Genomic DNA, 57,129 nt, shown 5'->3' with positions numbered 1-57,129 from the left:
CATCTCATACAGGGCATAGGGCGCCAGCTCCGAGTCCGGGAAGCGGCTGCGCAGGTCCGCGAACGTGCGCGACGCCTCCTGGCGCTTGCCCTCCACCATGGACAGCGCCTGCGCCTCCAGGAACAGCGCGTCGTCCACGTAGGCGCTCGCGGCGAAGCGCTCCGTCAGCTTGCGCGCCTCCAGCTCGCACTGCGGATAGTCCGCCAGCTCGAAGTAGAGCTTGGCCACCTGGTACTGCAACTCCGCGCCCTGGGGCGGGTTGCGCTGGAGCGCGGCGGTGAGTTGATCAATGGCGCCGCGCAGGTCGCGGTAGTGCGCGCGCAAGAGCTCGGCCAGGATGATGCGGGCCTCGAGCGCCTCGGGAGACTCCGGGCACTGCTGCACCAGCTCCTTGTAGACGCCCACCGCCTCCTTCACCTTGCGCTGCTCCAGCCAGTACACGTCGGCGGCGCCCTTGAGCGCGCGGGCGCGCATCACCAGGGCCTCCGGCGAGTCGTCGCGGCGGAGCATGTCGAAGGCCTTGCGGTACTCCACCAGGGCCTCGTCGGGGCGCTTCTCGAAGACGGCGTCGTGGGCGCGCTGCATGTGGTCCACCGGCTTCTCCCGGCAACCCGTGGTGGCCAGGAGACAGACACTCAGCAGCGGAACCCATCGCCTCACTCGCAGGCCTCCGGAACGATTCGCACGCAGCGCGTCTCCTCGCAGCGCACACACTCGCGCTGTGGAGAGACATCCGACACACACAGCGAGACACGCGAGGTGCGGGGACAGTCCTCGGAGGTGACGCAGCGGTAGACGCCCCCGTCGGAACGGTCGATGTCTATCGGCGTGGAGCCGCAGACCTCCAGGTCATTGCATCCCAAGAGTCCACTCACACACACGACCGCGAGCGCTCCGAAACCAGCCCGTCTCACGTCGGCGGTTCTAGCCGGATTCAATGGCGGCGTCACGGAACCATGTGGCTGCCTGCCTGCTGTCCCCCTGATTCAGGGAATCACAGCGCGTGACGGCACTCGCCCAGGAAGCGCGTGAGCTCGTCGTGGAACCACTTGGGCGCGTCCAGCATCAGCCAATGGCTGGCGTGCGGCGCCAGGGAGCGCACCAGCTCGGGGTGCTGGGCCACGAGGGTGTCGGGCGTGGTGGTGGCGGCCAGCGCGTGCGTGGGGCCCATGAAACTCGCGAAGGCCTCGCCCGGGTCGTGGTGGAAGAGGGACTCGAGGTTGCCCGCGATGGCCTCGCGGCGCGACGTGCGCATCGCGCTCAACACCCGTGTGCGCGTGGTGTCCTTCGCGTTCACCAACAAGGGCAGCAGCCACTGCTCGCGGAACGCGCTGAAGTGCTCGACGGTGAAGTGACCGAGGAAGGCCGCCACCTCTGCGGCGGGCGTGGCGCGGAAGTCGCCCACCGCGTCCACGTAGAGCAGGCCCGCGAGTCGCTCGGGGTAGTAGGCCGCGAAGGCGCCCGCCACCGCGCCTCCGAAGCCGTGCCCCACGAGGACGAACTTCATGGGGAGCTGCGCGTCCGCGAAGGCGGCGATGTCCTCGACCGCGGCCTCGATGCCGAAGGGGCCGTGGCCTCCCGCGCTCTCACCCAGCCCGCGCAGGTCGAGCGCGGCGGTGCGCGTCTCCATGCCGTGCTGCGCCTCGGCCCAGTGCGTGCGGTCCGCGGCGAGGTCATGCACGAAGAGGACGGGGATGCCACCTTCCCCCTCCACGGTCGCCACCAGGCGTCCTGCGGGTCCCTGCACGGTCACCGTCGACGGCGCTTTGTGTTTCATGGGCTCGGCTCCTGGCCCCCCCGACTTCCGCGCCCGTGGGCGCTGGGCCTTGCCGCGCAGTCTGCCCTACTTCGCGAGCCCACCGCGCGCGAGCGCCGTGTCGCACCCCGTCAGGCGCCCGGTGTTCCGTCTGACTCCGAGCCCAGGAGCGCGGCGAGGAACAGCGCATACGTCAACTCGGCGACAGCGCGGCGCTCGCGGCGCGCCTGGGTGCGCAGCGCCTTGGGCAGCGAGCAGGGCCGCCCGTGCTCGCCGTCGCGCAGCTGCACATAGCCGCGCTCGGAGTAGCCCACCACCCGCCACCCTTGGACGACCAGCGCCTGGCTGAGGTCGTCCGTGAGCTGGTGATGCACCGCGCGCGCGAGGGGCACGGGACGGAAGCGCGCGTTGGACCAGCCCCCGTCCTCCTCGCGCCAGCCGCGCGCGCGCAGGTAGTGGACCTTGCGCGCGAGCGACAACCCTCCGACGTGGCGCTCCAGCTTCATGCGACTCCGAGCACGCTACTCCAGCGTGAGCTTCTGCCCGGCGGCCTGCTTGCGCACGGACTGGATGATGGCGGTGTCGAGCGTATCCGGACCCGCGCTCGCGGGGCGAACCGCTTGCTGCTCGGAGAGGTACTTCTCGCGCTCGCCCTTCAGCTTGACGATGCGCTCCTGGATGGCCTCGCGCTCCTTCGCCTTGGCGGCCACCACGGCCTTGCGCTCCTCCACCGACTTGCCCTGGAGCTCCGAAGGCAGCTCCTCGTCCTTGAGCGTGTCCAGCTTCACCGCGCCCGACTTGCTTCCATCCACCAAATCCCAGCTCGAATTGTCATACAGGCGGCTGGCCTTGGACACCGCGCGCGAGGCGGCGACGCTGGGGCTGGGCGCCGCGTTGGAGTCCTGCGCCACCTGACGCGCCTTGCCCTCGCGCCCGCCGGAGCCGTAGCCCAGGTAGGTCTGATTCAATTCGCCGCTCAGCCGCGCCAGCTCCGCGTCCTGGGGCGTGGTGGCCTGCGCCACGGCGCGGTTCTGGTCGATGTTGAGCGCCTGCCCCTGCGCGAGCGCCGCGGCGGCGGTCCACCCATCGCGCGCGCCCACCTCCGCGCCACCGCAGTGCACGGTGTTCACGATGATGCCGTGCTCCTTCGCGTTCGCGATGGCGGTGGCGAACGGGACGGGCCCTTGATTGAACGGCTCGTTGCCCGCGATGTAGATGAGCTTCAGGTCCTCGCGGGATTTGCTCCACGCCAGCTGCGTGGTGGCCTTCTGGATGACCTGTCCGCAGTACTCATCCCCTCCGTTGGTGCGCAGCGCGAAGAGCTTCTCGGAGACGCTGTCCAGGTCCGTGGTGAAGGGCAGCACCTGGCGCATGTAGCCGGCTTCCGCGGCCAGGTCGCTCTTGCCGTACTCGTAGAGGGCGATCTCCAGTCGGGCGAGCTGCTCTCCGCGCCGAGCCTTCTGGAACGTGTTCACCACGGTCCACATCTGCCGGCGCGCCTGGTCGATGAGGCCGTCCATGCTCCCGCTCGTGTCGAGCAGCAGGGCGATCTGCACGCGGGGCGCGGACGTCGCCTGATCCACCACGGCGGGCGGAGGCTTCACCGGAGTCCCCGCGAGCGCGACAGGAGGAAGAGCGAACAGGCCGAGGCCAAGGACAAAGGGCTTGAACATGGGGTTCTCCCGCGCGAGCGCGCGAGCGGCGCGAAGGGTGAGGCGCCGCCGGATTCCCCTGATACGAACCGGGTCGGCAAAAGGTCTATCCGTGCCAGGATGGCGGCCCTCCCATGTCCTCCATCGCCGCGCCGACGCCTCCTCCCCTCTTCCTCTTCGCGGACAGCGCCCTGCTCTTCTGGCGCGTGGAGGGACGCCCGTTCCTCGACTGCCTGCGCGTGCTCACCGGCGCCGAGCTTCGCGTCCCGCCGGTCCGCGCCGCGTACCTCGGCGCCTCCAACGGAGACGTGCCCGCCTTCTACGAGGTCTTCACCGCGGCCATGGAAGGCATTGGCATCACCCACTGCCGCGCCATCTCCGCGAGCCCCACGCCGCAAGACCTGGAGTGGCTGGCGAGCGCGGACATCATCCTCCTGGCAGGGGGCGACCCGCGCGTGGGCTGGGAGGCCTTTCGCGCCCACGGCGTGGACGCGCTGCTCCAGGAGCGGCATCGCGCCGGCGCGGTGTTGATCGGCGTCTCCGCGGGGGCCATGCAGTTGGGTCAGGGCCTCTGGGCCGAGCCCCTCCCCGTGGAAGGCGAGCCGCTCCCCGCGCTGGGCCTCGCGCCCTTCCTGGTGGGCGTCCACGAGGCCCCGGAGTGGCAGGGCTTGCGCCGCGCGCTCCAACAGGCCGGCTACCCACACCGCGCCCTGGGCATCCCCCTGGGCGGAGGACTCCTGGTCCACGCGGACGGGAGCATCGAGCCCATCCGCCACCCGGTCATCGACCTGGGGCTCGACCCCGAGGGCCGACTCCATGAGTCCCTGCTCTTGCCTCCCGTCAATTCCTACCAGGGAGAGCGGCCCGCGCCCTCCGAGGCCCCCAAGCTGCTGCAATGACTCACGGGGTCCGTGACACAACGGACACAATGACAGACATGCGACAGCGTCAATCCAGACCCTGGGTCTGCATTGACGGGCCTATTTTTTAAAGACTCAACGTTTCATCCGTCTCTTCTGACGGCCGGCCCCCAGCCCGTTCCTCTCGACGGTCCGGCCAAGAGAGCCGCGTCACCATGAAACGCCTCGGCAAGAACGCTGCTCGGGTCACCAGTATCGCGATCCGCCCCACCACGGCGCATGCCCTCACATCCGCGGCTGCCGCGAGTGGCAACGCCTCTTCACTCGCCACGCGCGCGGCCGCGAGCACCCAACAGCGGAGGGCTCGCTCGGCCCGGAAGACGGTGGCCACGCCCGTGACGCACACCACGACCGCGTCATCCAACACGGCGGCGACCCATCACCCAACAGGCGCGGCGGCAGCAGCGGCTGCGACACCGACCGACCTGAGCGCGGCGGGCGCTGGGCGCGGCAACGGCCCCCTGCCCGCCGTCGCGGGCATCGCGGTGCCGAACCACGCCTACCCGCCCGCGGGCGCCCCGTCCTTCGCGGGTGGCCGCGTGCCGTTGTTCATCGCGGGACACCCGTACTACCCCCTCAGCAACCAGCTCTCGGTGCCGGGCATGACAGCAGTCAGCACCGCCAGTTCGAGCGGCGCCGTCGGGTCCTCCTCGGGTGGAGCCGCGGCGGGTCAGGCCATCCTCGGCGCCACCCTGCGCAGCGCGGGCATCACGCCCGCGGTCCGCAAGACCGCCGCGGGACTCCTCAGCGGCTCTCGTGGCGCGAGCGCTGGGACCGCGCTCACCCGCCGCTCCTCGCTCCCAGGCGGATTCTCACCCGCGCGGGAGCTCCACACGGACCGCGACCCGAGCAATCACAGCCTCTTCACGGCCCTCCGCCGAAAGGCCAGCGCCCTCCCCGAGGCGCTCTACCAGGGACCGTCTCCCTCGGACGCCACGGCCGAGACCCCGCGTTGGCGCATCCCGCTCCGCCAGGCCATGCTCCACGCGCTCGGCGTGCTCCAAGGCCTGGATTCCTATTCGCGAAGCGCCTGGGGCGACGGGGCCCAGGCCACGCTCATCGCCCACGCCATCCGGGACGAGGCCGCTGCCCTCTACGACACGCTCCCGCCGGCGATCCCAGTCGCGGACGTTCCCCTCCCGGAGCTGGTGCGCCTGCTCGCCGCCGAGCTCAACAGCCCGACCCCCGACGTGGACAGGCTGCTCACGTGGGCCAACACCGCGTGCTTCGAGGCGCGGCGGATCGCCGCGGAGGCCCCACTCTTCGCCATCGACGAGGCCGGCGTCCAGGACTACCGCCTCATCCTGCGCCTGCTGGACGAGGCGAGGAAGAGCCCCCTCGCGAGCGTCAAACGGAACTACTGCCGAGAGCTGGCGGCACGAGTCCTTCCCCGCTGCGAGACCGACATCGCGTACCTCCAAGGCTTCTCGATGCTGGCGGGATATCTCGACCTCCCCGTCGGGCTCAGCTTCCCCTTCACCATACGGACCTCGATCCTCCTTCCCCCCGAGCATCAATCGAAGGTGAGCAAGACGCGGACCCTCGACCTCAAGCACGTCGTGCTCCAGACGGGAGGCCGCCACGCGGGCGTCCGGCAGCACTACTTGGAGGGCCGCGACAGCGACGGCAAGTTCTCGGGACTGCTCATCATCCACTCGATGGGGACGAACTCGGACGGAGCCAACCGCGACGTCGTCTTGAAAGCCAAACAGGTCGCGACCGGCGCCCTGGCGAACATCGACCCCCAGGGCGTCGGCTACACCGCCTCACAGGCGGCGGCGCCCCGGCAGCGCGAACTCCTCGAGAACTATCCGGAGGACACCGTCATCGTCAGCATCGGGCACAGCCTGGGCGCGTCCATCGCGGTGGAGCTGTTCCACCTCCTCCACCTCCAGGGCTTCGTGAACTCCTACCTGGTGGGCTTCAACGGGGGCGCCATCAACCACGACGTCCCCGAGCAGGTGCTGCGCGCCGCCCGCACGAACGCCCGGTTCGTGCAGAACCAGGGGGATCCGGTTCCCTATGGTGGCAGGCACCTGCTCCCCGGCGTGGAGAAGATCCACACCGCCCAGCACGTGGGCACCATCGCGCGCGGCACACCGCATCCCATCATTCCCAACCTCCCCGACGTCATCAACCACGGCATCCCCAACGAGGTCGCGCAGGTCATGTTCGGCGTCCCGGGGACGGCCTCGCTCCAGCTCCACAACGACCTGGTGCGCGGCTGGCGGCGAAACTTCTTCATGGTGCTGCGCAACTACTTCTCCTGGCTGCCGGACAAGGCGCTCACCACCGTGCTGAAGCCGGACCCCAGCGAGGCGGGCAAGACCGAGAACACCTTCATCGAGTACCACGCCGACGACGACGCGGACGGTGACGCGCCCGCGAAGAAGGGCTGAGCCCTCGCGCTCGCGTCAGAGATTGAAGCCCACGTTGCCCACCGAGATGCTCGGTCCGAAGATGAAGGACCAGCGGCTGGAGGGCACCACGCGGTCCGTGGTGGGGTCGCCATTGGTGCGGCGCGTGATGTCGCCTCGGAACTCACGCGCCACCCACGCCTGCACCCCCACGGACGCCCCCGGGCCAATGGGCACGCGCAACCCCAGGCCCGTCACCGCGGCCAGCGTGGGCGGGAACTGGATGTCGCCGGACTGCGGCACCAGCCCCAAGCCCATCAAGCCCAGCTCCAAGCCCACCAGCCGCTCCTGCCCCTCGTTGTTGAGGAACACGAGCCGCGACAGCACGCCGAAGTTGAGCGTGAGCTGGCCGCTCGGAGACGTCGCGCGGTAGAGGCCCGCGGGGATGGTGGCCATGGTGTACAGGCGCATCAATCCGCCCTCGATGGTGGCGGTCCACTGCGCGGACGGCAGGCCCGTGCGGTCCGAGGCGCTGAGCGCGTAGCGCGACTCGTCCGCCACGTGGGAGACCTGCACGAGGATGCGGTCGTACTGCCCCAGCGCCCCTTGGATGGGAATGGAGCGAGGCTCACCGCGAGGCCGCAGGACCATCCGCTGCTCCACGTGGCTCTCCGTGCGCGCAGAGCCGTCCGGCTTGGTCACGTCGACGCGCAGGACAATCTCCTGGATGCCGCGCTCGGGCGTCACGCGCTCGCGGTGCACGACGACGCGGCAGGTGTTGCGCAGGTCGAAGGGGATGCGGTGCGGCCAGCTCGGCGCGAGCATCTGCTCCTGGCCCTGCTTGTCCGCGCAGACGAACTCCACCAACTGCTCCACGGGCGTGGGCACGCTGGCCTCGCGCACCGCGCGCTGGACGCGCTCGCTGACAATCACCAGGTCCGCGGTGGCCAGCTCCGCCGGCAGCGAGGGCAGCCGGTAACCGAAGCGCAGGGACACGAAGCCGCTCGCGGTGGGCTCGCCCTGGAGCAGCGTCGTGGCGTCGCGCATCGTCACGGTGTACACGCCGCTGACCGGACGCGGCACGAAGCGCCCCACCGCGCCCGTGTTGGAGGACACCTTCACCTCCGCGGGGCGATTGGTGGGGATGAAGTCGATGGTGCCCTCGCCCGGCAGCTCGAGCGTGGCGCGCGCATCCGGCAGCGGCTCCGTCTTCGCCGTCTCGGACGCCACCACGGTCCGGTCGAGCCGGGAGCTGGTCGCGGTGATGGTGACCTGCGGCTCCGAGGTGCCACTGGTGCGCAGCAGCACGTAGACGCCATCCGAGCCCTTGGCCACGCGCTCCACGCGGGCGCGCTCGCCGTTCACCGACCAGAACAGGGTCCGCGGGTCGTGCGCGCACGCGGCATCGAGCCGCAGCACCAGCGCCGGACTCTCCGCGTCGCGCAGCACCGTGCCCTCCACGGCCGTGAGTCCACACGCGAGGACGGGGAGTGACTCGGTGACGACCTGCTCCAACGCATCACCGCGCGCGAACAAGATGCGCGGCGCGAGTCGCAGGCGCAGCGTCACGTTCGCATCCTCGCCCGGGACGTTGCGCACGCTCACCGCGCCGTCATTCACCTCGCAGCGCGCCAGCCCACAGTCCACCGAGGCGAGGGCCTCCGAGTGACTCACCGCCACCGAGCCCGGCCCCTTGGACAAGTCGATGCCGCTCGACTGCACGAGCGGGCGCGTCAGCACCACGCGCCCCGGCCGCAGCCGGAAGACCTGCGGATCCACCACGTTGCCCATGGCGTCGTAGGTGATGACCTCCGCGCCGCGGCGGCCGTGCGGCGGAATCCACGTCAGCACCGCGTCCGTGGGCAGCCCCGGCGTGACGGGCACCACGCACTCGCCGGGCCGCACCCCGGAGTCCGGAGGGAGGCAGACATCCTGGCCTTCCATCACGCCGTGCGCCCCGGACTCTCCGCGCGGCGTGCCGGACCACGCGAGGCCCAGGTCCCTGAGGTTCGCGCCCTTCAACTCCACGCGCCCGTCATCGGGGAAGAAGGTGGACGTGGCCGCGTCGATGCGAGGGAACGGTCCCGTGGCAAGCACCGTCACGGTGTCCTGCGCGGTGGCGCAGGCGGCCGCGTCCTCGGCCACCTTCAACTCCAGGCTGCGCGCCCCATCCTCCACCTTCGCGGGCGGTCGCACGCCGTGCCCATCCGGCGTCAGCGTCCAGCCCCCGCGCACGGGACCGCAGACGACCCCCTTCGCGGAGACCTCGACGGCACGCCCACCCTCGGGCACCTGAATCACGGGAGCGGCGGCGGCGAGCCCGGCGAACAACAGCCACCCGACGCAGAGAGCGCGCACGAAAACCATGTCCTCACTAACGACGAAGGGACGCACCTCGGTCAAGCGCCGCGCACTGCACCGCCGAGCACAGCGTGTTTCACCCGCAGACGCCCGCGCTCACGGGCCTCAAGGGTTTCCCGTCTCACACAACCCCAGGCCCGTCAGCTCGGAGGGTGCGTCCTTGCCCTCGCCCGCGGCGCAGAACGGGCGCACCGCCTCGCGCGCCTCGGCGTCGCGGTTCTGGGCGAGCAGCGCGCGCGCCAGCACCTCATGCAGCTTCAAGGGCAGGCGGGCGCCCGCGAAGAAGTGCTCGAGGACCTCGCGCTCGGCCAGGGCCGCGCGAATCTCACGCTCCGCACCCGGCGCGTCCCCGGCGTCCAGCAGCACCGCCGCCTGGAAGAGGCGCGCGCGCGGATCCCTCGGGTAGCGAGCCACCAGCCCCGGCGCGACCGCGGGCAGGTCATCCGCGGGCGTGGGCATGGACTCCGCGGGGATGAGCGCGTTCTCCAGCCGCGCGAGCCCGTGCACGCGCGCCACCTGTGGCCCGGTCGCCATCAGCGCCACCCACGCCACGGCGCTCAGCGCGCCCACCCACCGCGTCCCCGGCGGCACCGCGTCCTGCTTGCGCCACACCCGCGTGAGCACGAAGCCCACCAGCCCTCCGACCAGCGCTCCGCCCAGGTGCGCCGCGAAGTCCACGTGGTCACTCGTGCGCGTGGTGGCCAGCGGAATCAACGAGGGCACCAGGAAGCGCAGCGCGCCCATCTGAAGCTGCACACGCTGGGGGCCCATCGGGGCGCGCTGGCTCAGCACCAGCACGGCCGCGAGCAAGCCCATGATGGCGCCGGACGCGCCCACCGACACCACGCCCACGGGGTTGACCGCCAACGACAGCAGCCCACCGCCCACGCCACCCAGCACGAACACGAACGCCAGCCAGGCGCGCCCGACCTGCTTCTCCAACATCCACGCGGCGAAGCCCAGACCGATGCCATTGAGCAGCAAGTGAAAGACATCCGCGTGCAGCAGCGGCGCGGTCAGCAGCCGCCACCACTGGCCCTGCTCCCACACGGAGGTCCAGTCCAGCCCCCCCAGGCCCCACAGCGTCTGGACGCTCGGCCCGAGCAGGCCCACGCCCTCTCCCTCGAGGGGAAAGAGGTGCTCCACGCCGAACACCGCCACGATGGCCGCGAGCAGCGCCACGGTGAGCACGGGACGGCGCTCGGGAGGCGGCGCCACCACCTCCGGCGTGGACTCCACGCGCGGAGATATCAACAACTTGCGCAGATAGCTGGGGCGCGGCGCCGAGCGGGGCCACCCCTCGTTGTGCCAGACGTCGCAGGCGAACGTGTCGATGTACGAGGCACTCACGCGGGCCCGAGAGAAGAAGCGCGTGCGGTACCCCTGGAGGCGCTCGCGGTCCGCGGCGGAGGGCGGCTCCTTGCCCACCTCGATGAGGTGGAGGCCCAGCGGCAGCTTCGCGCCATTCACCCGCCCCGTGTACTTGAGGCAGTCGTTGGCCACGCGCGCCACCACCTCCGGCGCCAACGTGAAGCGACGCGAGGGCTCACGCTCCCGGTCGATGATGCAGACGATGCAGCAGCTCAGGCCATCCGAGTACGTGAGGACCGCGTCCGATGCGGTCACCAGCGCCTGCGCCTCGGGCACCGTGCCGGGGTGATAGCCCTTGTCGGTGAACAGCTTGCGCGTGAGGTAGACGGCGAATGACTCCGCCTGCGGGGGCGCGGCGTCTCCGGAGGACGGGGCGGCTTCGGGGACGGACACGGACAAGGCGGGCTCCCAGGGCGGACTCCCTGGCAGCCTGCCCGAAACCCAACGACTCACGCCAGCTTCGCGCCCGCGCGGCGCGGCCCACTCCGAGCGCTCAGTAGTGCGCCCGCCGAGGCGCCTTGCCGGACGTCAGCACGGTGGTGGAAGCGGAGGCCACGCTGTCTCCGCTGCCAGTGCGACGCTTCAGGCGACGCGCCTTCTCTTCCATGCGCTCGTAGTGCTGCATGATGGCCACGAGGTGCTCGTCCGCCACCTTGCATTGAATGGCGGACACCTCCTGGTGACGACGTCCCAGCTCCTGCCACATCGCCACCGTGGATTGGTTCCCCAACAACCGGGTCTCGACCGTGTCGAGCGCCGCGTCCATCTGCTTGCCCTCGCGCTCCAGCGTCGCCATCCGGACGTCCGCGTCCGCAGGTGGAGAGGTGCATCCCAGGGCCGCCGCCACGCTCACCGTCACCGACAACCCGAGCCACATCCGCCGCATGCCCACGTCGCCTCCCTGTGGTGTCTCGCGCCGTCCATCGGCAACCGTCGTTGCGCAAGGTAGGGAGCGACATGGGGGGCGACAACCCAGGCGGCGGGCCCGGGTCCGAGGCGTTTCGACGAGCCGACGTTTGTGCGCGTCCGCGCCGCGAAGTGTTGGAACGCAGCGCGCGCGGGCCTCGCACGGCAGGGAGGTGTGACTTGTCGGCGAGCGAGGCCCGCCTTACTTGGGCACGGCTTTCAGCGACGCCTTGCCATCCTTGATGACGACCTTGAACTCGACGGCCTTCGCGTTGTGCTGCTTGAGCAGCTCCGGCACCTGCTTGCGCAACGTGGCGGCCACGGACTCGAAGGACAGCTTCGACGTGTCCTCCTGGCAGCGGCGCTTCGCGGTGACGTAGGCGTCGTACACGGCGCGCAGCTTGTCATCGCTCATGCCACCGGACGCGGAGGTCGCCGGAGGACGAGGCGCGGCCGTCGCGGCCACCGGGCGCGGAGCGGCGGCAGACGCAGGAGGCGCCACGGCGGGAGGCTTCGCGGCCATGCCCGGCGGCGACGCGGGTGGGCGCGCGACCGGAGCGCCCGCCGCCGCGACAGGCGGCACCGACGCCGTGAGGGTGGGCATGCCCCGAACAGCGGGAGCCACCGGAGCCGCAGGCACTGGAGCCGCGGCCACAGGCGCGGGCCGCACAGGCGCCACCGTGGGAGCCACGGGCGCCACCGGAGTGGGGACGACGGCGAGCTTCGGCTCGTTGGGAATCACGCGGCCCGCGAGCTCCTCCACCTCCTCGTAGTCGAGGTCGGAGAGTTCCTCGGTCGTCTCCGCCGTGCCCTTGCGCGCGGCCGTGCTCCCCGTGGCGTCGCCCTTTCGCGCGTCGGCGCGACGGCGGGCCTTGAAGATATCGCGGCGGTAGGTGCCCGCCTCCATCTCCTGGAGCGTGCGGGCCCAGAGCCGCTCGTAGGTCAGATACTTGTTGTGCAGGGACTGTGCGCGGAACTTCGCCGCCGTGCTGCGGATGAAGGCGCCCTTGAGCTTGAGCAGACGCTTCTTCAAGTCATCGTGCGCGCGCGTGGGCGCCTGCCGCTCAGTGCCCAGGAAGTACTGCTCGTAGGAGTTGCGCAGGGCCGCGAGCAGCGCTTCCAGCGCCTCGCACTCCTGGAGGATGGCCTCGCTGGAGTTGGCGTCCTGCCCCGGCCTGGCGTTTTCGTTGGGCGGCATGTCGTCTCAGAGTGTCCCCAACCGAAGCGCGGCGATCAACCTCACGCCGCCGAGGGTGTCGGCCCCGCGCCTGAGGACACCACGCTCGGCGGGCTCCGGCGGGACAGCAGCACCGCCCCGAACGTGAACATGCACAGGGAGATGAACTGGCTGGTGGAGATGTTGTACCAGGCCTCCAGGGGCACCGCGTCCGCCAGCCCGCCCATGCCCACGGACGCCAGCAGGCCGTGCAGCGTGCCGCGCTCCACGTCGCCCCGGAACAACTCCACCGTGCTGCGCAGCACCGCGTAGGCCATGAGCCACTGGGCGAACACCTGCCCGTGGAACCGGCGGAAGCGCCGCGCGTAGAGCAAGGTGATGAACAGCACGAGCTGCCCCACCGACTCGAAGAGCTGCGTGGGGTACACCGGCAGCGTCGTGCCGTGGCTCGCCACCCAGTCCGAGATGCGCACCGCGTCCGGGGTGGCGTGGTGGAGCACCTCCCCCGTGGACTCCACGACATAGCGCGTGTCCGCCGCCTGCGAGCTGTACGCCAGGCTGGTGATGCCCGCCACCCGACCGAACAGGTCCTGCGCCAGCCCCGAGCCCGGGAAGTGCACCACCCAATGGGCGTGGCTGCTCGCCACGTCGCCCCAGCAGCAGCCCGCGGAGAAGCAGCCCAGCCGCCCCAGGCACTGCCCCAGGGACACCGTGGGGATGCACACGTCCGCCAGCCGCAGGAAGTCGAGCTGGTGCTTGCGCGCGAAGAGGAACGCCGCGAGCCCCGCGCCCATCAGGCCGCCGTAGAAGACGAGCCCGCCGCCCAGCGAGAACACTTGCGTCCAGTCGCGCGCGTAGTCCTGCCAGTTGACCAGCACGAACAGGGCGCGGCTGCCCACGAGTCCGCCCACCAGCACCCAGAACGCCATGTCGAGGACCAGCTCGCGCTTCTTCGGGCCCTCGGTGTCCACCCAGCCCTTGCCCTCGATGAAGAACACCTTGCGCCACTCGTCCTGCGCCAGCCGCGAGGCCACCGTCACCGCCGTGATGAAGCCCGTGGCGAGCAGCACGCCATACGTGTGGATGGGGATGCCCTCGCCGCGGCCATCCGGGAACGCCTCGGCCGGCAGCGCGTACTTGAGGCCGAAGTACGCCAGCATCCCGCCCAGGGCCGCGTAGGCCGCGGCGCGCAGCATGCGGTCCATGGACGTGGGCGGGCGCACGCCCTTCTTGCCATCCGGAGTGCCCTGCGCACCGCGCCAGCCGTTGTAGGCAATGGACGCGAGCGTGGCCACGGCCACGGCGTACAGCAGCACCTGCGTCCACAGCGTGGTGAAGGTGAGGCGGAGGAGGACCGGGAGCATGGGACCTGCCAGAGCGGAGGCGGGGACTCGCGAAGGCTAGCGCCTTCACGCGGAGAAGGGACGCGGACGGGAGGACGAGGTGCCGGGTGTCCGCCCGCGGACCGAGCGCGGGAGCGTCAGGCCTTGGAGGGCGCGCCCTCGGTGACCTTGGGCTTCTCCTTGCGCACGATGGCATCCACCAGGAGCATCCCCACGCCCACGCAGATGGCCGAGTCCGCGATGTTGAACGAGGGCCACGCGGCCTTGTCGAACCAGTGCGCTTCCAGGAAGTCGATGACGAAGCCGCGCGCGAGCCGGTCGATGTAGTTGCCCAGCGCGCCGCCCAGCACCAGCGGCAGCCCCCACAGCGCCCAGCGCTCCGTCGGATCCGTTCCGGACAACTTCCGGAAGTAGAAGACGATGAGGCCCACCGCGCCCAGGATGACGACGTGGAAGAGCGGCCCTCGCGTCTCGCGCGGCAGGCTGCGGAACAGGCCCCACGCCGCGCCGGGGTTCTCCGCGTAACGAATGCGGAAGAAGTTCTCGGACACCTCGATGTGGCGACTCGGCTGGAAGTGCAAGCCGTTGAAGCCCTGCGGCGGCGGCTCGCTGTAGAGGGCCGAGAGGCGCTGACCCAGCGAGTCCAGGCCGTCGAAGCGCGTGGTCAGGTCCTGCACGACCAGGTACTTCGTCCACTGGTCGAGCGCGATGACGCCCAGGGTGACGGCGAGGAGGAGGATGTATTTGCGCGGCACGGGGTGCGCTTATAGCACCCCGCCCCACCCGTCATGGGTTGGGGCTTTCCGTCAGCGGCGCGGCGGGAGCGGGCTCGGGGCGGCTCGCCTTGGGCGACTCCAGGAGCAGCAGCGCCACGCCCACGCAGATGGCGGCGTCCGCCACGTTGAAGGTGGGCCAGCGCATCCCCGGCTGGTTGCGCCAATGCCAGTCAATGAAGTCGATGACGTAGCCACGCATCAGCCGATCAATGAAGTTCCCCAGCGCGCCGCCCATCACCAGCGCCAGCGCCGTGCGGGCCAGCCACTGCCGGGGCGTGGTCCGGCGGTACATCACGAAGATGAAGGCCAGCGCCGCCAGGCTCACCAAGGGGAAGAAGGCCTTGCGCACCGCATCCGGCAGGCCACCGAACATTCCCCAGGCCGCCCCCGGGTTCTCCACATAACGGAAGTGCCAGTAGTCCTCGATGAGGCGGTACGCCTGGGTCACCCGGCGCCGGCCACCTTCCTGGGGCGGGTCGTTGTCCAGGTTCTGCTCGGTGACGAACGCGGAGATTCGCGCCAGCCCGCTTTGCCCCTCCAGGGCATCCGTCAGCCGGGAGACGGCCAGGTACTTGGTCCCCTGGTCAGCGAGGACCACGGCCAGGACCACCAGAATGAGGGTGCGAAGGGAGGCTTTCATGGCGATGGCCCGACCTCTAACCCGTGCCCGGAGGGCTGACAACCCATCCATCCGGCGAGGCTCGTTCTCCCACCGAACAAGCGTTTGGGGCATGGTGCGCCCATGCCGCCTGTTGAGCCGGACGTGAAAGCTCCTGTCTCCGACACCTCCCCACAAACGATTCCTGCCGCGACACCCGCGAAGCCCTCCCTGATGGAGCGCTTCAAGGCCCTGATGGTCGACTACGGCCCGCTGGCCGTGGTGGTGAACTTCGCCATCCTGGGGTTGGTGATGGCCGGCTTCTACGTCGCCTTCCGGTTCGGCTTCCAAGCGGAGAGCTCGGGGGCGAAGGCGGGGACGCTGGCGGCGGCCTATGCGGCGGCGCAGGTGGTGAAGCCGATCCGGCTGGCCGCCGTGTTCGTGCTCACCCCGCTCATCGCGCGCATTCCGCCGGTCGCGCGCTTCCTGGCGCGCAACCGGCACAAGTGGAACTTCTGAGGGTCCCACTTCGCGGCTCGCGGGGAGGGAGGACCTCCACCCCCGCGAGCTGCATCCCGTGACTACTGGTTCGGGACGCGGAACGTCTTCACGACGCCCATGTGCTGCATGTTGGAGGCGCCGCTGTCACCCGACTGCACCGGCGAGATCTCCGACAGCGGCGTGTACACGCGGCTGTCGAGCACCAGGCCGTTCTTGTAGACGCTGTTCCCGATGACCGTGTCGGTCTTGTACTGGTTCAGGTCCGCGTCCACGAGCACGTGGTCGTACGGCTTGCTGCGGCTCGCGTTGGTTCCATCCTTGTTGTTCTGATCCACGGGGTACGGGCCCGCGGTGACGAGGATGGAGGAGAACGTTCCGAAGAGCCCCTCGGAGCGGGAGTCCGAGTTGAAGTCGCCGCCGACGACGAGGTAGTCGCCCGCAGGCACGTTGGCATTGATGAACGCGGTGAGGTTCTTGGCCTCGGTGTTCCGGACGGTCGCGTTCGCCGTGAGCAGGTGCACGCTCACCGCCCAGAGGTCGCGCGAGCCCGGGATGTCGATGCGAGCCCAGGCGAAGCTCCGGTTGGAGACCTGGGTGTCGGTCCAATTGCCCGAGGCGATGATGGGCCACCGGCTGATGATGCCGTTGGGGATCTGCGCGCCGCTCTCGCGGAAGTACGAGAAGGACGGACCGAACGTGGTGTCGATCATCTGGCGAATCGCCGTCGCCGAGTTGTTCCCGTAGTTGAACTCCTGGATGAGGACGACGTCCGGCTTCACGCCCTGCATCAAGCGCATGCCGTGGCCCGGATCATAGGACTGGTAGTTCCCGCTCGAGGTGTTCGACGCCATGATGCGGACCTGCGTATAGGTGGTGCCGGTGCCCGCGTCCGTCGCCGTCCCCGCGTCCGTCGTCGTGCCAGCGTCGGTCGTCGTGCCCGCATCGATGTCGGTGCCCGCATCGAAGTCCGTGCCCGCGTCGAAGTCCGTGCCCGCGTCGACGGCCGAACCGGCATCGATCTCGGAGCCTGCATCCGTGGGGGAACCCGCGTCCGTCGTCGTGCCAGCGTCCGTGGACGTACCGGCATCGGTCGTCGTGCCAGCGTCCGTGGACGTACCGGCATCGGTCGTCGTGCCAGCGTCCGTGGACGTACCCGCGTCCGTCGTCGTGCCAGCGTCCGTGGAAGTTCCCGCGTCCGTCGTCGTGCCAGCGTCCGTGGAAGTTCCCGCGTCCGTTGTCGTGCCAGCGTCCGTGGAAGTTCCCGCGTCCGTCGTCGTGCCAGCATCCGTGGACGTACCCGCGTCGGTCGTCGTGCCAGCGTCCGTCGTCGTGCCGGCATCAGGCGTCACGCCCGCATCAATCGTCGTCCCGGCATCTACCTCTGTGCCCGCGTCAATCGTCGTGCCGGCGTCGATCTCCGTGCCCGCATCGACCCCGGTGCCACCGTCCGTGCCCGCCTTGATCCGCTCGCACTCATCGACGGGCAGGCAGTATCCGTCCTGCGTCTCCGCGTTGCTGCCACCGCAGCACGCGGTCCCCGGCTGCTGGCACGGCTTCGCAGAGTCACAGATGGCCGCGCAGTACGCGCTGCCGAAGACCTCGATGGGACGGCAGGCCCAGTTCGGACCGCAGACGCCCGCATCCTGAAGCTCCGGATCACACTCGGCCCAGTCACCGGCATCCGGGCCCGCATCCACTCCGCCGTCCACTCCGGCATCCCGCACCCCAGAATCAGGGACATAGGGCGGAACCGGGACACGAACAGGAGGCTGTGAATCGGGGCCACAGGCGATCGCGACCGCGATCAGCGCGACGACTCCTCCCAAGAGAGCTGATGACTTCTTCAACATGCGCGCGAACCTGATTCCTTGCTCCCGAGGGGGGCAGAAGAGCGATCTGTTGGTCAGGACACAGCACCAACCGGCCGATTATAGAAGTTTTCAGTACAGCGGTCGTGTGGCCTGCAGCTTTCCGAGCAGCTTCAAGCTCTGAAAACCAGGAACAAAGCGAATTAAATCCGGGTAAAAGCCCACGAATCCGCAAGCGGCGCTCCGCCGGGCCCGGCGACGCAACCTCAGGAGTCAGCGATCATGAGCGAACCAGCCGAGGCGAGCCGGGCGATCACCGTGCGGTTCCATGGCGCGTTGAACGACTTCCTGCCGGCAGAGCGGCGCGACGTCACCTTCACCCATGTGCTGCAAGGCAGTCCCTCCGCCAAGGATCTCATCGAGTCCCTGGGGCCACCGCACCCGGAGGTCGACGTCATCCTGGTGAACGGCGTGGCGGTGAACTTCTCGCATCGGATGGAGGCCGGCATGCACCTCATCGCGGCGCCCGCGTTCCATCCGGTGGAGGTGCCCGAGCCCGCGCTTCGCGTCGGGCCTCCTTTGCCGGACCTGCCGCGCTTCGTGCTCGACGTGGGCTTGGGGCGACTGGCGGGCTTCCTACGGATGCTCGGCTTCGACACGCTGTGGCGCAACGACTTCGAGGACGACGAACTCGCGCGCATCTCGCATGACGAGTCGCGCGTCGTGCTCACGCGAGACCTGGGTGTGCTCAAGCGCTCGGAGGTGGTGCTGGGCTACTTCCCGCGCGCGACGGAGCCCTCCGAACAGCTCGTGGAGGTGGTGCGGCGCTTCGCGCTGACCTCGCGCATGCACCCCTTCTCTCGCTGTATTCCCTGCAACGGCCCGCTGGCCATCGCCGAACCGCACGCGGTGAAGGACCAGGTCCCCGAAGGCGTGGCCGAGCGGCACACGTGCTTCCAGCAGTGCCCCGACTGCCGCCGCGTGTTCTGGCCCGGCACGCATCACCAGCGCATGGAGGCGATTGTCGACGCCCTGCGCGCGCGGGAGCAGACCTCACCCCCGCGCGACCTCGCCGAGCCTACGCGCGAGCCGGAGCCACCGGCCCCAGCGCGTCCTGGCACTTGAGGCACACCTCGCCCGCGGTCCCCACCGCCTCCGAGTAGGTCCAGCAGCGCGGGCACTTGCGCCCATGCGCCGGCAGCACGCGAGCCGTCACCCGCGACGCCTCGCCCAACGCCTGCGTCAACTCCAACGCGGTGGCGCCCTCGGCAGGCGCGTCCTCCAGCTCGACCTGGCTGGTGATGAAGAGGCTCGGCAGCTCCGCGAGGCTCGCCTGGAGCAGCGCGCGCGCGGGGCCCTCCGCGGTGAGCACCACCCGGGCCTCGAGCGACGCGCCGATGCGCTTGTCACGCCGCGCGGCCTCGAGAACCCCCTGCACCGCCGAGCGCACCGCGAGCAGCTTCCCGTACCGCTCCGCCAGCGCCGCATCGAGGCTCGCCGCCACGACGGGGAAGTCCGCGAGGAACACGCTTGGAACGGGCCGCCCGGGCAGCACCTGCCACGCCTCTTCGGCCGTGAAGCTCATCACCGGCGCGAGCAGCCGCAACAGCACCGAGGCCACCTCGTGGAGCACCGTCTGCGCACCCCGCCGAGCCGTCCCATCCGCGCGCGACGTGTAGAGCCGATCCTTGAGGATGTCGAAGTACACCGCCGACAGGTCGCCCGCGCAGAAGTCCACGATGGTGGCGTAGACGAGGTGGAACTCGTAGTCCTCGTAGGCCTTGCGCACGCGCGACACCACCTCGGCGAGCCGGCCTCGCGCCCACTGGTCCAACGGAGACAGCTCCGCCAGTGGCACCGCGTCCCGCGCCGGGTCGAAGTCGTAGAGGTTGCTCAGCGCGTAGCGCACCGTATTGCGAATCTTCCGGTAGCCCTCGGACAGGCCCTTGAGGATCTGCTCGGACAGGCGCACGTCGTTGCGGTAGTCGCTCGCCGCCACCCAGAGGCGCAGCACCTCGGCGCCGTGCTGCTGGATGATCTTCTCCGGCGCGACGGTGTTGCCCAGGCTCTTGGACATCTTCTCGCCCTTGCCGTCCACCACGAAGCCATGGGTGAGGCAGGCCTTGTAGGGCGCCACGTCGCGCGTGCCCACCGACACCAACAAGGACGAGTGGAACCAGCCGCGATGCTGATCACTCCCCTCCAGGAAGAGGTCGGCGGGGGTGCGCTGCCGGCGCTCCAGCACCGCGGAGAACATGCAGGCCGAGTCGAACCACACGTCGAGGATGTCCGTCTCGCGGCGGAACTCGCCCTTGCCGCAGCTCGGGCAGCGGAAGTCCGCGCCCAGGAAGTCCTTCACGGGCGTGCGGTACCACACGCCCGCCCCTTCCTTCTCCACCGCGTCCGCCACCTTGTGCATCAACTCGGGGGACACCACGGCCCCCTCGCAACCCTCGCAGTACGCGATGGGGATGGGCACGCCCCAGCTGCGCTGTCGGCTGATGCACCAGTCCGGCCGGCCTTCGAGCATGCCGCGGATCCGACTGTGTCCCCACGCGGGCACCCAGCGCACGCGGTCCACCGCGTCGAGCACCCCCTGCCGATACGTCGTGTCCCCCTGGAGCGGACGGTCCAGCGGGATGAACCACTGGTAGGTCGCGCTCAGGATGACGGGGTTGTGGCAGCGCCAGCAATGCGGGTAGCTGTGCTTGACGGTGTCTTGCTTGTCATTGAGCAGCGCGCCCTTCTCCACCAGCAGGTCAATGACGAGCGGGTTGGCCTCGAAGACGCGCTTGCCCGCGAGCGGCTCGTCCACGGTGTCGTCGTAGCGGCCATCCGGGCGCACGGGGTTGTAGATGTCCAACCCGTACCGGAGACCGACCTCGTAGTCCTCCTGGCCATGGCCCGGCGCGGTGTGTACCAGGCCCGTGCCGGCCTCCAGCGTCACGTGCTCGCCCAACACCACGCGCCCGCGCCGCGCGAGGAACGGGTGCTGATACGTCACGTGCTCCAGCTCCTCGCCGCGCGCGTACGCGAGGATGCGCGACGGATCCACCAGCGCCGCCGCGGACACGTCGCCGCCCGGCAGGGGCACGGTCTTCATCGCCAGCTCGTCCGCCTTCACCTCGGCGAGCACGCGCGGCAGCAGGTCCTTGGCCACGCACACCACCCGCTCCCCGAGCTGGTAGAAGACGTACTCGAACGAGGGGTTCAGCGCGATGGCCAGGTTGGCCGGCAGCGTCCACGGCGTGGTGGTCCAGATGACGAACGACACATCGCGCCCCTCCAGCGAGGGCACGCGATCCGCCAGCGAGGGATCCGCGCGGAAGGCCACGTAGACGGACGGAGACGTGTGCTCGGCGTACTCCACCTCCGCCTCGGCGAGCGCCGTCTGGTCAGTGAGGCACCAGTACACCGGCTTCTTGCGGCGGTAGAGCATCCCCCGCCGGGCGAACGTGGCCAGCTCGCGAATCTCCTGGGCCTCGTAGGAGAAATCGAGCGTCTTGTAGGGCGCGTCCCAGCTCCCGAAGACACCCAGCCGCTGGAACTCCGCCTTCTGGATCTCCACGAACTCCAACGCGTACGCGCGGCAGTGCTCCAGGAAGGCGTCCTTCGACAGCGTGCGCTTGTCGATCTTCTTCTCCTTCAGCCGCTTCTCCACCGCCTGCTCGATGGGCAGGCCGTGCGTGTCCCAGCCAGGGATGAAGTCGCAGTAGCGCCCCGTCATGTTGCGGAACTTCACCACGATGTCCTTGAGGACCTTGTTGAGCGCGTGGCCCGCGTGCAGGTGGCCGTTGGCGTACGGCGGACCATCGGAGAGGACGAAGGGCTCGGCACCGGCGTTCTTCTGGAGGATGCGACCCCAGACATCCTGCTCAGCCCACCACCCCAGCATGCGAGGTTCGAGCTGCGCGAGGTTCCCCTTCATGGGGAAGTCGGTGCGAGGCAGGTTGACGGAGTCCTTGTAGTCCTTCTCCTCGGGCGCGTCGCTCATGGGGGGCCCGTAACATGGGTGCTCCACGCCTTCAATCCGAGCCAGACCCGACCTATGCTCGCCCGCCCGGAACGCGCATCACGCGTCCGCGAACCTCTCCCACCCCGAGGCTCCATCCATGAGGCGTTTCGCTCTGCTGTTCACCTGTCTCGTCGCGACCCTGCTCCTGAGCAGCCCGGCCCAGGCGGAGCGCCCGCCCGCTGGCGCGGAGCCGCAGGGCATCTCGCAGCAGGACGAAGACCATGACGACCACGGCGTTCACCGCGCGCCGGGCGGCGGGAAGATCACCACCGAGGACGGCCGCACCATCAACACGCCGGACGCCCCGGCGTGCGTGAAGAAGTGCGAGCCCGTCACCACCTCGTGCATGGGCAGTTGCAAGCCGGGCAACCAGAAGTGCTTCTCGCTCTGCGGCGCCAAGGTGGATAAGTGCATGAAGGCCTGCGAGAAGAAGCACCGCTAGGCGCACCGCCTCACCGAGGCTTCATCCCCTTCGTGTCGAGCTGGTACTTCTTCACCAGCCGCTCGATGGACTTGCGATGCAGGCCACTCTCCCGCGCCGCGCGGGAGAGGTTCCCTTCGCAGCAAGCCCCTGGCGCCGGGCCAACGGCAGCCGCCACAACCGAGAGGTCGTGCATGGCACCAGGCTACGGATGGTACGGATAGCGGGCCAGCACCTCGCCCTCCGCCGAGACGGCATACAGCTCGAACCAATGGAGTGAGGGATTGAACCCCGGCGCGGCCCATCCGCACTTGTCCAAGCGCCGGTTGATTTCAACGAAGTACAAGTCCCCTTCTTTCCCCACCATGACTTCCATCGCCTTCGCAGAATAGGCGCAGTCGCCGGCGGTCTCTTTCGGGAAGCTCGACAGCAGTCGCCGCAACGCCGCGTTCGCAGCGAGCACGGCGGGTCCATCCAGCGTGGCCAGTGGCCGCACTTCCTCGGGCCACTCAATCCCCGCCGCGACGATGCGAGGACGGGCGACTCCACCCGCATCTGCTCCGCGAGGCTCCATGGATGGAGCGGGGGTGCCGCCATCGGCGCCCGTCACGAGTGAGGGTGCGACGACGCCCACGCCCCCATCCCCCTTCGTGGCCACGGGCCGAGGAGCCCCCACTCCACCGTCCGCCAAGAGCGCCATGAGCAGAATCACTGGGTGCAGTTTCATCATCGAGCCCAACTCTCGGGACACGGCTTACTGAAGCTCAGGGACACATCGCGGAAGAAGGGCGCGTGGCCCCCTTATCCCGGAAGCGGCCTGAACCCGACACACGGCCTGGAACATCCATTCTCGCCGGTCGGACCTCCACAGATAGACCTCCCCATTCGAGTTCCATTTATAGAAGAGAGGCTCATCTCGATGCCCGGTTGCGAGCCAGGACCATGCAGGAATCAATTGTCCCTGGGAGTCGCGAACCAATCTGCCGCTGGGACTCGCCATATAAGACACCATCATCCACAGCCCCTCATGGGCCTTCATCGCGGGGAACGCTGCCAGGTCCGGACTGCTCATGGTGGTTCCGCAGGGATGATTGTGGGCGAACCCCACAATGGGCAGGTCACGACCAAAGTCTTCGTCCTCCACTCCTCCAAACGGGGGCTGACAGGAGTCCCGCTCCTTCGACAGGTTTCGGATGGGCCACGACACTCGCCAGTCTGCAGGCGTCCGATAGAGCGCCACGCAATACTCGGCGGCATCTGGACGAGGAGTTCCCTTCAGCGGGTCGCAGGCATCCGACGCCCCAGGCAAGGACATCAGCGCCGTGAGCACCGGCAAGACCAGGTCGTCCGGAACATGGGCGGCATCCGACACCACCACGGGGACGTTCCCATTGCCCCAGGGGCCGGGTGCCACGGGGAGATCGAACCGTCCTTCGAGGACGGACAGCTCGTTTCGCAGGTAGTAGAGCCGGGGTCCCGCACACGCCAGAAGCAGCGGGACAACCCAGCCAGCCCGGAACCAGCGAAGCCTCATGGCGTACCATCCAACCCGCATCCGTGAGGCCCAGCAAGACGCACGCGGGACTTCCTGGAAACAAGTGCAGCGCACCGCCTCACCGAGGCTTCATCCCCTTCGTGTCGAGCTGGTACTTCTTCACCAGCCGCTCGATGGACTTGCGATGCAGGCCACTCTCCCGCGCCGCGCGGGAGAGGTTCCCTTCGCAGCGTGACAGCACGGACGTCACGTACTCGCGCTCGAAGTTCTCCAACAGGTGCTCCTTGGCGTCCTTGAAGGACAGGTGCTCGTTGAAGGGCAGCGGCCCCTCGCGCGCCTGGCCTCGGACTCGCGGCGGCAGGTGCGTGGCGAGCACCTCCTCGCCCTCGGAGAACGTCAGGACGTGGGACAGCACGTTGGTCAGCTCGCGGATGTTGCCCGGCCACGAGTAGGCCATCAGCATCCCCAGCGCCTCGGCCGAGAACCGCTTGCGCCCGTGCTTGTCCACCACCTCCGGCTCCTCCAGCGCGCGCTTGAGGATGAGCGAGATGTCATCCCGCCGCTGCCGCAAGGGCGGGAGCTGGATGTTGATGACCGACAAGCGGAAGTAGAGGTCCTCGCGGAAGTTGCCCGCGGCGATCTCCTTCACCAGGTCGCGGTTGGTCGCGGCGATGACGCGACAGTCCACCTGGATGATGTCGTTGCCGCCCACGCGCCGCACCTCGCGGTTCTCCAGCGCGCGCAACAGCTTGGGCTGCAGGTCCAGGCGCAGCTCGCCCAGCTCATCCAGGAAGATGGTGCCGCCCTGCGCGCGCTCGAAGGCACCGGGGCGGCTGGACACCGCGCCCGTGAACGCGCCCTTCTCGTGACCGAACAGCTCGCTCTCGATGAGGTTGGGCGGGATGGCGCCGCAGTCCAGCACCACCATGGACTCCTTCTTGCGCCCGGACAGCTCGTGGATGGCCCGCGCCACCAACTCCTTCCCCGTGCCCGTCTCCCCCTGGATGATGACCGGGACGTCCATGGGGGCGATCTTCCGGATGAGCCCGAAGACACTCCGCATCTTCGCGCTCTGCCCCACCATGCCGCACAGCTCGCCGTCGCGGTCCGGCTCGACCGCCACCTCCTCGTCCAAGGGTGCGAAGGTGATGATCGACGAGCCCGCGCGAATCTGCGAACCCGCGGACAGATACGCCCGCTCGATGCGCCGACCGTCCAGGAAGGTGCCGTTGGTGGAGTGGAGGTCCACCAGCAGATAGCCGCGCTCGGTGTGCTGCACCTCGAAGTGGTGGCGGCTGGCGGTGCGGTCCTCCACGAGCACCAGGTCGTTGCCGGGATGGGCGCCACAGCGCAGGCGCTCCTTGTCACTCACGCGGGAGCGGCCCACGTCCGGTCCGGAGGTCACGACCAGGCGACACTTGTGGAGCTTGACCATCGCCCGGGGGTCCACGATGAGCGTCTCACCGAGCGAGGGAGCGTGCGCGAGCTCCTCGTCGACATCGCCGGGGCTGGTGTGGATGTCGTCGGGATGCGGGTCGAGGGGGCTCATCTGCGTCCGAGGATAGCAAAGCGCGCCCACGCGCCATGCGCTCCCGATCGCCCGTGCTAGGCTCCCGCGCCCCGCATGTCCCCCCGCAAAACCCAGCCGAAGCAGGCGCCCCCGTCTCCCGGCGCGCCGGCGCCCTCGCGTGCCTCCGCGCCGCGCCCGCGGCGCGTCCGCGCGAAGAAGACGGTCGCCATCCTCTCCCGCAAGCGCTCGCTGTACTCCACGCGACGGCTGGTGGAGGCCATCAAGGAGCGAGGCCACCGCGCGCTCGTGTTCGATACGCTGCGCTGCTGCCTCCTGCTCGCGCAGGGACAGCCGCGCATGACGTACCGGGGCGCGGAGGTGCAAGGCGTGGACGTGGTGATTCCGCGCATTGGCGCATCCATCACGCCCTACGGCCTCGCGGTGGTGAACCACTTCGAGATGATGGACGTGCCGGTCCTCAACCCCGCCACCGCCATCGCGCGCAGCCGAGACAAGCTGCGCGCCCTCCAGTTCCTCTCGCGCGCGGGCCTGGACATTCCGCGCACGGTGATGGCCAACGACCGCAGCAACGTGAGCCGTCTGGTGAAGGAGGTCGGCGGCCTGCCCCTCATCATCAAGCTCATCCGAGGCACGCAGGGCGTGGGCGTGATGATTGCCCACACGCTCCCCGAGGTGCAGACCATCCTCGACACCTTCTGGGACCTGGGTCAGGAGATCCTCCTCCAGGAGTTCGTCGCGGAGAGCGAGGGCCGTGACGTGCGAGCGCTCGTCGTGGGCGACCGCGTGGTGGGTGCCATGCGACGCAAGGCCAAGAAGGGCGAGTTCCGCTCCAACATCCACCGCGGTGGCGAAGGCCAGGCCATTGAACTGTCACCGGCCTACGTGGAAGCCGCGGTGCGTGCCGCGCGCATCATCGGGTTGGAGGTGGCGGGCGTGGACATGTTGGAAGGCCATGCGGGTCCTCGGCTGATGGAGATCAACTCCAGCCCTGGCTTCGAGGGACTCGAGGGCGCCACGCAGCGCGACATCGCGGGCGCCATGGTGGACCACGCGCTCGTGTACGCGGAGCGCCGGGCAGGCGAGCTTCGCGCGCGCGAGCGGGGTGGCTGAGACCTCGCGCGTCATGGATTGAATGAGGCATGCGCTGGAGTGCAGAGCAGGCGGGCGGGCGAGTGCGCGCGCACGGTGCCTCGCATGCTCCTCAGGAACTCAGGAATGCCTTTCGTGGCCGCGTGTCGTGGGGTGTTGGCATCCGCATCGGGGGCCTTCTAATCTCGGTCCCCTCGATGAAAACGCTGCACAAGCCGCTGCAGATCACCGTCTACCAGGATGTCCTCTGCGCCTGGTGTTACCTCGCCGACCTGCGCCTGGATGTCTTGCGGCACGAGTTTGGCGATGCCGTGCGCTGGAGCGTGCGGCCCTATCCCTTGCGCGTCCAAGACGTGCTGCCCACAGAGCGAGAGCTGCGCGGGCTGGTGGAAGAGGTGCAGCGCGCGCAACGAGAGCCCGATGCGTTGGCGCGTCAGCTCTCCGCGGACCTGTGGCAGGGAGGAGATCCGCCGCGCACCAGCGTGCCGGCCCTGGCGGCGCTGGAAGCCGCGCGACTGCAAGGCCCTCAGGCCCGGGCGTTCCTCGCGCGCGCCATGCAGCGCGCGGCGCTGGAGCAAGGCGTCAACGTGTCGCGCTCGGATGTGGTGTTCGAGCTGGCCTCGCGCGTGGGCCTGGCGATGAACGAGTTCTCCGCCGCCTTCCGCTCCGAGGAGACGCGCCGCCTCATCCTCGATGAGCATCGGCTGGCGCAGAGCCGCGGCGTGCGCGGCGTGCCCACGCTCGTGATTGGCGGCCGGTGGATGCTGTGCGGGCTGCGCGACCTGAGCGAGTACCGCGAGCACATCCTCGCGTGCCTGGGCCGGCTGTCGGCGCCCCGCTCGGGCTCTCCCGAGCGGGTGGTGCACTGAAGCAGCGCACTGGACCGCGCGAGGACTCAGCCCAGGTCCTCGGCCTCGCGACTGACGGCCAGGTACATGCCCGCGAACAGCACCTGGATCAGCGCCATGGCGGGAATCAGGCCCACGCAGCACGCGAGCAACCCCACCAGCGAGATGACAACCATCAGCACGCAGACGCCCAGCATGCGCAGGCGCTGACCATCGGCGTAGCGCCAGCAGCGCTGCAGCACCTCCAGCGGAGACGGCGGGTCATCGCAGAAGGCGAGCTCCGGCTGGAGGAGGTACAGCGGCAGCAACAGGTACGAGCACACGATGATGCCGAGCACGCCGACCGCGCTCGTCACCGCGATGAGCATCCCGGGGTTGTTGAGCAGCGTCGCGGGGTGGCGCAGCGCCTCCACGCCTCCCATGCCCAGCATCACCGCCACGGCCCCCCCTGAGATGAGCAGCAGGGCGGGGATGAAGAGCACGAGCATCATCACGATCAGCGTCATCGCGTAGTGCACCAGCTTGTTCATCTGGCTGAAGAGACGCGCGAGGTCCACGCTCCGCCCATGCAGCACGTCGAACGCGACCCGCAAGAAGCCGAGCTGCACCAAGCCCTGCACGAGCATCTGCGCGATCACGACGATGAGGGTCAGCACCACGGTCAGGGCGACGCTGTTCGATGCCCCGCCGATCGCCACGACGAGGTTCATGAACATCTGCGCGCCCCCGCTGACCCCCATGAGGATGAGCGCGGCGACGCTGAGCATCCCCCACTCACGCTGGAAGGCAGCCCAGCACAGCTCCCACAGCGAGCCGATGGTCCAGTTGGAGCGGTTCAGCGGGAACGCCGTGAAGCCCTCGCGCTCGCGGCACGCCAGGCACAGGGAGCGCATCCCCCGCTCGGAGCAGATGTCGCACATGAAGTTGCCGCACCGGCCACAGGCCCGCTTGGCGCCCCGGTCCGGATGGACCGGACAGGGAGTGCCCGGTCCCTGCCCGTAATCACTGCTGTCCGACATGTATCCGCCTCCTGAGCGCGACGCGGCGCGCCCGGCCCTCATATCAGCGGCGCTGTCCACCCGCCGACAGCGAGCAGGCAGGCGGACGGGCGTGAATTTCTCGTCGGGGGAGACGTCGGGAGCCCAGAGGTTGCGAAGACGGACGGTTGAAGGTCCACTCCGCCCCGGGAGACTCATCCATGCGTCGTCTGCTCACCCTGACCTTGCCGCTCGTGCTCCTGCTGGGGACGGGCTGTGTCGTGGACGGTCACTACCACCGCCCCTACAACTCCTACGAGTCCGCCGGGGTGGAGTTCCGGTTCTCAGGTGCGCACCCCATCCCCGATTCGTATGGCGGTGGCTGGTGCCCCGAGGGACATCTCCACGTCCACGACTACGAGCCGCCCACCACGTACTACACGTACACGAACGACGTGTATTACTACCGAGGCCCCACGGTCGTCTGGTACTGGGACTACCACCCCATCCCGAGCGGCGGGTACTGCAGCAACCACGGCCGCCACTCGCACGGCTACTACCCGCAGTCCTGGGGCAACACCTACGCCTACGACCGCGGCCGGGGCTACGTGTGGAACAACACGCACGAGGCCTCGCCGGGCTACGGCACCCGCTCCGGTTCCAGCTACACCCCCGCCCCCTCGCGTCCGGCGCCCGAGCCCAGCAGCGGCACCAACTGGGGCCGCCGTCCTCCTCCGGGTGGCACGGGCTACTCCACGAGCCCGCCCCGAGGCTCGCCGTCCCATGACGACCGCGGCTGGGGCAACGACAACCGCGACAACAACAACGGCAACAACAGCGGCAGCCATGGTGGGGGCTGGGGCAACAGCAACAACGGCAATAACAACGGCAACAGCAACAACGGCAATAACAACGGCGGCGGTCATGGTGGGGGCTGGGGCAACGACAACCGCGACAACAACGGCAACAGCGGCGGCAATGGCAACGGCGGCGGCCATGGTGGCGGTTGGGGCAGTCCTCCCCCGGGCCGAGGCAACTCGGGCAACAGCGGCGGCGACCGTGGCAACGACGACAATCGCGGCGGTGGACGGGGTGGCGGCTGGGGCAGTGGTGGCAACGGCAACAGCGGCGGCAATGGCAACAGCGGCGGCAACGGGGGTGGGAACGGCGGCGGCAACAGTGGAGGCAATGGTGGCGGACGCGGTGGCCGAGGCTGGAGTTCGGGGAACAGCGGCGGCTCCAACGGGTCCGGCACCACGCACTGGTAGCCGTTGACGGCACGGCGAGCGGGCGGGCATCCAGGTGCCCCCTGCTTCCGTGCAACGGTAGGGGGGCGCGTTCTCCAGGGGACGAAATCCCCTGCCCCAAGGATTGCGACTCCGGCGAGGCGTGAAGATGTTGCCCGCCGATGACTCGCCCCCTCTTGCTGGCATGCGGCGCAGTGCTGGGTCTCGGACTCGCGGCGTGCAGTACCACCACCGCCGCGCCGGATCCGGGCGTGCGCACCGAGGACGCCGGGGTGGTGGACCTGGATGACCTCCACATCAACGTGAGCGGCCACGTCGCGGTGCTGCCCGAGGCGCAGACGCTGCTCCAGACGCACGGTCAGGCTCCGCTCTCCATCGACGGCGCTCCGCTCACCATCGAGGAGCCGCTTCGCGTGGCGGTGCACGACACGAGCGCCACCGTCGGCGCGGGAACGCTGGCGAGCGATGGCGCCTTCCACGTGATGAACGTGTCCGTGCGTGACATCCATCAGGGGCTCGCCGTCGGCGTGTCCCACGAGGGGCTCGCGCACTGCACCTCCATCATCTTCGACACGGCCTTCACGGGAACCCGGCCGCACACCGACCTGGTGGACGCACAGGCCTGGGTGCTGCCCACCGCGTTCGTGCAGGCGCTGGACGCGGCGCTCGGCGAGGCCCGCCTGCGAACCCACACCGAGGGCCGCGCCACCACGCTGGAGGATGCCGGCTTCATCGTGGGCCGGGTGGTGGACGCCAACGGCCACCCCGTGACGGGCGTGCGCGTGGTGCCGGACCGGACCGAGCTGTCGGACCGCGTCTACTACCCTTCCGAGGACCTGAGCACCGTCACCCAGGACGGCACGCCCGCCAGCGGGTTGTTCGTCTACGTCCACACGGCAAAGGGGCTCAGCACGTTCCACCTGGGCGTGGAGGGCGCGGGCGGCTACGTGCCGCGCAACGTGGGCACGTCCGCCGGGCTGGGCATCGTGCTCACGATGTACCCCGGGCGCTTCCCGCCGCCCTGAGCGTCAGCGCTGGACGAACCAGCGCGGCAACCAGTCCGCGCCCTTCGCGGTGGTGAGGCGCGTCTGTCCGGTGCCGTCCGCGCGCATCAGGTACAGGTCCACCTCCGCGTCGCGCTCGGAGACGAACACCAGGTACTTCCCGTCCGGACTCCACGCGGGCATGTCGTCGCGGTGCGTGCCATCCGTGAGGGCCTGGGGCGCGCCACCCGCCGCGGGCACCACCCAGATGCGGCTCTTTCCCTCGGGCAAGCGGCTCACGTAGACCAACCGCTGACCGTCCGGGCTCCAAGCGGCCTCGCGCTCGTCGCCCGCGAAGGCCTCACCGGAGAGGGCGCGCAGCTCCGAGCCATCCGCGCGCACGCGGTAGACGCGCTCGCGCTGCTCCCGGTTGCTGACGAAGGACAGCCACTGCCCATCCGGGCTCCACTGCGGCGTGCGGTCCTCGCGGTAGAACGTGGTGATGCGGCGCGGGCTCGTCCCGTCCGCGTGCGCCACGTAGATTTCGGGGTCTCCCTCCTCGCTGCTGCACGCGAAGGCCACTTCGGCGCCGCTCGGAGAGACCGCTGGCTCGAAGCAGCCCTGCGCCACTTGCGTCAGCGGCAGCTCGGGCATGCCGGCGCGCGGCGACAGGCGCACCACGTCGCTGAACCCCTTCGCATCCGACTCGGCCACCAGCCACGCGCCATCCGGCGACCAGCTCGCGTTGCGCGAGCGCGTCCGAGGCAGGTGCAGCGGCACCTCCGGCCCTCCGTCCAAGGGCACCAGGCGCAGTTGCTGGAAGCTCTGCCCTTGGAGTTCCGTGGAGGAGATGACGAGCAGCGCGCGCCCATTCGGCGAGGCCGGCCCGGGGTACTCGTCCTCGGGGCCGCGCGTGAGCTGGCGCTCGTCCCCCGTGGGTGTCACCAGCCACACGTCCTTCTGCCCCGCCCGCTCCGAGAGGAACGAAATCACGCCCGGCATGGCGCGCCGCTCGGAAGGGGACAAGGGCCCGGTCCCGGATGCTCCGGAGCCACAGCGGCCCGCGGAGCATCCAGCGACCAGCACGGCGAGCGCGGCGAAGCACCGCGCCCATCCAGGCCCGGAACCCGTTCTTCGTTCAAGGCCTGGAGACATCACGTCAGCGGATCCGAATGGCGTCGGCGATGACGACCGAGGAAGCCTCGCCCGTCCACCGGCTCAGCCGGACCTTGTTCCAGCCGGCCGGGAAACTCCACGTGCCCAGCGTGTTCCACTGGCTGCCGTTGATCTGCTGGCTCACCTTCACCGTGGCCACCGTGGTGGTGCCGGCCACGATGATGAAGGGCGCCGCCGCCGAGCGGTTGGTCCCCGCCACCCACCACGCGTCGATGGTCTTCGTCCCCGCCGCCGGCATGTAGAAGTTGAAGTCCGCCGTGTCGGAGATGTCCTGCGTGGACGCGTACCAGTAGCCGCTGCCGTAGTAGCCGCTGCTCGTGCCATCCACCCAGTTCGACGAGACCTCGATGTAGCCCTTGGCCGTGTCGTTGTTGGCGTTGTTGCTGTCCACCACGAGGGTGCTGCTGGTGGTGCCGCAGTAGCTGTTGATCTTGCTGATGTACGAGGACCACGGCCAGTTGGGACCCGGGTCCGTGCGCGACGCCGGCTGCAACCGGCCGTGCGCCACGATGTGGTAGCTGTCCTTCGGGATGGAGTTGTCACGCGCGATGTCGCACGACAGCTTGGCCGAGGTGTCGATCTGCCCCGCGGGGAAGCTCGTCTGGCTGGCGAAGCCACCGTGCTCGATGCCGACGGCGAAGTGGTTCACCGACACGCCGTTGAGTCCGCACGACGTGCTGCCGTTGAGCGAGCAGTCATACGTGGCGCCCACGTGCCACGCGCGGTCCGCCTCGCGCACGAGCTGCGACACCTCGCTGCCGGACTCGTTCACGACGTAGTGCGCGCTGACCTGGGAGGCGGAGTTCACCAGCCAGCCCCAGCAGCCCGAGTACTCCCCCTCGCACGTGTGGATGACGATCATCGACGGCGAGTAGCCGCTCGGGCGCGCGTTGTAGTTGGGCGACGGGCGCCACACCGCGGCGGCGTAGTTCGGGCCCGCGGCCAGCGCCTTCACCGGCGGCGCCTCGAACTGGGCCTGCACATCCACGGGCTCCAGCGTGGCCGCCGACGAGCCGTCCTCGTTGATGGCCACCGCGCCCTGACGCAGCGTCGCGTACAGCCCGCGGTGGATATAGGTCGACAGGGCCTCGGAGTCGGAGATGCCGCTGAGCCGCGCGGCCACCGGCGCCCAGGCGCCCAGGTCCGAGCGGTCCACCTTCAACTCGGAGGCATAGGCGGACAGCAGGGCCGCGCCCGCGCGCAGGTGCGCCCGCGCGTCCGTGCGCACCGCCTCCACGGACTCGCCGGAGAGCGACGCCGCCTGGGTCAGCGCGTCACCGCGCAGGGCGAGCAGACCGTAGGCCGGGGCCATGCCCGGAAACTCCTCGGAGCCCTCCACCATCTGCCAGTGCGTCTGCGTGTAGGAGATGGCCTTGAGCAGCGCCTCGGGGACGTTGAACTCCGCGGCGGCCTGCGCGAACAGCGGATCCAACTCGCGCGGGGTGCGCTGGGGCGTGGTGGTGGACGGAGCCGGCGTCTCGGTGGGGGTAGGAGCGGGGGCCTCGGGCTGCGGCTGGGGGCCGCAAGCGGCCAACGCCAACGCCGCGGCGGCCGCCGCGAGGGGGGTGCGAATCGCGTGCATGAGTACTCCTCGAGGGGGGAGAGGTGCATCGGCACGCCCCGCTCGCGCGGAGACGTGTCACGCCGGGCGTGAGCAGCATGCGTGCCAGCCCGCCCCACCGCACCCACGTGCCCCGGTAGGAGCACGCATGCTCCACCTTCCTCGCGCGCCTTCCGCTCCCGCGCGACAGACCGAGCCCCTCGCGCGCGCCAACCCCTCGAAATCACGAAGTGCGGGCTTCGCTGGGCAAGAAATTCTTACGCGTTAGCAGCACTGGTCCATGGATGTCTCACTGACGCATTTCTGGACACTCAAACTGTAGGCAAAATTTACAGCTTTTCCGCGCTTATCCGTAATTTATCCCCTGGGCGAAGGCTCAGAATCCGGGCAGGCAGGCGCGCGAGGGCCGACAGGGGGCGGGGCATCCGCTATGAGGGCGGCATGCGGCTCTTCGGCATTGGCGACACCCACCTGCCCTCCACCCGGCAGAAGGACATGCACCGCTTCGGCTGGACGGACCATCCCCTGCCGCTCCAGCGCGCGTGGGATGAGCGGGTGCGGGCCGAGGACGTGGTCATCGTGGCGGGGGACATCTCCTGGGCCACGCGGACGCACGAAGTGCAGGAGGACCTGGCCTGGCTGGACGCGCGCCCGGGGCGCAAGGTGCTGGTGCGCGGCAACCACGACTACTGGTGGGGCGACTCCGCCTCCAAGCTGCGCAAGGTGCTCGAGCCCTTCCGGACGCTGGAAGGATTCCTCCACAACAGCGCGGTGGTGATGGGGCCGTGGGTCATTGCTGGCAGCCGGCTGTGGACCGCCCCCGAGGCGCCGCCGATGCCCGGTGGCGAGATGGGCGATGAGCCCTCGGACGCGGGCTACGTGGAGCGCGAGACGCGCCGGCTGGCGACGTCGTTCGAGGACGCGCGCAAGAAGGAGCAAGGGAGCCCCACGCCCCTCATCCGCATCGCGGCTGTGCACTTCCCGCCGCTGTACGCCAACGAGAAGCCCACCGCGTTCAGCGCGCCCATCGAGGCCTTCGCGCCCAAGCTGTGCGTCTACGGCCACCTGCACGCGGGCGGCATCCCCGCGGGCTTCACCGGCACCCACGGAGGCGTGCGCTACGTGCTGGCCTCGTGCGACGCCGCGGGCTTCGCGCCCGTGCTGCTGGACGAGGCCTGAGGCCAAGCAGGTGGCCCCCCTGAGGTCGCGACACCCCGCCGCGAGCAACGCGTGAGCAGGCAGGTCGGACGCTGCGTGCTTTTTCGACACGGCGCTCGGTGTGGCTACACTGCGTGAGGCATTCCGCCAGCGCGCGCGAAGCGCAGGAGTGAGTCATGCCGTCCAACAAGGCCGAGCTCGCCGCCCGCCTCGCCGCCACCCAGCCTGGAGATTCCGTCCGGGGCCTGTTCTTCAAGGCGGTCTTCAACCTGGTGCAGCAACACGGGGGCCCCTCGGCGCTGGAGCGGGTGCGCGTGGGGGAGCTGGCCAAGGACTACTCAGACCTGCGCACATACCCGGTGCAGGACTTCCTCGCGCTGCTCTACGCCGCGGCGGACGCGCTGGAGGACAAGCTGGGGACCGAGCACGCCGTCTACCACGCGTGCGGAGAAATCAGCATCACGCGCTACTCCACGGGCCCGGGGATGCTCATCTTCGGCATCATCTCACGCGGGGATCCGCAGAAGCTCTTCGCGGGCGCGCAGATGGGCTACAGCGCGGCCGTGACGTACGGCAGCCGTGAGTACCTCACCACCGGGAGCAAGTCCGGCACCCTGCGCGTGCGCCGCGACATGCTTCCGCCCGCGTACCACGAGGGAATCCTCAGCGGCGCCCTCAAGGTGCTCGGGCTGAAGGGCACGGCCAAGGCCAACCCGCAGGGCATCGACCGCGTCGACTACGACATCCAGTGGAGCTAGCCCGCGTCAGTCCACGCGGCAGTAGGTGACCTCGAGCTGCGCGACCACGCGCTCGCCCACCGCCGCCCAGCAGCTGAAGGACTGGTTGGCGCCGTCCACCGCGGTGCGGCTCGCGCCGAACACCACGTCCTGGCCGGCGTACGCGAGGCTGTCCGCGCTCAGCTTGACGTCCTTCGCCACGAAGTGGGCCTCGGGAGCGCCCTCGAGCGCGCGGGCCAGCGACGTCGCCACCCGGGTCATCCCGCTGGCCACGATGGCCACCGGCATCACCGGGTGCATGGCGAAGTGGCCCTTGCACATCTCCGGAGTGACGGTGCCGAGGTTGGCGCGCAGGGACGCGCCGTCGCGCTGCCAGTCGCGCAGGTCCAGCGGCTTGCTGTACGGGTTCTGCCGCAGCTTCGCCCACTCCTCCGGGGTGCGCTGCACGGTGTCCGCGGGGCGGGGCGCGCTGCGCATCTCCTGCTTCGCCGCGCCGAAGAGGCGGGTGAAGGCGGCGGCGGACAGCACGTTGTAGTCCACCTCCAGCTTGAACAGCGGCGTGCCGTCCGCCGAGGACAGCAGCGTGCGCGCCGTGGCGGTGCGCTTGCCCGTGTACTCGGCCTGCGCCAGCGCCCACAGCATGTCCGAGGCGCGCTCCTGGGCGCGCGGCTCCAGCCACTGACCGCGGGCGGCGCACGCCAGGTAGAAGTGCTGCCCGTCCTTGGGCGCCACCAGCGCGGACGCGCACGAGCCGAGGATGGCCAGGTGCCGGCCAGACTCCGCCAGGCTGATGGGCATGGCCTCGGCCTCCGGCGCCAGTTGCACCGGAACGCGCGCCACCACCTCACCCGGCGCCAGCACCGTCACGTCCTTGAGCGCGAAGTACGGGTCGCGCACGCAGATGCGCGGGTACAGCTCCTGCGCGCTCAACACCGTGTACGGCGTCACCTGCTGAGTGCCCCACGGCATGGCCGGGAGCGCCGAGGGGGCGACAGGGGCGACGGCGGGGGCGACGTGCTCGAGCATGGGGCTGACCTCGGTTGAGACGCTGGGTGTTGGGGGACACCTGACAGCAGTGTACTGGAGTTTACTTCCAGAGCTACAGAAATTTCTCTGTTCGCTGGAAATATTCTCGAACCAACAGCTCAGAAGTTGCTGCCCGCCGGTATTTTTCTACCGGAATCGGAAATCCAGGAGGAGGTCGCGCACAGGTGAGCAGGCAGCGGCGGGAGAAAAACCGCACTTGTCGCACGGTGTCAAGCCCCCCTGGGGTATGAGTCACCCAGGGAGCCTTCGAGGGAGTGCTGGAAAATCAGGCACTTGCAGAAGTGCGAATGTTCGAAAGAGAACACCCTGATTTCCAGGCGATTCGGCCAGGGGTCAGAGCTCGACCTGGCTGCCCAGTTCCACCACGCGGTTGGGTGGAATCCGGAAGTAGGCGGTGGCGCTGCGCGCGTTGCGGCTCATCCAGGCGAAGAGGGCCTCGCGCCACACGGCCATGCCCGGCTTCTTGGTGGGGATGAGCGTCTCGCGCCCCAGGAAGAAGCTGGTGCCCATCAGCTGGAACTGGAGCCCCTTCTCGCGGCAGCGCTTGAGGACGTCCGGGATGCTGGGGTTCTCCATGAAGCCGTACTGGGCCACCACGCGCACGAAGCCCTGCTCCAGGGGCTCCACCTCCACGCGCTCGGGGGCGGGCACGTGGGGGACTTCCTCCGAGAGGATGGTGAGCAGCACCACCTGCTCGTGCAGCACCTTGTTGTGCTTCAGGTTGTGCAGGAGCGCGGGCGGGGTGCCCTCGGCGTTGCCCGTCATGAAGATGGCGGTGCCGGGCACGCGCACGGGCGGGTGGTCCCCGAAGCTGTCCAGCAGCTCGCGCAGGCTGATGGTGGAGGCGCGCAGCTTGTTGGCCAGGATTTCCCGGCCGCGCTTCCACGTGGTCATCAGGGTGAAGATGCAGATGGCCAGCATCAGGGGGAACCAGCCCCCGTCGGCGATCTTCACCGCGTTGGCCCCAAAGAAGGACAGGTCCACCAGGAGGAACACCCCGGCCACTGGAAGGGCCAGGGCCCGGCTCACGCCCCAGCGCTCGCGCGCGACGATGTAGGCCAGCACGGTGGTGATGGCCATGGTCGTCGTCACGGCGATGCCATACGCGCTGGCCAGCGCGCTCGCCGAGCGGAAGCCCAGCACCAGCGCCACCACGCCCAGCAGCAGCACGCCATTGAGGCCCGGCAGGTAGATCTGGCCCATCTCCTCGGCGGAGGTGTGCACCACCTCCATGCGGGGGCTGTAGCCCAGCTGCATGGCCTGGCGGGTGATGGAGAAGGCGCCGGAGATGAGCGCCTGGGACGCAATCACCGTGGCGCCAGTGGCCAGCACCACCAGGGGATACAGCGCCCAGTCCGGAGCCAGCAGGTAGAACGGGTTGCGGGCGGCCGAGGCGTCGCGCAGCAAGAGCGCGCCCTGCCCCAGGTAGTTGAGCATCAGCGCGGGCAGCACCAGCGAGAACCACGCGAGCTTGATGGGGCGCCAGCCGAAGTGGCCCATGTCCGCGTACAGCGCCTCGCCGCCCGTCACCACCAGGAACACCGAGCCCAGCACCAGGAAGCCGTGGCCGCCGTTGCGGATGAAGAACAGCGCCCCGTGCCAGGGCGACAGCGCGCCCAGCACCACCGGGTTGTGCACCAGCTCCTTCACGCCCAGCACCGCCAGGGCGAGGAACCACAGGCACATGAACGGCCCGAACACCGCGCCGATGCCCGCCGTGCCGTGCCGCTGCACCAGGAACAGCACCGCCAGGATGACCAGGGTGATGGGGATGATGTAGGGGTCGAAGACGGGCGTGGCCACGTTGAGGCCCTCGACCGCGCTGAGCACGGAGATGGCCGGGGTGATGAGCCCGTCTCCATAGAGGAGCGCCGCGCCGAAGATGCCCAGCGTCACGAGCACCGGCCGCGCCTTGTGCGCCGCGCCCCTCGGCCGCTGCATGGCCAGCGCCATCAACGCCAGGATGCCGCCCTCGCCCCGGTTGTCCGCCCGCATCACGAAGATGAGGTACTTCACCGACACCACGATGATGAGCGACCAGAAGATGAGGGAGAGCACCCCCATCACGTTCTCGGGCGTGGGCGCGATGCCGTGCGGTCCCGTGAAGCACTCGCGCAGGGCGTAGAGCGGACTGGTTCCAATGTCTCCATAGACGATGCCCAGGGCCCCGAGGGCCAGCATCGCGATGCGTTTGGAGGGGTCCATGGACGGGGCCACGGCACCCGGTGCTTCCGAGGTAGCGGTCACGGGCCCCGCTTTAGCCGAACCCCATACCGTCGCAACCCAAGCCGCGAGGCAGCTCTGTGTTTTCCGCGGCCAAGGTAGACAAATGTAACCCCTGCTACGACGGCACTTCAGGTGCGACACCAGGGAGCAGGCGAAGCGTTGAGGGCGAACAATCCGGGGGACCGGGTGTTGTCCATCCTTGATGTGCGGGGCGAGCGCCTGCCCCGGGCCGCCGCGTCCGTGCTCCCATGACCCAGGTGGGGGCGTGATGACCATGGCGGCTTCCAGGCTCGGCGAGGGACGGCAGTACGGGGCCCACGCTCCGGAAATCGAGGAGCGCCTGGCCCTGCTGGCCGAGGCGTCTCGGGTCCTGGCCGATGCGAGCCTGGAGTCCCCGGCGGTCATGGAGCGGTTGTGCGGGCTGGTGGTTCCGCTGCTGGGCTCGGCGTGTGCGCTGCGGCTGCTCCTGGAGGATGGGCGGTGGTTGCGCACCGTCGCGTCGGCGTCGTGTGTGCCGGAGGTGCGTCCGCTGTTCCAGGCGCTCACCGCGCCCCTGGTGCGCGCGGACGAGGGCGTGGCGGGCGAGGTGATGCGGTCGGGTGAGGCGCTGGGCGTGGAGGACGTCACCGTGGAGGACCTGCGGCGCGTGCTGCCGGGGCCCTACCCGGGCGCCATGGACCGCTTCCCTTTTCATCACTTGCTGGTGCTGCCCTTGCGCGCCCGCGGGCACACGTTGGGGACGCTGACCGTGTGGCGCGAGGAGCAGGAGCGCCGCTTCGACGGGGGCGAGCGGCTGTTGCTCCAGGAGCTGGCGGACCGCGCGGCCATCGCCCTGGATGTAGCGCGCGCCTACGCGGCCGAGCGCCAGGCGCGACAGGCGGCGGAGGTGGCCGCGGGGCGGCTGGCGCGACTCCAGCACGTCACCGCCGAGCTGTCCGAGGTGCTCACCGCGTCGCGCGTGGCGGAGATCGTCATCGACCAGGGGCTGGAGGCGGTGGGCGCGCGCAACGGCGGCCTGTGGCTGCTGGAGCAGGGGGATGCCCAGGCGCGGCTCTTGCGGTGCGCGGGCTACGCCCCGGCCATGACGGAGCTGTTCCGCGTCGTGCCGCTGCACAAGCGCACGCCCATGCGCGAGTGCCTCCAGGAGCTGCAGCCGGTGTGGCTGGAGGGCCCGGACGAGCTGGCCGCGCGCTTCCCCGAGGTGGACGCCCGCGGGCCGCACTTCGCCCTTCAGCAGTCCCCCTCGTCCGTGTGCCTGCCGCTGGTGGTGGATGGCCGCGCCCTGGGCGCGCTGCTGTTCGCCTTCGCCCTGCCCCACCGCTTCGACGACGACGAGCGGGCCTTCCTCCTGCTCGTGGCGCACCACGCGGCGCAGGCCCTGGCGCGCGCGCGGCTGTTGGAGCAGGAGAAGCGCGCGCGGGCCGCGATGCGGCAGGCGCACCAGACGCTGGAGGCCGTCATCCAGGCGAGCCCGGCGGCCATCATGCTGCTGGACCCGGATGGAATCGTGCGGCTGTGGAACCCCGCCGCCGAGCGCATGCTGGGGTGGACGGCCGAAGAGGTGATTGGCCAGGTGCTGCCCGCGGTGCCCGAGTCTCGGCAGGAGGAGTTCCGCCAGCACCTGGAGCGGGTGACGCAGGGCACGGTGCTCGCGGGCGCGGAGACGGAGCGGCTCAGGCGCGACGGCGGCACCGTCCAGGTGGCGCTGTGGACGGGGCTCGTGCGGCCCGCGAGCGGACCGCCCCAATGTCTGAGCGTGGTGGTGGACATCACCGAGCGCCAGCGCGGCGAGGAGATGCAGCGCTTCCTCGCGGAGGCCGGCGGTGTGCTCGCGGGCAGCCTGGAGCAGGAGGAGACGCTGGAGCGCGTGGCCCACCTGGCGGTGCCCGCGCACGCGGAGTCCTGTGGCGTCTTCCTGGCGGATGGGCTGGGCGGCGTGCGCTGCGTGGCCACCGCCTCGACGCCGGAGGCCGCGACCTGCCATGGGCCCGCCGGAGACATGCCCGCGCCGGGGGTGGCGGTGGTGTCGCGGGTCATCAGCTCGGGCAAGCCGGAGCTGCGCTCGGGGCCGTCCGAGACCTCGAGCCGCTGCGCCTACCTGTGCGTGCCGTTGCGCGTGCGCGGCCAGACGATTGGCGCGCTCTCCTTCGTCACCTCGCGGCGCGCGTACGACCCGCAGGACCTGGCGCTGGCGCAGGAGCTGGCGCGTCGGGCGGCGCTGGCCATCGACAACGCGCGCCTGTACCGCGAGGCCCGGCAGGCCATCCGGCTGCGCGAGGAGTTCCTCTCCATCGCGAGCCACGAGCTGAAGACGCCCATCACCGCGCTCCAGATGCAGGTGCAGCGGCTGCTCGCGGGACTGGGCCACTCGGGCGGCGTGCCCTCTCCAGAGCGGCTGCGCCGGGGCCTGGAGATGGTGGAGCGGCAGGTGAAGCGCCAGACGCAGCTCGTGAACGATCTGTTGGATGTGTCGCGCATCAGCGCGGGCCGACTGGAGCTGCGGCCGGAGCCGCTGGAGCTGGGCGCGCTCGTGCGCGAGGTGGCGGAGCGCTTCGAGCCCGAGCTGGCGCGCACCGACACGCCGCTGGACCTGGTGCTCTCGCCCGAGGCCCACGGCGAATGGGACCGGCTGCGGCTGGACCAGGTCCTCACCAACCTGCTCTCCAACGCCGTGAAGTACGGCCGGGGCAACCCGGTGCGGGTGGCGCTCGCGTGCTTCCCCAAGAACGTGCGCCTGGAGGTGCGCGACGGCGGCATCGGCATCGCGACCGAGCACCTGTCACGGCTGTTCCACCGCTTCGAACGCGCCGTGTCCGAGCGCAACTACGGCGGCTTCGGACTGGGGCTGTGGATTGCCCGACAGATTGTCGAGGCGATGGGCGGGCGCATCACCGTGCACAGCGAGTTGGGGGTGGGTTCCACCTTCACCGTCGAGCTGCCACGCGGCTGAAGCAAGCAGGCGGGAGTGCGCGGCTGCCTGGACGCGCGCGCCTGCGCGGCTCTAGCGTCCGCGCGACTTCCACCTGTCCAAGGACCTCTTCATGATTCGCCGTCTTGCCATCCTGGCGCTGCTGGCATGCGCAGGCTGCCCCTCCACCGAGGAACCCACACAACCCGACCCCACCACGGGGACCGTGCAGGGCACGCTGACGCCCTTCCGCTCGGGCGCCGCGAGCGCCGCGGTGGTGTCGCCTCGCCTTCCCGCGTCCGAGCTTCGCGACCTGACGGGCGCCGTTCACCGCGCCGTCGCCGCCCGCGAGGTGACCCACGCCTCGCCTCCGCCCCAGGACTCGCTCATCCCGGGCGAGGTCATCGTCCGCTTCGATGAGGCCAACCTGTCGAAGGACGCGGCGCTCGAGCGGGCGCGCATGCCCGGCTACCGCGCGACGCACCTGGGCTTCATCAGCGAGTACCTCCACGTGCTGCGCTATTCGCCGGACGTGGTGCAGGCCCAGTCCGGCGCGGCGCCCGTGCGCGCGCTGGCGCGGGACGAGCACGAGGGCATCGTGAAGCAGCTCTCGGTGACGCCCGGCGTTCGCTACGCGGAGAGCAACCTGAAGGTGACGTCCTTCGCGGTGCCGGATGACCCCTACTACGCGCGCCAGTGGCACTACGCGAACATGAACCTGCCGGCCGCGTGGGACATCACCACGGGCATCGACTCCATGGTGGTGGCAGTGGTGGACACCGGCATCACCAAGCACCCGGACCTGGACGCGCGCATCCTGCCGGGCATCGACCTCATCTCCAGCGCCAGCGCCGCCGGTGACGGAGACGGCCCGGACAACGACCCCACGGACATGGGCAACGACGGCCCGAGCGGCAGCTCTTCCTTCCACGGCACGCACGTGGCGGGGACCATCGGCGCCGTGTCCAACAACAAGCTGGGCGTGGCGGGTGTCACCTGGAAGGGCAAGGTGCTCCCCGTGCGCGTGCTGGGCACCAACGGCGGCACGCTGGCGGACATCGCGGCGGGCATGAACTGGGCCACGGGCGGCACCGTGCCCGGCGTGCGCGCGAACACCACGCCCGCGCGCGTGGTCAACCTGAGCCTGGGCGGCACGGGCTCCGCGCCGCAGTCCGTGCAGGACATCGTCAACACCGCGGTCAACACGCGCAACGCCATCTTCGTCATCGCCGCGGGCAACGAGAACGTGAACGCCTCGGGCACGTTCCCCTGCAACATGCAGAACGTCATCTGCGTGGGCGCGGTGCGCTTCGACGGCCGGCGCGCCAGCTACTCCAACTTCGGCTCGGTGGTGGATGTCATGGCCACCGGTGGCCAGACGAGCGAGGACCGCAACGGCGACGGCTTCCCGGACGGCGTGCTGTCCACCCTGCCGGACAGCAACAGGCAGCCCTCATACGGCTTCTACAACGGCACCAGCATGGCCGCGCCGCACGTGGCCGGAGTCGTGGCGCTGATGCTCGCCGTCAACCCCGCGCTCACCGCCACGGAGGTGGAGAACATCCTCAAGGACACGGCCGATACGACCAGCCAGTGCGCCGAGGGCTGTGGCGCGGGACTCGTCAACGCGCAGGCCGCCGTGCTGCGGGCCAAGGGCGGCGGTGACCCCAATGCTCCGCCCAAGCTGGCCATCAGCACCACGCAGCTCTCCTTCACCGGAGGCGGCACGCAGCAACTCGCCGTGCGCAACACGGGCGGCGGCAAGCTCCAGGTGGGCATCACCGTCGCGGGCACGCAGTCCTCGGCGGTGTCCGTCTCCTCCAACTCGGTGTCCGTGGACGCCTACAAGTCGACGCTGGTGTCCGTCACCGTCAAGCAGGGCTCGCTGCCCGTGGGCGACTACGTGGCCCAGCTCACCCTCACCGCGAGCCCGGGAGGCACCGCCAACGTGCTGGTGAAGTTCAAGGTGGGCAGCCTGCAGGACAAGGACGCGCTCATCGCGTTCGCCTACCAGGACAAGACCGGAGCGTGGCAGGTAGACAAGGACGCCGTGCTCCTGGTGCCCGCGACGGGCGGCTACCACTACAGCGCCAAGCTCACGCCCCACACGTACTACGCGCTGGCGACCATCGACGAGGACGGCGACGGCGAGCTCTTCGAGGACGGCGAGCGCGTGGGCTACTGGCGCGATGCCACCGAGTTCGAGTCCTTCGATGTGAAGACGGGCATCACGGTGCAGGACATCAGCTTCTCGCTCGCCCCGGGCGAGTCCTCCGACCCCGAGCCCACGTCGTTGGTCGGTCAGCCGTGCACGAAGGACAGCCAGTGCGGCACGGGTGGCATCTGCGCCACCAACTACCCGAGCGGCTACTGCACCCTGAGCTGCGTGTCGTCGAGCTGCCCGTCCGGCTCCAAGTGCTACGCCACCAGCGATGTCGCCAACGCGTACTGCTTCGCCACGTGCAGCGGCATCGGCACCCAGGGCTCTTGCCGCACCGGCTACATCTGCGCGCCGGACAACGCGGGCAACGGCGCCTGCGTTCCGCAGTAGCGCGGCTCAGGGCCTCGGCTCGCTCCGCTGGGAGCGGGCCGGGAGCCCCTCGGCGATGACCGCGCAGCCCATCTGCTGGGTGACGGGGTCGAGGACGTGACAGCGCTCGGGCGCGGCGCAGTCCGCGTCCCGAGAGCACGGGCGCAGGCAGTAGCCGCTGCGCTCGTCGCAGGACAGGCCCTTCGGGCAGGCGTGGCTCGCGTCGCAGCGGGCGCGACACTCGAAGGCCTGCGTCTCCAGGCTCGGCTCGGCGAAGCCCCGCAGACAGTCCTGCCCCTCGGCGCAGGACTCGCCGCCGAGACAGTCCGGGCCCACGAAGCGGTGACAGAGGGGGATGCCGCCCTCGCTCACCGACTCGCAACGCGTCCCGCGTGGACACGGCTGCTCGCGACACGAAGCCACGCAGGCGCCTGTCACGCGAAATGCTCCGGGCGCGCACTCCCAACCCGGCGGACACGCATCCGGCGCGCGCACCGTGCACGGCGTTCCACAGCGCTCCCACACGCAGGCAAGCCCCGGCTGACACGCCTCCTCGGGTGACATCGCGGACAGGGTGCAGGACTCGCCCGCGCGGCGCTTTCCATCCTCCTGACACCGGCGCACCGCGGCGCCCGAGGCCGACGTCCCCTCGGCGTGGCATACCTGCCCCGTCGCGCAGTCGCGCGCGCGCTCGCACAGGTTGGTGCGGCGCTCACACGCGCGATGACCGAAGAGCGGGTGCGTCACGCACAGCGCGCCCCCGGGACAGTCCGCGTCGGACGCGCAGTCATCGCGGCACTCGAGCGAGCCCGCGTCATCCGGCGCGCAACGCTCGGGGACATTCGGCAGGCGGACGCCATCGCTGAGCGTGACGTCACGCGACGGTTTGGCGTCCGGGAAGGACCGGAGCAGCGGCTCCGGGAGGACGGGCTGAAGGCGCAACGGCGGCGGAGGCCGGCCCAGCCAGATGCCCACCCCCACCGCCACGGCGGCGGCGGTGAGGGCGATGCCAATCGACAGCGTGCGAGGGTTCACCCGCGCGGCCTCCCCGACGCGACGCGAGAACTACAGCGCCAACAACAGCACCGCGGCCTGCTCGGCGATGGGAGCGGCCAGGAACTCCTCCGGCAGCGAGATTTCGCTCTCCGGAACGGTGAGGCTGTCGCAGCTGCGGCGCCCCTCGTAGACGCGCCCCGCCTCCTTCGCCTTCAGCGTGTAGGTGCAGTCGCGCACATACACGCGCAGCCCGTCCGGGGACAGCCGCAGCTCCGCGGGGCGCCCCGCGAAGCCACCTTCCGCCACCAGCGCCGCGCCTTCGCGCTTCACCTTCAGGTTCACCGTCTGCACACCCACCACGCCCGTCACGGTGGTGTCGGTGAGGGTGAGGTGCACGTCGCCCAGGACGGTGCGCCCCCGGAGCACGCCCGGCTTGCGAGCGAGCTGGAACTCCGGGCCGGAGATCGCATCCTGCGTCAGCACCAGGTTCCAGGACTCCCGGGCGATGTGCAGCCCGATGGCATCCGGACGGCTGGCGGCCAAGGCCACCCCGGCGCCCACCAGCACTCCCAGGATTCCCACGCCTCGGCGCAACGGCCGCATGACACGCTTCATGGCTGCCCTCCTCTGGGACGCGAAGCCCTCTACGGCTCAGCGCCCCTCTTTCTTCCCGGGTGCCTCGTCCGCCCCCAGATACTTCTCGAAGAACATCGCGGCCGTCACCTGCGCGAAGTCGCGGTTCTCCTTCTTCTGGAAGCCGTGGCCTTCATCCGTAGCCAGCAGATACCAAACGTCCGAGCCCTTCGCGCGTACCGCCTGGACGATCTGCTCGGCCTCGGACTGGGGCACGCGCGGGTCGTTGGCGCCCTGCTGGACATAGAGCGCCGCGCGAATCTTCTGCACCGACCCCAGCGGGGAGATGCGCTCCTGCACCTGGCGCACGGCCGGGTCGCGCTCGTCACCATACTCCGCGCGTCGCAGGTCCCGCCGGTAGGCCTGGGTGCTCTGGAGGAACGACGGCAGCGAGGAGATGCCCACCACGTCCACCGCCGCGCGCACGCGCTCGGGGAAGAAGGCCACGGTGGCCAGCGTCATGTAGCCGCCATATGAGCCGCCGTAGACGCCCACCCGCGCGGCATCCAGGTCCGGGCGCGTGCCAACGAAGTCCAGCGTCGCGCCGATGTCCGCCAGGCTCTGCTCGCGCTTCACGCCGTCATCCATGGCGCGGTAGGCCTTCCCGTAGCCGTCCGAACCCCGCACGTTGGGCACCAGCACCGCCATGCCCAGCTCGGTCGCCAGCAATTGAATGAAGGTGCTGAAGCCCGGCACGCTCTGGCCCTCCGGACCGCCGTGGAAGAGCACCACCACGGGCAGCTTTCCGGCGGCGCCTCGCGGCTTGTAGAGGAAGGCCGGCACCCGCACGCTATCCGTGGACGGATAGCGCACCAGCTCGGGCTCCACGAAGGTCTCCGCATCCAACCCGCCGACCTCGGAGCGAGTCCACCGCGTCGTCTTGCGCGCGCGCAGGTCGACCGAGAAGACATCCAAGGGCACGCGCGCGGACATCAGCGAGAAGAACACCGCATCCGAGCGCGACGCGGGGAACAACACGTCGCCCATCACGCCGCGCGGCAACTCCACCGGAGCCAGGGCCTGAGTGCGCGTGTCGAGCAGGTACAGGCGGCTGTACCCATCCTCGTTGACGTGCACCGCCAACCGGCGCCCGTCCGCGGACAGCGAGACATCCTTCACGTTCCAGTGCAGCGAAGAGGTCAACGCGCGGGGCGCCGCGGTGCCGGGCGCCTGGGACAGCTCCACGCGGTATAGCTCGGCGAAGTCGCTGTAGCGGTCCGTCACCAGGTACACGGCCTTGCCGTCCTGGGAGAACACGGCGCTGTCCACGCTGCCTTTGTCCTCCTTCGGGGTGAGCGGGCGGCGCTCGCCCGTCTTCACGTCCACCACGTGCAGGTCCGCGTCATCCGCGGCGCGGTACTGCCGCACGAGCAGCCTCGAGCCATCGCGCGAGAACTCCATCGGCGTCCAGTTGCCCTCGGCCTCCGTCACGCGCCGGGCCTGCGTGGGCGCCGCCGTGGGCGCGACGTACACGTCCGTGTCCTTGCCGTTGCGGCCCGTGCCGCCATACGCCAGCCAGCGACCATCCGGCGACACGCGCAGCGACTCGTGCCGGCTCTTGCCGTCGGTCAACCGCTCGGAGCGGCCCGTGTGGCGATCCAACCGGAACACCTGGAAGAACTCTCCGCCGCCCTGGTCCTGCAAGAAGAAGAGGACCTGCGGGTTGCCGGGCAGGAACTTCGCCTGATTGATGGGCTCGCGCGCGAAGGTGAGCTGCGTGCGCATGCCCAACGGCTGCTCCACCCCGTGCAACTGGTTGGTGTCCGCGAAGCGCGTGCTGATGAGCACCTGCTTGCCGTCGCCCGTCACGTCCAGCAGCGACGCGGCGCGGGACTCCAGAAACTGGCGCGCGCGCTGGGACAGCTCAGGCGGGACGGGCGGGACCTGACTCACCCACAGGTTGGGCTGGCCAGGCAGCGGGGCAATGCCCGCCACGCCCGAGGGAGAGGACGAAGGCGCGGGCGGCGCGGCGAACAGGAGGGCGAGGAGAGGGAGGGCTCCAAGGGTCATCATGGTTCCACCAAACCTACCAGAGCGGCTTCGGTGTCTCGGACATGTCCGGTCTCAAGCCTCGAACCGGGCCTCGACGCCGGGGCGAGCAGGTGAGCCTGCCCGCCCACACGCATCGCCCGGGCCGGCCGGCACGCCCCGCGCGGCCGCCACGAGTTCGCGCCCTTGCGACGTTCACTCGCGCACAACGCCCTGAGTCGCCGGTCAACCCTCCCCACCGGGACGCCTTCGGAGGCGCGCCGCGCCTGCCTAGCGTCCTGGGACCGAGGCACGTCGCGCCCGTGCGCGATGTCCTCCAGAAGAGGGGGACGGAGCATGAACCGCACGCGCTGCTGGAAGGCCCTGCTCGTCACGGTGCAGGTGGGCTTGATGGTGCTCGTGGCTGGCTGCAACCGGACCGAGGTCGCCGAGGCGCCCCCCCCGCCCCCGCCGCCCATCCCGGAGCGCCCGCTCGTCCCCGCCCAGATTCGCGTGCTCCACGCCTCGCCGGACGCGCCGCCCGTGGATGTCTATGTCGAGGGCAGCACGCGCCCGTTGGCCGTGCGCGTCGCGTATGGCTCGACGACGACCTACGCCACCTTGCCTCCCGGCGACATCACCGTGGAGCTGCGCGCCTCGGGCTCGGCCGCGACCACGGCGCCGCTGCTCACCACGCACGTCACGCTGGAGCAGGAAGCGCGATGGACGGTGGTGGTCGCGGGCCTGTTCGCCGGGCATGACCCGGCCTCCGTCTTCCGCGCGCTGTCCCTGCGCGAACCCCCGCGCGACGCGGTCGCTCCCGACCAGGCGCAGGTCCGGCTGGTGAACGCGGGCGTGGACGCCCCCACGCTCGGCTTCGACGTGGGCGACGACGGCACCGTGGACACCGAGCTGCTGGAGCGCTTCGCGAGCACGGGCGATGCGACGGGGGACGTTCCGGCGGGTGAGCCGCTCCAGCTCGGCGTGGTGTTGGGGACGAACGCCGAGCACGTGACGTCCTTCACCCTGCCACCGCTCGTGGCCGGCACCCAGACGCTCATCGTCGCCACGGGCCTGATGACCGAGCCCGCGCGCGCCGGCAACGGCTTCTCGCTGCTCATGGCGGGCCGCGATGGAACGCTCGCCATCCTGCGACAGAACCCCGTGGTGTACGCGGTGCACGCCTCGCCGGATGCGCCGACGATGGAGCTGTTCGCCGGAGCGCGGGCCCTCTTCGCCCCACTGTCCTTCGGCACGATGTCCGGCCCGGTGCAGGTTCCGCCCGGCGAGTACACGCTCGATGCCTTCGGCGTGACGCTGGACCACGTGCGTCCCGCGGGCGCGCCCGCCGCGTCGTCTCGCACGCCGGAGCTGGTGGCTGGCGAGCGCTACCTGCTCGTCGCGTCGGGCTACCTCGCGCCGCCCACGCCACAGTCCCCGGCCTTCACGCTGCTGCCCTTCGCCGAGGGCTTCTCCCACGACTCCAGCAATGTCCTCGTGCGGCTCGTGCACGCGGCGCCGAGCAGCCCCGCAGTGGACGTGGGCCTCGTGGGGCCGGAGCAGCGCGTCCTCCAGGATGCGCCCTTCGTCGATCAATCCTTCGGCGGCGCGTCCGCGGCCTCGGGACTGCCGCTGCCTCCGGACAACCTGCTGCTGGGCGTGACGCCCTCCTCCGAGGCCAACCGCTACCCGCGCGCCCGCTTCCACCTCGACTCGGGCACGCGGGTGGGCCAGCGCCTGTTCGCCGTGGCCGCCAATCCGCCGGGCGGCTCGGACGCGTGGAGCCTGCGCCTGCTGCTGGTGGACACCGCGCCCACGCCGTGGACGCTCGGCGCGCTGCTCCCGGAGAAGTAGCGACGCGCGACGAAGCCCCCGCCCTGGCGCGCCTGTGGAACAATCCGCGCGCGACGCGGCACGACGCATCAGGAGCGGGGAATGAGCGGGACGGAGCAGGAGGGAGTGCGGGGAGCGGATGGACAGGTGCGCTGCGGCTGGGCCGGCATCGCCCCGGAGCTGGAGCCGTATCACGACACGGAGTGGGGCTTCCCCGTCGTGGACGACACGCGCCTCTTCGAGAAGCTCTGCCTGGAGGGGTTCCAGTCCGGGCTGAGCTGGCTGACCATCCTTCGCAAGCGCGAGGCCTTCCGCGAGGCCTTCGAGGGCTTCGACTCCGAGAAGGTCGCGCGCTTCACCCCGAAGCACGTGGAGAAGCTCCTGGGCAACGCCGGCATCATCCGGCACCGGGGCAAGATTGAGTCCGCCATCCACAACGCGAAGCAGGTGCGCGCGCTGCGCGATGAGTTCGGCTCGCTCGCGGCCTACTTCTGGCGCTTCGAGCCCGGGCCGCAATCGCGCCCCGCGCGCATGACCCGCGCCGTCGCCGCCTCGCTCACCCAGACCCCCGAGTCGCAGGCCTTGGCCAAGGACCTCAAGAAGCGCGGCTGGACCTTCGTGGGGCCCACCACCGTGTATGCCTTCATGCAGGCGATGGGGCTCGTGAACGACCACCTGGACGCCTGCTGCGTCCGCGCCGAGGCGGAGCGCCGTCGCGACCGACTGAAGCGTCCGAAGTGACCCCCTCCCGGTGTCAAGGCGGAGCCCCATGCTTCGCGCGGGTCACCGCCATTCGAGCGGCATCCCGCCAGGGCTTCGCATCGCGCCGCTAGATTCGCGGCATGAACCGCCCCCTCCTCCTGCTGAGTCTGCTGTTCACCGCCCCCGTGCTGGCTGAGAGTGCCGAGGAGAAAGCCATCCTCCAGGTCGAGCGCGACTGGTGCGCCGCCGCGCTCCGAGGAGATGCCGCGGCGCTCGACCAGCTCCTGCTCGACGACTACACGCTCACCGGCTCCACCGGCGTCGTCACCACCAAGGCCAACGACGTCGCCGAGGCGAAGCAGGGCGACCCCCAATACGAGGTCTTCGAGAATCGGGACATGAAGGTGCGCGTGCATGGCGACACCGCCGTCGTCACGGGCCGCACCGTCGTGAAGGGTGTCTCCGGGGGCAAACCCTTCAGCGCGGAGTTCCAGTTCACCGACACGCTCGCCAAGGTGAAGGGACGGTGGCGCCCGCTGGCGGGCCACGTGTCCCGCCTCACGAAGTCGTGACGGGAACACGCCACGAAATTCGTGGTGACACTTCAGCTGGCGCCCGGTGTTGCACGGCCCAAAGGGCGCCGGCCGGTGCGCCCTCGCGCACCCCGGGCCCACACTCCGGCGGCGCCCCACCGGCATGCGACAGGTATTCAAGGACCCATCCTACGAAGCCGCGTGGCAGCGCTATCGCTGGCGCGCCCTCGCGCACCTTGGCGCCCTCCTGGGGGGATTCCTCTCCGCCGCGCTGCTGGCGGTCATGCGAGGCGCCGTCCTGGGAGGCCCGGTCGCCGGGCTCAAGTACCTGGGCCTCTCGTGGTTCATCACGCTGCCCATCACCTCGTACCGGGTGGCGCGCTGGCCGTGTCCTCGCTGCGGACACCCCTTTCATCAACGCGGGGAGGTGGCCCTCTGCACAACCCCGAGCTGCCTCCACTGCGGGCTGCCCAAGTGGGCCGCGTCCGCTCACGCTCCATAGCGCTTCCATTGCCGCTTCTTGCTCTGAAGCGGCGAGATGACCGCAGGCCCGCCTCAACGAAGACAGCGGGGGTCCCTCACCACCGGCACAGACACGGGACCTCCGCGGCGACGCCATGAACGCGTTGGGACAACGACCCTCGAGCACTCGCCTAGAGTTTCAGGAGGGCTTGCGCGCGTCGGAGCTGGAGCACGCGCACGTCGGGGTCGACCAGAATCTGCTCGGGCTTGAAGTCCGAGCGCAGCGTCACCTCGACCTGCTCATCCGGGCCCAGCACCCGCGTCTCGCGCGCGTCGCGATAGTCGGGCGAGGGCTGCACCGGGCCCGTCGCGTCGTCGCGCTCGGGGAAGCGCTCGCCCTTCGCCACGGCGATCTCCACGGGCATGCGGCCCGTGCCCGTGTTGCGCACCACCACCTTCGTCACCCACTTCGCGCCGTCCGCCGTCACGCGCGGCTCGGACAGGTGGTACTCGGGCACCGACACCTGGAAGAACCACTGCTGCGCGAAGGCGTCGAACGCGGCGGCGTCCGGCGCGAAGGGCCGCAGCTCCGCCAGGAAGTCCTGCAGCACGGGGTGGTCCTCGTCGGGGATGTAGTGGCGCAGGAACGCCTGGAGCCCCGCCTGCATGGCGGGCCGGCCCATCAGGTCCTCCAGCATCCAGAACGTCCACCCCCCCTTGTCATAGAGGACGGTGTTGTCGCCCTCGCGCGAGTCATCCAGCTTCACCAGCGGCTGCTCTCCGTCCACGCGGCGGCTCTTCCCGTAGCGATCTTCCAACCGGCGCGCTGTCTCCATCCGCTCGTAGGAGCCCTCCAGCTGTTCAATCAACCGGAGCGCCGAGTAATGGGACATGCCCTCCGACAACACGTTGCCGCCGGGCCCCTTGCCCGGGATGAGCAGGTTGCCCCACCACTGGTGCGCCGCCTCGTGCGCCGTGACGAGCAGCACCGCGTCCGCGCGCGGTGAGGCGCGGGCGAGGAAGCCAATGGACTCCGAGAAGGTGATGTTGGTGGGAAAGCCTTGCGCGTAGGTGGCGATGCCCGGGAACTCCGAGAGCTTCAGCTCCTTCCACGGATAGGGATAGAACCATTCGGAGTAATACTTCCGCGCCGCGTCCAGTCCTCGCACCATGCGCGCCACGTTGTAGCCGTGCGCGGGGTGGTGGAAGACGACGGTGCCGTCTCCCTTCGCCGCGCTCCAGCGGCCCGCGACGATGTTGAACATGCTCACCGGCTGGTCGCTCGTCCACACCATCACGCGCCGCCCGTCCTTCACGTCATCCGAGGTCAGCGTGCCCACCGAGTTGAAGGTGTACTCCGCCGGGCCAGTGATTTGGATGCGCGTGGTGAAAGGCTTTCCCGTGCCCCACCCCGCTGTCGTCAGCCCCTCGTAGAAGTGGTCCGAGTAGACGCGCGGCTCGTACTGGTTCTCCTTCTTGTCCACGCCCACCGTCTCCAAGTACCCCACCACGGGCGCGAAGGTCGGGAACTCGCTGGTGAGCACCACCCCCGAGGGCAGGATGAACTCGCTGCGCTCACCGCCGTTGCGCGACACGCCCTGAGGGAAGACGCCGTGGAACTCGAAGCCCACCTTCGTCGTCGCGCCCGTCGCCAGGGGGTGCGCGGGCGTGAAGACGTACAAGCGAGAGCGGTCCTCCGGCGTCGCCTCCTGGCCCTCCACCGTCCAGCGCACGTCCTGCCAGTGGTCACCTCCTGAGAGGGCAAAGCGCTCCAGCGGCTGCGCGTGCCGGTTGATGAGGGTGTAGGTCCCGCGCGTGCGCAGCGCGCCCGACGCGGGCTCCAGGTCCACGGACAGCTCCACGTCCACGAGGGCCGGCTGCGGCGCGTCCTTCCACGTGGCCAGGTTCTTCTGCCAGTACTCCTTCGCGCGCTTCTTCGCCGCGTCGCCCTCGAAGCCCTCGCCCACGCGCAGGCCCAGCAACAGCAGCACCGCGCCGGGGAACACCGCGAACGGCGCCAGCCGACGCGCACCGCGCAACAGCCCCGAGGGACGCACCTGCTCGAGCAGACTCACGGAGTCCCGCGCGCGCCGCGCATCCAACCGAACCGCCAGCGCGGTGAAGAACACCGCCATCCCGAGCGCGGCCAGCCGGTTGAGCACCACCGCGGGCCGGTCCAGCTCCAGCGGCCCCATGTCCGACCAGCGCACCGTGCTCCACATGGGCCAGTTGGTCACCCACGTCAGCTTCTCGCGCGCCGCGCCGAAGCCGGTGAGCCCCAGCGCGCCCAACGCGAGGCCATACGCCCCGAAGCGCCCACCCGCCAGCGCGCGCGCCGCCAGCACGAAGCTGGTCCACAACACGAAGGTGGGCACGAGCAGCAGGCCCCAGACCATGACGTAGGGCATGAGCGACAGCGACACCGTCCCCTGCACCCCCTGCACGACGACACCCGCGAGCGACAGGGCGCCCAGCATCGCCACGCCCACCACGCTGTTGGCGATCGCCTTGCCCGCGAGCACGGACAGCGTGCGCACCGGCGTGGCCGAGTGAATGGGAGAGAAGCCACTGGCCGCCTCCCGCTCCAGGGACTCCACCGTGTAGAACAGGAGCAGCAAGCACACGAGCACCGTCGCCTCGTTCGACATCCGCAGCGCGAAGCGTCCGGGCGTCAGCAGGAGTGGCGTGTCGAAGGGCCCCACCGCGCTCAGCGCGGTCACCACCGTCTGGAAGAGGATGATGGGCACGAACAGGTACAGGCCCGGCTGGGACAACAGGCCTCGGACCTCCGCTCGCGCGACATGCCACATCCCCAGCAGGATGCTCGGAGGCCGCGCGCCCATGCCCAGCGACGCGAGCGGCGCGCCTTCAACCCGCCCCGCCGCGCCATGCCGCGCCGAGCCCGTCAGCGCCTCGGCTTGAGCCAGTCGCGGCACGCGCACCGCCACCTGACCTCGGAGCGCGCGCGCGAAGTGCCGCTGACTCCACGCCACCGCGCCCAGCCCCAACCCCACGAGCACCCCGCGGCTGATGACGAAGAGCGCGTCCAGGCCCACCGGCTGCGTGTTGTAGAAGTCCACGCCCCGGTCCACCTTGAGCCACGTCTCGGAGAGCCAGCGGAAGCCCGCCGGCTCCACGGCCATGAGGACGCGATTGATGCGCGGATCCAACCACCCGGGCGACCAATCCCAGAGGAAGAAGATGCAGAGGAAGAACAGGCCCACCGGCAGGAAGTAGACGAGCACCGGCCGCCGCGTGGCCTCGCCCATCGCGAACGCCGCCCCCGTCATCACCACGAGCAGCGGCAGCCCGAACCACAACACCGGGCGCAGGTACGCGGACAGGATGAACGGGCCGCGGAACTCGGCGGCCTCGCCCGCGGGCACCACGTGGTGGAAGAACATCAGGAAGCCCACCGTGGCGCAGAGCGACACCGCGTAGGCAAGCACCACCGCGAGGAACTTGCCCCACACGTACTCGCCCGGCGTGAGCGGGGAGCTGTGCAGCAGCGGCTGCACGCGCGCCTCTTCATCCGAGATGACGCTCATGCCCGCGCCCACGGACACGAAGAAGGACTGCAGGAGGAAGGTGAGGAAGACGACCATCTGCGAGACGGCGAACTCGCTCGTGGCCCACGCCTTCTTGCCGCCCACCTGGCTCGCGCCCGAGTCGATGGTCACGTTGCCCGAGGACACGCCCCACACCACCAGGAAGGCGAGGACGATGAGGATCCAGTACAGCGGGCGCCGCATCTGATGGCCCAGCTCCGTGCGCAGCACGGTGCCCAGGCGGGAGCGATTCATCGCGCCACCTCCAGCGCCGCGGGAGCGGGGGACTCGGCGGGCACGTCGCGCATGAGCAGGTGGTACGCGTCCTCCAGCGTGGGCGGCACGTGCTCGAAGCCCGCGGGCACAGCGCCGGAGGGCGCGTGGATGCGCACGCGGTTCCTCCCCTCGAAGAGGACCGCCTGGGTGATGCGGTGCGCCTGCTGGAAGGCGGCCATCTGGGCGGGCGGCACCGAGCCCTCGAAGAGCGTGCCCTGGATGGCGGCCTTCGCCTCGGTGGGGCTGGTGATGGCCACCACGCGGCCCGCGCGGATGACGGCGAAGCGCGGGCACAGCATGGCCACGTCCTCGACGATGTGCGTGGACAACAGCACGGTGCGCTCGCTGGCGACCTCCGCGAGCAGCCGGTAGAAGCGCAGGCGCTCCTCGGGGTCCAGTCCCGCGGTGGGCTCATCCACGATGATGAGCTTGGGGTTGCCCGCCAGCGCCTGCGCGATTCCCAGCCGCTGCCGCATGCCGCCCGAGTACTCCTTCACCTTGCGCTTCGCCGCGAACGTGAGGTTCACGCGCTCCAGCAGCTCGGCGCACAGCGTGGGCAGGCCCTGCGGCGCACTGACGCCCTTGAGGCGCAGCAGGTACAGCAGCATGTCCTGGCCGGAGAGGTACGGATAGAAGCCGAACTCCTGCGGCAGGTAGCCCAGGTGCGGGCGGAGCTGCTCGGGGTGACGCACCAGGTCCATCCCCTCCAGCGTCACCTCACCGGAGGTGGGCTCCAGCAAGCCCGCCAGAATCTTCATCAGCGTGGACTTGCCCGCCCCGTTCGGCCCCAGCAGCCCGAACATTCCCCGCGGTATCTCCAGGTCCACGCCCCGCAGCGCCGCCACGGGCCCCGGATACACCTTCACCAGATTGCGCAAAGTGAGCATGAAGCCCACTACGCTTGGCGGCGGGTTTCATTTCCACCCAGGCAGGCTCAGCTCAGCTCTTCCAAGCGGATCCGCACCACGCTGCCCGCCACGGTGGGCAAGGCCTCGATGGCGGCCAGCGCGGCCACCACGTGCTTCTCCTGCGTGCGGTGCGTGAGCAGGAGGATGTCCGCCTGCGGCTCTCCCGCGCGCGGCTCCTTCTGAATCATCGCGGCGATGGAGATGCCGCGGTCCGCCAGGATGCGCGTGATGTCCGCCACCACGCCGGGGCGGTCCTCCACGCGCAGCCGCAGGTAGTAGCTGGTGGTGGTCTCACCCAGGGGGAGGAAGGGCACGTCGGACAGGCGGTCCGGCTGGAACGCCAGATGCGGCACCCGCTGCTCGGGGTCGGCGGTGTGCATGCGGGTGACGTCCACCAGGTCCGCAATCACGGCGCTCGCGGTGGGCTCCGCGCCCGCGCCCGGGCCGTAATGCAGTGTGGCCCCCACCGCGTCGCCCTTCACCAGCACCGCGTTCATCGCGCCCTCCACGTTGGCGATGAGGCGCCGCGTGGGGATGAGCGTGGGGTGCACGCGCAGCTCGATGCCCGCGGGCGTGCGGCGGGTGATGCCCAACAGCTTGATGCGGTAGCCGAACTCCTCCGCGTAGCGGATGTCCTCGCGCGTGAGGTGCGAGATGCCCTCGGCGTAGGCGCGGTCGAACTGCATGGGCACGCCGAACGCGATGGACGCCATGATGGTGAGCTTGTGCGCCGCGTCAATCCCCTCCACGTCGAAGGTGGGGTCCGCCTCCGCGTAGCCCAGCGACTGCGCCTCCTTCAGCACCGTCTCGAAGGACGCGCCGCGCGCGCGCATCTCGGAGAGGATGAAGTTGGATGTGCCGTTGATGATGCCGGCGATCCACTCGATGCGATTGGCCGACAGGCCCTCGCGCAGCGCCTTGATGATGGGGATGCCGCCGGCCACGGCCGCCTCGAAGGCCACCATCACGCCTCGGGCATGCGCCGCCGCGAAGATTTCATTGCCGTGCAAGGCGAGCAGCGCCTTGTTCGCCGTCACCACGTGCTTGCCCTGCGCGATGGCGGCCAGGACGTGCGTGCGCGCGGGCTCGATGCCGCCCATCGCCTCCACCACGATGTCCACGTCCGGATGCGCGATGACCACCGCGGGGTCCGCCGTCAGCTCCACCCCGGTGGCGCCGCGCGTCCCCGCCCGCGCCTTCTCCAGCGTGCGCGTGGCAATCCACGTGATGCGGATGGGGCGCCCCGCGCGACGGGTGATTTCCTCACCGTTGCGCTGGAGCACATCCCAGGTGCCCTTGCCCACCGTGCCAAAGCCCAGCAGGCCCACCTGGAGCGGCTTCATCTGTGTCGAGCTCATCGCGCCGTCATCCTCGCCGAAGTGGCCTCGCGCGACGAAGGCCCCCGCGCTCAGGGCGAGCGGGGTCGGGGATACCACCCCTGCGCGAACAGCCGAGCGTAGTAATGCCCCACCAGCTTCTGGATGGCGTTCACGCACGCCTCACGGCGGCGATCCGCCTCCGGCGCGTACGCGGCCAGGTCGTTGATGGAGCCCATGCCGCCGTGGAACATGCCCATCAGGCTCACGGCGTACTCGTACTTCGCATACTCCTCGGCCGAGTCGAACACGAGCCGCGCCTGCTCCGCGGTGTCATGGAAGGCCGTGGCCGGTGAGGGGTAGCGCTCCTCGAGTGCGGTGGCGAACGCGCGCATCGTGGTCAGCACGGAGGCCTGCAACGCAGTCTCGTTGGTCGCGGGGGACGACGACATTCCGCCATCATCGCGTGCCCAGGCCAC

45 protein-coding genes (1 of these 45 cut by a window edge) are annotated in these 57,129 nt (G+C 70.0%); 17 read left to right on the top strand and 28 right to left on the bottom strand.

Annotated elements, in window-relative coordinates; all coding sequences use genetic code 11:
* The 4 genes from KRR26_RS09060 to KRR26_RS09045 form a co-directional block, all read right to left on the bottom strand.
* Window positions 1-660 carry the 5' portion of a tetratricopeptide repeat protein gene (locus KRR26_RS09060; protein WP_233577183.1) on the bottom strand. The gene continues 246 nt to the left of window position 1, outside the view, so the window shows 660 of its 906 coding nt (coding positions 1-660); the start codon lies at window positions 658-660; the stop codon falls past the left edge of the window.
* 334 nt (window positions 661-994) lie between these two features.
* Window positions 995-1,777 (bottom strand): alpha/beta fold hydrolase, encoded by a 783-nt coding sequence (locus KRR26_RS09055; RefSeq protein WP_120207492.1) that lies wholly within the window; start codon window positions 1,775-1,777, stop codon window positions 995-997.
* Between the two features lie 110 nt (window positions 1,778-1,887).
* Window positions 1,888-2,262 (bottom strand): hypothetical protein, encoded by a 375-nt coding sequence (locus KRR26_RS09050; RefSeq protein ID WP_120207490.1) that lies wholly within the window; start codon window positions 2,260-2,262, stop codon window positions 1,888-1,890.
* A 15-nt stretch (window positions 2,263-2,277) separates the two neighbouring features.
* The gene (locus tag KRR26_RS09045; RefSeq protein ID WP_120207488.1) at window positions 2,278-3,429 is read right to left on the bottom strand and encodes a vWA domain-containing protein; all 1,152 of its coding nucleotides are present in this window, start codon (window positions 3,427-3,429) and stop codon (window positions 2,278-2,280) included.
* 113 nt (window positions 3,430-3,542) lie between these two features.
* On the opposite strand from KRR26_RS09045, the gene KRR26_RS09040 reads away from it, so the two are divergent.
* Both KRR26_RS09040 and KRR26_RS09035 read left to right on the top strand, forming a co-directional pair.
* On the top strand, window positions 3,543-4,307 hold the full coding sequence (locus tag KRR26_RS09040; RefSeq protein WP_217079617.1) for a Type 1 glutamine amidotransferase-like domain-containing protein: 765 nt from the start codon (window positions 3,543-3,545) through the stop codon (window positions 4,305-4,307).
* A 176-nt stretch (window positions 4,308-4,483) separates the two neighbouring features.
* Window positions 4,484-6,727, top strand: a complete 2,244-nt coding sequence (locus KRR26_RS09035; RefSeq protein WP_217079616.1) for an alpha/beta hydrolase family protein — start codon at window positions 4,484-4,486, stop codon at window positions 6,725-6,727.
* Window positions 6,728-6,742: 15 nt separating this feature from the next.
* Here KRR26_RS09035 and KRR26_RS09030 read toward each other — a convergent pair whose 3' ends face one another.
* The 7 genes from KRR26_RS09030 to lspA (KRR26_RS09000) all read right to left on the bottom strand — a co-directional run bounded on the left by KRR26_RS09030 (window position 6,743) and on the right by lspA (KRR26_RS09000) (window position 15,259).
* The gene (locus tag KRR26_RS09030; protein ID WP_199723826.1) at window positions 6,743-9,052 is read right to left on the bottom strand and encodes a hypothetical protein; all 2,310 of its coding nucleotides are present in this window, start codon (window positions 9,050-9,052) and stop codon (window positions 6,743-6,745) included.
* Between the two features lie 99 nt (window positions 9,053-9,151).
* A complete protein-coding gene (locus KRR26_RS09025) occupies window positions 9,152-10,810 on the bottom strand; it encodes a rhomboid family intramembrane serine protease (RefSeq protein WP_328707102.1) in 1,659 nt (552 codons plus the stop codon).
* Window positions 10,811-10,910: 100 nt separating this feature from the next.
* Entirely contained in the window at window positions 10,911-11,303 is a 393-nt protein-coding gene (locus KRR26_RS09020) for a hypothetical protein (protein ID WP_120207479.1), read from the bottom strand.
* 222 nt (window positions 11,304-11,525) lie between these two features.
* Entirely contained in the window at window positions 11,526-12,521 is a 996-nt protein-coding gene (locus KRR26_RS09015; protein WP_217079614.1) for an MXAN_5187 C-terminal domain-containing protein, read from the bottom strand.
* A 41-nt stretch (window positions 12,522-12,562) separates the two neighbouring features.
* A complete protein-coding gene (locus KRR26_RS09010) occupies window positions 12,563-13,864 on the bottom strand; it encodes a prolipoprotein diacylglyceryl transferase (protein WP_217079613.1) in 1,302 nt (433 codons plus the stop codon).
* Window positions 13,865-13,980: 116 nt separating this feature from the next.
* Window positions 13,981-14,598, bottom strand: a complete 618-nt coding sequence (gene lspA / locus KRR26_RS09005; RefSeq protein WP_120207473.1) for a signal peptidase II — start codon at window positions 14,596-14,598, stop codon at window positions 13,981-13,983.
* 31 nt (window positions 14,599-14,629) lie between these two features.
* Window positions 14,630-15,259 carry a signal peptidase II gene (gene lspA, locus KRR26_RS09000; RefSeq protein ID WP_217079612.1) on the bottom strand — a complete coding sequence of 210 codons (630 nt, stop codon included), beginning with the start codon at window positions 15,257-15,259 and terminating at the stop codon, window positions 14,630-14,632.
* Window positions 15,260-15,382: 123 nt separating this feature from the next.
* Between lspA (KRR26_RS09000) and KRR26_RS08995 the strand changes: the two genes are divergently transcribed.
* Entirely contained in the window at window positions 15,383-15,736 is a 354-nt protein-coding gene (locus tag KRR26_RS08995) for an FAM210 family protein (RefSeq protein WP_233577180.1), read from the top strand.
* Window positions 15,737-15,798: 62 nt separating this feature from the next.
* On the opposite strand, the gene KRR26_RS08990 is transcribed toward KRR26_RS08995, so the two are convergent.
* Entirely contained in the window at window positions 15,799-17,442 is a 1,644-nt protein-coding gene (locus KRR26_RS08990; protein WP_328707090.1) for an endonuclease/exonuclease/phosphatase family protein, read from the bottom strand.
* Window positions 17,443-17,808: 366 nt separating this feature from the next.
* Here KRR26_RS08990 and KRR26_RS08985 point away from each other — a divergent pair, with 366 nt between their 5' ends.
* Window positions 17,809-18,651 carry a Mut7-C ubiquitin/RNAse domain-containing protein gene (locus KRR26_RS08985; protein ID WP_217079611.1) on the top strand — a complete coding sequence of 281 codons (843 nt, stop codon included), beginning with the start codon at window positions 17,809-17,811 and terminating at the stop codon, window positions 18,649-18,651.
* On the opposite strand, the gene ileS is transcribed toward KRR26_RS08985, so the two are convergent.
* A complete protein-coding gene (ileS, locus tag KRR26_RS08980; RefSeq protein ID WP_217079610.1) occupies window positions 18,605-21,520 on the bottom strand; it encodes an isoleucine--tRNA ligase in 2,916 nt (971 codons plus the stop codon). The genes KRR26_RS08985 and ileS overlap by 47 nt on opposite strands.
* A gap of 118 nt (window positions 21,521-21,638) precedes the next feature.
* Between ileS and KRR26_RS08975 the strand changes: the two genes are divergently transcribed.
* Window positions 21,639-21,983 (top strand): hypothetical protein, encoded by a 345-nt coding sequence (locus tag KRR26_RS08975; RefSeq protein WP_120207465.1) that lies wholly within the window; start codon window positions 21,639-21,641, stop codon window positions 21,981-21,983.
* A gap of 10 nt (window positions 21,984-21,993) precedes the next feature.
* On the opposite strand, the gene KRR26_RS08970 is transcribed toward KRR26_RS08975, so the two are convergent.
* The 3 genes from KRR26_RS08970 to KRR26_RS08960 form a co-directional block, all read right to left on the bottom strand.
* Window positions 21,994-22,158: a hypothetical protein gene (locus KRR26_RS08970; RefSeq protein WP_217079609.1), complete on the bottom strand. Its 165-nt coding sequence runs from the start codon at window positions 22,156-22,158 to the stop codon at window positions 21,994-21,996.
* 9 nt (window positions 22,159-22,167) lie between these two features.
* Window positions 22,168-22,692, bottom strand: a complete 525-nt coding sequence (locus KRR26_RS36695; protein WP_236068430.1) for a hypothetical protein — start codon at window positions 22,690-22,692, stop codon at window positions 22,168-22,170.
* A gap of 883 nt (window positions 22,693-23,575) precedes the next feature.
* Complete coding sequence (locus tag KRR26_RS08960; protein WP_120207464.1) at window positions 23,576-25,006, bottom strand: sigma 54-interacting transcriptional regulator; 1,431 nt, start codon at window positions 25,004-25,006, stop codon at window positions 23,576-23,578.
* 75 nt (window positions 25,007-25,081) lie between these two features.
* Here KRR26_RS08960 and KRR26_RS08955 point away from each other — a divergent pair, with 75 nt between their 5' ends.
* Window positions 25,082-26,098: an ATP-grasp domain-containing protein gene (locus tag KRR26_RS08955; protein ID WP_120207462.1), complete on the top strand. Its 1,017-nt coding sequence runs from the start codon at window positions 25,082-25,084 to the stop codon at window positions 26,096-26,098.
* A gap of 176 nt (window positions 26,099-26,274) precedes the next feature.
* Window positions 26,275-26,946 (top strand): DsbA family oxidoreductase, encoded by a 672-nt coding sequence (locus KRR26_RS08950; protein ID WP_120207460.1) that lies wholly within the window; start codon window positions 26,275-26,277, stop codon window positions 26,944-26,946.
* A gap of 26 nt (window positions 26,947-26,972) precedes the next feature.
* On the opposite strand, the gene KRR26_RS08945 is transcribed toward KRR26_RS08950, so the two are convergent.
* Window positions 26,973-27,944 carry a hypothetical protein gene (locus KRR26_RS08945; RefSeq protein ID WP_217079608.1) on the bottom strand — a complete coding sequence of 324 codons (972 nt, stop codon included), beginning with the start codon at window positions 27,942-27,944 and terminating at the stop codon, window positions 26,973-26,975.
* A 179-nt stretch (window positions 27,945-28,123) separates the two neighbouring features.
* On the opposite strand from KRR26_RS08945, the gene KRR26_RS08940 reads away from it, so the two are divergent.
* Window positions 28,124-29,170: a hypothetical protein gene (locus tag KRR26_RS08940; protein ID WP_217079607.1), complete on the top strand. Its 1,047-nt coding sequence runs from the start codon at window positions 28,124-28,126 to the stop codon at window positions 29,168-29,170.
* Between the two features lie 140 nt (window positions 29,171-29,310).
* Complete coding sequence (locus KRR26_RS08935) at window positions 29,311-30,174, top strand: carboxypeptidase regulatory-like domain-containing protein (protein ID WP_217079606.1); 864 nt, start codon at window positions 29,311-29,313, stop codon at window positions 30,172-30,174.
* A 3-nt stretch (window positions 30,175-30,177) separates the two neighbouring features.
* Here KRR26_RS08935 and KRR26_RS08930 read toward each other — a convergent pair whose 3' ends face one another.
* On the bottom strand, window positions 30,178-31,287 hold the full coding sequence (locus tag KRR26_RS08930; RefSeq protein ID WP_217079605.1) for a TolB family protein: 1,110 nt from the start codon (window positions 31,285-31,287) through the stop codon (window positions 30,178-30,180).
* 4 nt (window positions 31,288-31,291) lie between these two features.
* Window positions 31,292-32,890 carry a golvesin C-terminal-like domain-containing protein gene (locus KRR26_RS08925; protein WP_120207452.1) on the bottom strand — a complete coding sequence of 533 codons (1,599 nt, stop codon included), beginning with the start codon at window positions 32,888-32,890 and terminating at the stop codon, window positions 31,292-31,294.
* A 420-nt stretch (window positions 32,891-33,310) separates the two neighbouring features.
* On the opposite strand from KRR26_RS08925, the gene KRR26_RS08920 reads away from it, so the two are divergent.
* Window positions 33,311-34,048, top strand: a complete 738-nt coding sequence (locus KRR26_RS08920) for a metallophosphoesterase (RefSeq protein ID WP_120207450.1) — start codon at window positions 33,311-33,313, stop codon at window positions 34,046-34,048.
* Between the two features lie 155 nt (window positions 34,049-34,203).
* Window positions 34,204-34,785, top strand: coding sequence for a TIGR02265 family protein (locus tag KRR26_RS08915; protein ID WP_120207448.1), 582 nt, complete (start codon window positions 34,204-34,206; stop codon window positions 34,783-34,785).
* Window positions 34,786-34,791: 6 nt separating this feature from the next.
* Here KRR26_RS08915 and KRR26_RS08910 read toward each other — a convergent pair whose 3' ends face one another.
* Both KRR26_RS08910 and KRR26_RS08905 read right to left on the bottom strand, forming a co-directional pair.
* Complete coding sequence (locus KRR26_RS08910; RefSeq protein ID WP_120207446.1) at window positions 34,792-35,790, bottom strand: hypothetical protein; 999 nt, start codon at window positions 35,788-35,790, stop codon at window positions 34,792-34,794.
* A 354-nt stretch (window positions 35,791-36,144) separates the two neighbouring features.
* The gene (locus tag KRR26_RS08905) at window positions 36,145-38,016 is read right to left on the bottom strand and encodes a potassium transporter Kup (protein ID WP_120207444.1); all 1,872 of its coding nucleotides are present in this window, start codon (window positions 38,014-38,016) and stop codon (window positions 36,145-36,147) included.
* 295 nt (window positions 38,017-38,311) lie between these two features.
* Here KRR26_RS08905 and KRR26_RS08900 point away from each other — a divergent pair, with 295 nt between their 5' ends.
* Window positions 38,312-40,987, top strand: a complete 2,676-nt coding sequence (locus KRR26_RS08900; RefSeq protein WP_233577178.1) for a sensor histidine kinase — start codon at window positions 38,312-38,314, stop codon at window positions 40,985-40,987.
* A 91-nt stretch (window positions 40,988-41,078) separates the two neighbouring features.
* A complete protein-coding gene (locus KRR26_RS08895) occupies window positions 41,079-43,496 on the top strand; it encodes a S8 family peptidase (protein ID WP_217079604.1) in 2,418 nt (805 codons plus the stop codon).
* 6 nt (window positions 43,497-43,502) lie between these two features.
* Here the strand turns inward: KRR26_RS08895 and KRR26_RS08890 are convergent, their stop codons facing one another.
* Genes KRR26_RS08890 through KRR26_RS08880 form a run of 3 tightly spaced genes read right to left on the bottom strand, consistent with a single transcriptional unit; the run spans window position 43,503 to window position 47,117 of the window.
* Entirely contained in the window at window positions 43,503-44,510 is a 1,008-nt protein-coding gene (locus KRR26_RS08890) for a hypothetical protein (protein ID WP_217079603.1), read from the bottom strand.
* A 30-nt stretch (window positions 44,511-44,540) separates the two neighbouring features.
* The gene (locus KRR26_RS08885; RefSeq protein ID WP_120207436.1) at window positions 44,541-45,086 is read right to left on the bottom strand and encodes a hypothetical protein; all 546 of its coding nucleotides are present in this window, start codon (window positions 45,084-45,086) and stop codon (window positions 44,541-44,543) included.
* A gap of 36 nt (window positions 45,087-45,122) precedes the next feature.
* Window positions 45,123-47,117, bottom strand: a complete 1,995-nt coding sequence (locus KRR26_RS08880) for a S9 family peptidase (RefSeq protein WP_217079602.1) — start codon at window positions 47,115-47,117, stop codon at window positions 45,123-45,125.
* 312 nt (window positions 47,118-47,429) lie between these two features.
* Here KRR26_RS08880 and KRR26_RS08875 point away from each other — a divergent pair, with 312 nt between their 5' ends.
* From KRR26_RS08875 to KRR26_RS08860, 4 genes are all read left to right on the top strand, one after another.
* Entirely contained in the window at window positions 47,430-48,926 is a 1,497-nt protein-coding gene (locus KRR26_RS08875) for a DUF4397 domain-containing protein (RefSeq protein WP_158611513.1), read from the top strand.
* A gap of 81 nt (window positions 48,927-49,007) precedes the next feature.
* On the top strand, window positions 49,008-49,646 hold the full coding sequence (locus KRR26_RS08870; protein ID WP_217079601.1) for a DNA-3-methyladenine glycosylase I: 639 nt from the start codon (window positions 49,008-49,010) through the stop codon (window positions 49,644-49,646).
* A gap of 101 nt (window positions 49,647-49,747) precedes the next feature.
* A complete protein-coding gene (locus KRR26_RS08865) occupies window positions 49,748-50,179 on the top strand; it encodes a nuclear transport factor 2 family protein (RefSeq protein ID WP_120207428.1) in 432 nt (143 codons plus the stop codon).
* A 124-nt stretch (window positions 50,180-50,303) separates the two neighbouring features.
* Window positions 50,304-50,642, top strand: a complete 339-nt coding sequence (locus tag KRR26_RS08860) for a hypothetical protein (RefSeq protein WP_120207426.1) — start codon at window positions 50,304-50,306, stop codon at window positions 50,640-50,642.
* A 151-nt stretch (window positions 50,643-50,793) separates the two neighbouring features.
* Here KRR26_RS08860 and KRR26_RS08855 read toward each other — a convergent pair whose 3' ends face one another.
* From KRR26_RS08855 to KRR26_RS08840, 4 genes are read right to left on the bottom strand one after another with little or no spacing between them, the layout of a single operon-like run.
* Window positions 50,794-54,405: an ABC transporter permease/M1 family aminopeptidase gene (locus tag KRR26_RS08855; RefSeq protein ID WP_217079600.1), complete on the bottom strand. Its 3,612-nt coding sequence runs from the start codon at window positions 54,403-54,405 to the stop codon at window positions 50,794-50,796.
* Window positions 54,402-55,313: an ABC transporter ATP-binding protein gene (locus tag KRR26_RS08850; protein ID WP_217079599.1), complete on the bottom strand. Its 912-nt coding sequence runs from the start codon at window positions 55,311-55,313 to the stop codon at window positions 54,402-54,404. The genes KRR26_RS08855 and KRR26_RS08850 overlap by 4 nt, the downstream gene beginning before the upstream one ends.
* Window positions 55,314-55,360: 47 nt before the next feature.
* Window positions 55,361-56,692: a homoserine dehydrogenase gene (locus KRR26_RS08845; protein ID WP_199723823.1), complete on the bottom strand. Its 1,332-nt coding sequence runs from the start codon at window positions 56,690-56,692 to the stop codon at window positions 55,361-55,363.
* A 50-nt stretch (window positions 56,693-56,742) separates the two neighbouring features.
* A complete protein-coding gene (locus KRR26_RS08840) occupies window positions 56,743-57,102 on the bottom strand; it encodes a hypothetical protein (RefSeq protein WP_120207420.1) in 360 nt (119 codons plus the stop codon).
* Between the last annotated feature and the right edge of the window lie 27 nt (window positions 57,103-57,129).

This window comes from Citreicoccus inhibens (assembly GCF_019039035.1).
Lineage (GTDB): Bacteria > Myxococcota > Myxococcia > Myxococcales > Myxococcaceae > Citreicoccus > Citreicoccus inhibens.
Note: the sequence above shows the minus strand (reverse complement) of the source record. Positions and strands in the feature narration are given on the sequence as shown.

What these genes read in the sequence shown, in the direction of transcription:
- KRR26_RS08955 (WP_120207462.1), top strand. Translation starts at nt 25,082, where the DNA reads ATGTCCCCCCGCAAAACCCAGCCGAAGCAGGCGCCCCCGTCTCCCGGC.
- KRR26_RS08960 (WP_120207464.1), bottom strand. Translation starts at nt 25,006, where the DNA reads ATGAGCCCCCTCGACCCGCATCCCGACGACATCCACACCAGCCCCGGC.
- KRR26_RS09020 (WP_120207479.1), bottom strand. Translation starts at nt 11,303, where the DNA reads ATGCGGCGGATGTGGCTCGGGTTGTCGGTGACGGTGAGCGTGGCGGCG.
- KRR26_RS09030 (WP_199723826.1), bottom strand. Translation starts at nt 9,052, where the DNA reads ATGGTTTTCGTGCGCGCTCTCTGCGTCGGGTGGCTGTTGTTCGCCGGG.
- KRR26_RS08940 (WP_217079607.1), top strand. Translation starts at nt 28,124, where the DNA reads ATGCGTCGTCTGCTCACCCTGACCTTGCCGCTCGTGCTCCTGCTGGGG.
- KRR26_RS08930 (WP_217079605.1), bottom strand. Translation starts at nt 31,287, where the DNA reads ATGTCTCCAGGCCTTGAACGAAGAACGGGTTCCGGGCCTGGATGGGCG.
- KRR26_RS08925 (WP_120207452.1), bottom strand. Translation starts at nt 32,890, where the DNA reads ATGCACGCGATTCGCACCCCCCTCGCGGCGGCCGCCGCGGCGTTGGCG.
- KRR26_RS08945 (WP_217079608.1), bottom strand. Translation starts at nt 27,944, where the DNA reads ATGTCGGACAGCAGTGATTACGGGCAGGGACCGGGCACTCCCTGTCCG.
- KRR26_RS36695 (WP_236068430.1), bottom strand. Translation starts at nt 22,692, where the DNA reads ATGATGAAACTGCACCCAGTGATTCTGCTCATGGCGCTCTTGGCGGAC.
- KRR26_RS08895 (WP_217079604.1), top strand. Translation starts at nt 41,079, where the DNA reads ATGATTCGCCGTCTTGCCATCCTGGCGCTGCTGGCATGCGCAGGCTGC.
- KRR26_RS09035 (WP_217079616.1), top strand. Translation starts at nt 4,484, where the DNA reads ATGAAACGCCTCGGCAAGAACGCTGCTCGGGTCACCAGTATCGCGATC.
- KRR26_RS08950 (WP_120207460.1), top strand. Translation starts at nt 26,275, where the DNA reads ATGAAAACGCTGCACAAGCCGCTGCAGATCACCGTCTACCAGGATGTC.
- KRR26_RS08875 (WP_158611513.1), top strand. Translation starts at nt 47,430, where the DNA reads ATGAACCGCACGCGCTGCTGGAAGGCCCTGCTCGTCACGGTGCAGGTG.
- KRR26_RS08910 (WP_120207446.1), bottom strand. Translation starts at nt 35,790, where the DNA reads ATGCTCGAGCACGTCGCCCCCGCCGTCGCCCCTGTCGCCCCCTCGGCG.
- KRR26_RS08985 (WP_217079611.1), top strand. Translation starts at nt 17,809, where the DNA reads ATGAGCGAACCAGCCGAGGCGAGCCGGGCGATCACCGTGCGGTTCCAT.
- KRR26_RS09015 (WP_217079614.1), bottom strand. Translation starts at nt 12,521, where the DNA reads ATGCCGCCCAACGAAAACGCCAGGCCGGGGCAGGACGCCAACTCCAGC.
- KRR26_RS09055 (WP_120207492.1), bottom strand. Translation starts at nt 1,777, where the DNA reads ATGAAACACAAAGCGCCGTCGACGGTGACCGTGCAGGGACCCGCAGGA.
- KRR26_RS08900 (WP_233577178.1), top strand. Translation starts at nt 38,312, where the DNA reads ATGGCGGCTTCCAGGCTCGGCGAGGGACGGCAGTACGGGGCCCACGCT.
- KRR26_RS08975 (WP_120207465.1), top strand. Translation starts at nt 21,639, where the DNA reads ATGAGGCGTTTCGCTCTGCTGTTCACCTGTCTCGTCGCGACCCTGCTC.
- KRR26_RS08870 (WP_217079601.1), top strand. Translation starts at nt 49,008, where the DNA reads ATGAGCGGGACGGAGCAGGAGGGAGTGCGGGGAGCGGATGGACAGGTG.
- KRR26_RS08855 (WP_217079600.1), bottom strand. Translation starts at nt 54,405, where the DNA reads ATGAATCGCTCCCGCCTGGGCACCGTGCTGCGCACGGAGCTGGGCCAT.
- KRR26_RS08920 (WP_120207450.1), top strand. Translation starts at nt 33,311, where the DNA reads ATGCGGCTCTTCGGCATTGGCGACACCCACCTGCCCTCCACCCGGCAG.
- KRR26_RS08860 (WP_120207426.1), top strand. Translation starts at nt 50,304, where the DNA reads ATGCGACAGGTATTCAAGGACCCATCCTACGAAGCCGCGTGGCAGCGC.
- KRR26_RS09010 (WP_217079613.1), bottom strand. Translation starts at nt 13,864, where the DNA reads ATGCTCCCGGTCCTCCTCCGCCTCACCTTCACCACGCTGTGGACGCAG.
- KRR26_RS08915 (WP_120207448.1), top strand. Translation starts at nt 34,204, where the DNA reads ATGCCGTCCAACAAGGCCGAGCTCGCCGCCCGCCTCGCCGCCACCCAG.
- KRR26_RS09040 (WP_217079617.1), top strand. Translation starts at nt 3,543, where the DNA reads ATGTCCTCCATCGCCGCGCCGACGCCTCCTCCCCTCTTCCTCTTCGCG.
- ileS (WP_217079610.1), bottom strand. Translation starts at nt 21,520, where the DNA reads ATGAGCGACGCGCCCGAGGAGAAGGACTACAAGGACTCCGTCAACCTG.
- KRR26_RS08970 (WP_217079609.1), bottom strand. Translation starts at nt 22,158, where the DNA reads ATGCACGACCTCTCGGTTGTGGCGGCTGCCGTTGGCCCGGCGCCAGGG.
- KRR26_RS09045 (WP_120207488.1), bottom strand. Translation starts at nt 3,429, where the DNA reads ATGTTCAAGCCCTTTGTCCTTGGCCTCGGCCTGTTCGCTCTTCCTCCT.
- KRR26_RS08850 (WP_217079599.1), bottom strand. Translation starts at nt 55,313, where the DNA reads ATGCTCACTTTGCGCAATCTGGTGAAGGTGTATCCGGGGCCCGTGGCG.
- lspA (WP_217079612.1), bottom strand. Translation starts at nt 15,259, where the DNA reads ATGAAAGCCTCCCTTCGCACCCTCATTCTGGTGGTCCTGGCCGTGGTC.
- KRR26_RS08845 (WP_199723823.1), bottom strand. Translation starts at nt 56,692, where the DNA reads ATGAGCTCGACACAGATGAAGCCGCTCCAGGTGGGCCTGCTGGGCTTT.
- KRR26_RS08935 (WP_217079606.1), top strand. Translation starts at nt 29,311, where the DNA reads ATGACTCGCCCCCTCTTGCTGGCATGCGGCGCAGTGCTGGGTCTCGGA.
- KRR26_RS08885 (WP_120207436.1), bottom strand. Translation starts at nt 45,086, where the DNA reads ATGAAGCGTGTCATGCGGCCGTTGCGCCGAGGCGTGGGAATCCTGGGA.
- KRR26_RS08905 (WP_120207444.1), bottom strand. Translation starts at nt 38,016, where the DNA reads ATGGACCCCTCCAAACGCATCGCGATGCTGGCCCTCGGGGCCCTGGGC.
- KRR26_RS09050 (WP_120207490.1), bottom strand. Translation starts at nt 2,262, where the DNA reads ATGAAGCTGGAGCGCCACGTCGGAGGGTTGTCGCTCGCGCGCAAGGTC.
- KRR26_RS08840 (WP_120207420.1), bottom strand. Translation starts at nt 57,102, where the DNA reads ATGTCGTCGTCCCCCGCGACCAACGAGACTGCGTTGCAGGCCTCCGTG.
- KRR26_RS08880 (WP_217079602.1), bottom strand. Translation starts at nt 47,117, where the DNA reads ATGATGACCCTTGGAGCCCTCCCTCTCCTCGCCCTCCTGTTCGCCGCG.
- KRR26_RS08865 (WP_120207428.1), top strand. Translation starts at nt 49,748, where the DNA reads ATGAACCGCCCCCTCCTCCTGCTGAGTCTGCTGTTCACCGCCCCCGTG.